The 57,671-nt window shown below is 70.4% G+C and carries 48 protein-coding genes and 1 pseudogene (2 of these 49 cut by a window edge); 22 read left to right on the top strand and 27 right to left on the bottom strand.

Going from position 1 to position 57,671, the window contains the following annotated elements:
* From KEC57_RS16070 to KEC57_RS16045, 6 genes and pseudogenes are all read left to right on the top strand, one after another.
* On the top strand, window positions 1-942 hold the 3' portion of the coding sequence (locus KEC57_RS16070; protein ID WP_267492743.1) for a xylulokinase. The gene continues 369 nt to the left of window position 1, outside the view; the window shows 942 of its 1,311 coding nt (coding positions 370-1,311); its start codon lies off the left edge, out of view; its stop codon occupies window positions 940-942.
* A 192-nt stretch (window positions 943-1,134) separates the two neighbouring features.
* A complete protein-coding gene (locus KEC57_RS16065) occupies window positions 1,135-1,992 on the top strand; it encodes a transposase (protein ID WP_229385701.1) in 858 nt (285 codons plus the stop codon).
* An 81-nt stretch (window positions 1,993-2,073) separates the two neighbouring features.
* Window positions 2,074-2,742: pseudogene (locus tag KEC57_RS16060) on the top strand (GTP pyrophosphokinase); the annotation flags it as partial.
* Window positions 2,743-2,982: 240 nt separating this feature from the next.
* A complete protein-coding gene (locus tag KEC57_RS16055; protein WP_229385700.1) occupies window positions 2,983-4,200 on the top strand; it encodes a lipase family protein in 1,218 nt (405 codons plus the stop codon).
* Between the two features lie 57 nt (window positions 4,201-4,257).
* On the top strand, window positions 4,258-5,457 hold the full coding sequence (locus KEC57_RS16050) for a cation:proton antiporter (protein WP_229385699.1): 1,200 nt from the start codon (window positions 4,258-4,260) through the stop codon (window positions 5,455-5,457).
* Window positions 5,454-5,999, top strand: a complete 546-nt coding sequence (locus KEC57_RS16045; protein ID WP_229385698.1) for a glutaminase — start codon at window positions 5,454-5,456, stop codon at window positions 5,997-5,999. Before KEC57_RS16050 ends, KEC57_RS16045 begins: the two co-directional genes overlap by 4 nt.
* 22 nt (window positions 6,000-6,021) lie before the next feature.
* On the opposite strand, the gene KEC57_RS16040 is transcribed toward KEC57_RS16045, so the two are convergent.
* On the bottom strand, window positions 6,022-6,408 hold the full coding sequence (locus KEC57_RS16040) for an SHOCT domain-containing protein (protein ID WP_229385697.1): 387 nt from the start codon (window positions 6,406-6,408) through the stop codon (window positions 6,022-6,024).
* Between the two features lie 171 nt (window positions 6,409-6,579).
* Here KEC57_RS16040 and KEC57_RS16035 point away from each other — a divergent pair, with 171 nt between their 5' ends.
* A complete protein-coding gene (locus KEC57_RS16035) occupies window positions 6,580-7,398 on the top strand; it encodes a TspO-related membrane protein (RefSeq protein WP_229385696.1) in 819 nt (272 codons plus the stop codon).
* Here KEC57_RS16035 and KEC57_RS16030 read toward each other — a convergent pair whose 3' ends face one another.
* Window positions 7,399-8,148, bottom strand: a complete 750-nt coding sequence (locus tag KEC57_RS16030; RefSeq protein ID WP_229385695.1) for a glutamine amidotransferase-related protein — start codon at window positions 8,146-8,148, stop codon at window positions 7,399-7,401.
* A gap of 299 nt (window positions 8,149-8,447) precedes the next feature.
* Between KEC57_RS16030 and KEC57_RS16025 the strand changes: the two genes are divergently transcribed.
* The 7 genes from KEC57_RS16025 (at window position 8,448) to KEC57_RS15995 (ending at window position 16,685) form a co-directional block, all read left to right on the top strand.
* Complete coding sequence (locus tag KEC57_RS16025; RefSeq protein ID WP_229385694.1) at window positions 8,448-8,960, top strand: RNA polymerase sigma factor; 513 nt, start codon at window positions 8,448-8,450, stop codon at window positions 8,958-8,960.
* Window positions 8,950-9,417 (top strand): hypothetical protein, encoded by a 468-nt coding sequence (locus KEC57_RS16020; RefSeq protein WP_229385693.1) that lies wholly within the window; start codon window positions 8,950-8,952, stop codon window positions 9,415-9,417. The genes KEC57_RS16025 and KEC57_RS16020 overlap by 11 nt, the downstream gene beginning before the upstream one ends.
* A gap of 340 nt (window positions 9,418-9,757) precedes the next feature.
* Complete coding sequence (locus tag KEC57_RS16015) at window positions 9,758-11,161, top strand: S8 family peptidase (protein ID WP_229385692.1); 1,404 nt, start codon at window positions 9,758-9,760, stop codon at window positions 11,159-11,161.
* A 48-nt stretch (window positions 11,162-11,209) separates the two neighbouring features.
* Window positions 11,210-13,684 (top strand): CHAT domain-containing protein, encoded by a 2,475-nt coding sequence (locus KEC57_RS16010; protein ID WP_229385691.1) that lies wholly within the window; start codon window positions 11,210-11,212, stop codon window positions 13,682-13,684.
* Between the two features lie 292 nt (window positions 13,685-13,976).
* Complete coding sequence (locus KEC57_RS16005) at window positions 13,977-15,116, top strand: peptidoglycan-binding domain-containing protein (RefSeq protein ID WP_229385690.1); 1,140 nt, start codon at window positions 13,977-13,979, stop codon at window positions 15,114-15,116.
* 132 nt (window positions 15,117-15,248) lie between these two features.
* Complete coding sequence (locus KEC57_RS16000; RefSeq protein WP_229385689.1) at window positions 15,249-16,337, top strand: CHAT domain-containing protein; 1,089 nt, start codon at window positions 15,249-15,251, stop codon at window positions 16,335-16,337.
* A gap of 99 nt (window positions 16,338-16,436) precedes the next feature.
* Window positions 16,437-16,685 carry a hypothetical protein gene (locus KEC57_RS15995; protein WP_229385688.1) on the top strand — a complete coding sequence of 83 codons (249 nt, stop codon included), beginning with the start codon at window positions 16,437-16,439 and terminating at the stop codon, window positions 16,683-16,685.
* 267 nt (window positions 16,686-16,952) lie between these two features.
* Here KEC57_RS15995 and KEC57_RS15990 read toward each other — a convergent pair whose 3' ends face one another.
* Window positions 16,953-17,714, bottom strand: a complete 762-nt coding sequence (locus KEC57_RS15990) for a LysR substrate-binding domain-containing protein (RefSeq protein ID WP_229385687.1) — start codon at window positions 17,712-17,714, stop codon at window positions 16,953-16,955.
* 35 nt (window positions 17,715-17,749) lie between these two features.
* Here KEC57_RS15990 and KEC57_RS15985 point away from each other — a divergent pair, with 35 nt between their 5' ends.
* Entirely contained in the window at window positions 17,750-18,148 is a 399-nt protein-coding gene (locus KEC57_RS15985) for a DUF1304 domain-containing protein (protein WP_229385686.1), read from the top strand.
* A 4-nt stretch (window positions 18,149-18,152) separates the two neighbouring features.
* On the opposite strand, the gene KEC57_RS19140 is transcribed toward KEC57_RS15985, so the two are convergent.
* The 4 genes from KEC57_RS19140 to KEC57_RS15965 form a co-directional block, all read right to left on the bottom strand.
* Window positions 18,153-18,755, bottom strand: coding sequence for a thermonuclease family protein (locus tag KEC57_RS19140; protein ID WP_229385685.1), 603 nt, complete (start codon window positions 18,753-18,755; stop codon window positions 18,153-18,155).
* 582 nt (window positions 18,756-19,337) lie between these two features.
* On the bottom strand, window positions 19,338-19,745 hold the full coding sequence (locus tag KEC57_RS15975; protein ID WP_229385684.1) for an LbetaH domain-containing protein: 408 nt from the start codon (window positions 19,743-19,745) through the stop codon (window positions 19,338-19,340).
* 285 nt (window positions 19,746-20,030) lie between these two features.
* Window positions 20,031-21,404: an aspartate aminotransferase family protein gene (locus KEC57_RS15970; RefSeq protein WP_229385683.1), complete on the bottom strand. Its 1,374-nt coding sequence runs from the start codon at window positions 21,402-21,404 to the stop codon at window positions 20,031-20,033.
* A gap of 45 nt (window positions 21,405-21,449) precedes the next feature.
* Entirely contained in the window at window positions 21,450-23,018 is a 1,569-nt protein-coding gene (locus tag KEC57_RS15965) for a CoA-acylating methylmalonate-semialdehyde dehydrogenase (RefSeq protein ID WP_229385682.1), read from the bottom strand.
* Between the two features lie 165 nt (window positions 23,019-23,183).
* On the opposite strand from KEC57_RS15965, the gene KEC57_RS15960 reads away from it, so the two are divergent.
* Window positions 23,184-24,767 carry a PucR family transcriptional regulator gene (locus KEC57_RS15960; protein WP_229385681.1) on the top strand — a complete coding sequence of 528 codons (1,584 nt, stop codon included), beginning with the start codon at window positions 23,184-23,186 and terminating at the stop codon, window positions 24,765-24,767.
* A gap of 9 nt (window positions 24,768-24,776) precedes the next feature.
* On the opposite strand, the gene KEC57_RS15955 is transcribed toward KEC57_RS15960, so the two are convergent.
* The 4 genes from KEC57_RS15955 to KEC57_RS15940 all read right to left on the bottom strand — a co-directional run bounded on the left by KEC57_RS15955 (window position 24,777) and on the right by KEC57_RS15940 (window position 27,716).
* Window positions 24,777-25,118: a cupin domain-containing protein gene (locus KEC57_RS15955; RefSeq protein WP_229385680.1), complete on the bottom strand. Its 342-nt coding sequence runs from the start codon at window positions 25,116-25,118 to the stop codon at window positions 24,777-24,779.
* Complete coding sequence (locus KEC57_RS15950; RefSeq protein ID WP_229385679.1) at window positions 25,115-26,545, bottom strand: NAD(P)/FAD-dependent oxidoreductase; 1,431 nt, start codon at window positions 26,543-26,545, stop codon at window positions 25,115-25,117. The genes KEC57_RS15955 and KEC57_RS15950 overlap by 4 nt, the downstream gene beginning before the upstream one ends.
* Before the next feature lie 165 nt (window positions 26,546-26,710).
* Window positions 26,711-27,268: a cysteine hydrolase family protein gene (locus KEC57_RS15945; RefSeq protein ID WP_229385678.1), complete on the bottom strand. Its 558-nt coding sequence runs from the start codon at window positions 27,266-27,268 to the stop codon at window positions 26,711-26,713.
* 82 nt (window positions 27,269-27,350) lie between these two features.
* Entirely contained in the window at window positions 27,351-27,716 is a 366-nt protein-coding gene (locus tag KEC57_RS15940) for a winged helix-turn-helix transcriptional regulator (protein WP_229385677.1), read from the bottom strand.
* 85 nt (window positions 27,717-27,801) lie between these two features.
* Between KEC57_RS15940 and KEC57_RS15935 the strand changes: the two genes are divergently transcribed.
* A complete protein-coding gene (locus KEC57_RS15935; RefSeq protein WP_229385676.1) occupies window positions 27,802-28,659 on the top strand; it encodes an NAD-dependent epimerase/dehydratase family protein in 858 nt (285 codons plus the stop codon).
* On the opposite strand, the gene KEC57_RS15930 is transcribed toward KEC57_RS15935, so the two are convergent.
* The 10 genes from KEC57_RS15930 to KEC57_RS15885 all read right to left on the bottom strand — a co-directional run bounded on the left by KEC57_RS15930 (window position 28,656) and on the right by KEC57_RS15885 (window position 43,826).
* On the bottom strand, window positions 28,656-30,311 hold the full coding sequence (locus tag KEC57_RS15930) for an amidohydrolase (protein WP_229385675.1): 1,656 nt from the start codon (window positions 30,309-30,311) through the stop codon (window positions 28,656-28,658). The genes KEC57_RS15935 and KEC57_RS15930 overlap by 4 nt on opposite strands.
* Before the next feature lie 60 nt (window positions 30,312-30,371).
* Entirely contained in the window at window positions 30,372-31,301 is a 930-nt protein-coding gene (locus KEC57_RS15925; RefSeq protein ID WP_229385674.1) for an ABC transporter permease, read from the bottom strand.
* The gene (locus KEC57_RS15920; protein ID WP_229385673.1) at window positions 31,298-32,239 is read right to left on the bottom strand and encodes an ABC transporter permease; all 942 of its coding nucleotides are present in this window, start codon (window positions 32,237-32,239) and stop codon (window positions 31,298-31,300) included. Before KEC57_RS15920 ends, KEC57_RS15925 begins: the two co-directional genes overlap by 4 nt.
* Window positions 32,232-33,434 (bottom strand): ABC transporter substrate-binding protein, encoded by a 1,203-nt coding sequence (locus KEC57_RS15915; RefSeq protein WP_229385672.1) that lies wholly within the window; start codon window positions 33,432-33,434, stop codon window positions 32,232-32,234. The genes KEC57_RS15920 and KEC57_RS15915 overlap by 8 nt, the downstream gene beginning before the upstream one ends.
* 99 nt (window positions 33,435-33,533) lie before the next feature.
* Window positions 33,534-34,727: an ABC transporter ATP-binding protein gene (locus KEC57_RS15910; protein WP_229385671.1), complete on the bottom strand. Its 1,194-nt coding sequence runs from the start codon at window positions 34,725-34,727 to the stop codon at window positions 33,534-33,536.
* A 260-nt stretch (window positions 34,728-34,987) separates the two neighbouring features.
* Window positions 34,988-35,776: a DNA-formamidopyrimidine glycosylase family protein gene (locus tag KEC57_RS15905; RefSeq protein WP_229385670.1), complete on the bottom strand. Its 789-nt coding sequence runs from the start codon at window positions 35,774-35,776 to the stop codon at window positions 34,988-34,990.
* Window positions 35,777-35,915: 139 nt separating this feature from the next.
* Window positions 35,916-40,847, bottom strand: coding sequence for an Lhr family ATP-dependent helicase (locus tag KEC57_RS15900; RefSeq protein ID WP_229385669.1), 4,932 nt, complete (start codon window positions 40,845-40,847; stop codon window positions 35,916-35,918).
* A gap of 91 nt (window positions 40,848-40,938) precedes the next feature.
* Entirely contained in the window at window positions 40,939-41,124 is a 186-nt protein-coding gene (locus tag KEC57_RS15895) for a PspC domain-containing protein (protein ID WP_229385668.1), read from the bottom strand.
* A 116-nt stretch (window positions 41,125-41,240) separates the two neighbouring features.
* Complete coding sequence (locus KEC57_RS15890) at window positions 41,241-42,905, bottom strand: ABC-F family ATP-binding cassette domain-containing protein (RefSeq protein WP_229385667.1); 1,665 nt, start codon at window positions 42,903-42,905, stop codon at window positions 41,241-41,243.
* 261 nt (window positions 42,906-43,166) lie between these two features.
* Window positions 43,167-43,826: an alpha/beta hydrolase gene (locus KEC57_RS15885; RefSeq protein WP_229385666.1), complete on the bottom strand. Its 660-nt coding sequence runs from the start codon at window positions 43,824-43,826 to the stop codon at window positions 43,167-43,169.
* A 94-nt stretch (window positions 43,827-43,920) separates the two neighbouring features.
* Here KEC57_RS15885 and KEC57_RS15880 point away from each other — a divergent pair, with 94 nt between their 5' ends.
* The 3 genes from KEC57_RS15880 to KEC57_RS15870 all read left to right on the top strand — a co-directional run bounded on the left by KEC57_RS15880 (window position 43,921) and on the right by KEC57_RS15870 (window position 48,555).
* On the top strand, window positions 43,921-44,589 hold the full coding sequence (locus tag KEC57_RS15880; protein ID WP_229385665.1) for an NUDIX hydrolase family protein: 669 nt from the start codon (window positions 43,921-43,923) through the stop codon (window positions 44,587-44,589).
* 90 nt (window positions 44,590-44,679) lie between these two features.
* Entirely contained in the window at window positions 44,680-46,593 is a 1,914-nt protein-coding gene (locus KEC57_RS15875) for a M3 family metallopeptidase (RefSeq protein ID WP_229385664.1), read from the top strand.
* A gap of 297 nt (window positions 46,594-46,890) precedes the next feature.
* Window positions 46,891-48,555 carry a coiled-coil domain-containing protein gene (locus KEC57_RS15870; protein WP_229385663.1) on the top strand — a complete coding sequence of 555 codons (1,665 nt, stop codon included), beginning with the start codon at window positions 46,891-46,893 and terminating at the stop codon, window positions 48,553-48,555.
* A gap of 68 nt (window positions 48,556-48,623) precedes the next feature.
* On the opposite strand, the gene KEC57_RS15865 is transcribed toward KEC57_RS15870, so the two are convergent.
* The 3 genes from KEC57_RS15865 to KEC57_RS15855 form a co-directional block, all read right to left on the bottom strand.
* Window positions 48,624-49,694, bottom strand: coding sequence for a threonine aldolase family protein (locus KEC57_RS15865; RefSeq protein WP_229385662.1), 1,071 nt, complete (start codon window positions 49,692-49,694; stop codon window positions 48,624-48,626).
* Window positions 49,695-49,734: 40 nt separating this feature from the next.
* Window positions 49,735-50,430 carry an SDR family oxidoreductase gene (locus tag KEC57_RS15860; RefSeq protein WP_229385661.1) on the bottom strand — a complete coding sequence of 232 codons (696 nt, stop codon included), beginning with the start codon at window positions 50,428-50,430 and terminating at the stop codon, window positions 49,735-49,737.
* A gap of 129 nt (window positions 50,431-50,559) precedes the next feature.
* Window positions 50,560-52,014, bottom strand: coding sequence for a DUF6421 family protein (locus KEC57_RS15855; protein ID WP_229385660.1), 1,455 nt, complete (start codon window positions 52,012-52,014; stop codon window positions 50,560-50,562).
* A 151-nt stretch (window positions 52,015-52,165) separates the two neighbouring features.
* On the opposite strand from KEC57_RS15855, the gene KEC57_RS15850 reads away from it, so the two are divergent.
* Together KEC57_RS15850 and KEC57_RS15845 are read left to right on the top strand one after the other, a co-directional pair.
* Window positions 52,166-52,612, top strand: coding sequence for an Lrp/AsnC family transcriptional regulator (locus KEC57_RS15850; protein ID WP_276573324.1), 447 nt, complete (start codon window positions 52,166-52,168; stop codon window positions 52,610-52,612).
* Between the two features lie 22 nt (window positions 52,613-52,634).
* Complete coding sequence (locus KEC57_RS15845) at window positions 52,635-53,615, top strand: diacylglycerol/lipid kinase family protein (RefSeq protein WP_229385658.1); 981 nt, start codon at window positions 52,635-52,637, stop codon at window positions 53,613-53,615.
* Window positions 53,616-53,655: 40 nt separating this feature from the next.
* On the opposite strand, the gene KEC57_RS15840 is transcribed toward KEC57_RS15845, so the two are convergent.
* The 3 genes from KEC57_RS15840 to KEC57_RS15830 all read right to left on the bottom strand — a co-directional run.
* On the bottom strand, window positions 53,656-55,191 hold the full coding sequence (locus tag KEC57_RS15840; protein WP_229385657.1) for a CoA-acylating methylmalonate-semialdehyde dehydrogenase: 1,536 nt from the start codon (window positions 55,189-55,191) through the stop codon (window positions 53,656-53,658).
* 46 nt (window positions 55,192-55,237) lie between these two features.
* Window positions 55,238-56,554, bottom strand: coding sequence for an aspartate aminotransferase family protein (locus KEC57_RS15835; RefSeq protein WP_229385656.1), 1,317 nt, complete (start codon window positions 56,552-56,554; stop codon window positions 55,238-55,240).
* Between the two features lie 436 nt (window positions 56,555-56,990).
* Window positions 56,991-57,671 carry the 3' portion of an ABC transporter substrate-binding protein gene (locus tag KEC57_RS15830; protein ID WP_229385655.1) on the bottom strand. Its footprint extends 495 nt past the window's final position, so 681 of the gene's 1,176 nt are visible here — the last part of the coding sequence; its start codon lies off the right edge, out of view — the gene reads right to left on this strand; it ends in the stop codon at window positions 56,991-56,993.

The following is a 57,671-nucleotide window of genomic DNA, read 5'->3' as shown; positions in this document are numbered from 1 at the left end:
CTGCGCTGGCTCCGCGACAGCGAGCCCGAGAACGCCGCGCGGGTCGCCGCGGTGGCGTTGCCGCACGACTGGCTCACCTGGCGCCTGCGCGGATTCGGTCCCGAAGACGAGGCTCCGCGCGGGCCGGTGCTCGACGAGCTCGTGACGGATCGATCGGATGCCTCGGGCACCGGCTACTGGAACCCGCGCTCGCCGCCGGCGGGCACCGACGGTTACGACCGCGACCTGCTGGTCGCCGCGCTCGGCCGTGACGCGGTGCTGCCGCGCGTGCTCGGCCCCGACGAATGGGTGACGGATGCCGCGAGTCGCCGCGTCGGCGGCGGCGCCGGCGACAACGCGGGTGCAGCCCTCGGGCTCGGTGCGGGGCCCGGAGACGTCGTGGTGTCGATCGGCACGAGCGGAACGGTCTTCGCCGTCAGCGAGCATCGCACGATCGACCCCACCGGGACGGTCGCCGGCTTCGCCGACTGCACGGGCCGGTTCCTTCCCCTCGTCGCGACCCTCAATGCCGCCCGCGTGCTCGATGCGATCGGGCGCGTGCTCGGAGTCGATCACGCCGAGCTCTCCCGGCTCGCTCTGGCGGCTTCTCCCGGTGCGGATGGGCTCGCCCTGGTGCCGTACTTCGAGGGCGAACGCACTCCGAATCTCCCGGATGCGACGGGGTCGCTCACGGGCATGACCCTCGCTTCGACGACTCGTGAGAACCTCGCCCGCGCGGCGGTCGAGGGCATGCTCTCGGGGCTCGCCGCGGGTCTCGAGGCGCTGCGCGGGCTGGGCGTCCCCCTCGAGCGCGCCCTCCTCGTCGGCGGCGGGGCCCAGTCCGAAGCGGTGCGGGCCATCGCGCCGCTCGTGCTGGGCCTGCCCGTCGTCGTTGCGGAGCCCGGTGAATACGTCGCCCTCGGCGCGGCCCGCCAGGCGGCGTCGGTGCTGGCCGCCGGCTGACCCGCCGCGGGCGAGGAGTTCTGCCCGCGCCCCCTGCGGCAGCCGCGTCGCGTCCTCCGCAGCCTCCCGGGTGTTCGCAACTCCGGAGGCGAGGAGCCTCCGGAGGCGGGGAAGCCGGTGTTTTCGCGACGCAACTGCGGGTTCGGTTTCGCATTTCCGGAGTTGTGAACCGCGGAGCGGCAGAATGGACGGATGCCGCAGTCCGATGCCGCCGATGATGTCGATGCGCAGCTCGACGCGATCGCCGCCGAGCTGTACGCCCTGCCCCCGGCGGAGTTCACCGCGGCCCGCAATGCGCGGGCGGCGGCATCCGATCCCTCTCTCGCGAAGCGGGTCAAGGCGTTGCGCAAGGCGACGGTCGCGGCCTGGACGGTGAATCTGCTCGCGCGCGAGGGGCAGCTCGCCGAGGCGGTCGAGCTGTCGGCAGCGCTGCGCGAGGCTCAGGACGACCTCGACTCCGCCGAGCTCTCGCGTCTCGGCCGGCAGCGGCGGGCGCTCGTCGCCGGGCTCGCGTCGCAGGCGGTCGAGCTCGCGCGCAGCGCCGGTGTCGCCGTCAGCGGGGCCGCGCGCGACGACGTCGAGAAGACGATCAACGCGGCGGTGGTGGATGCCTCGGCCGCGGCCGCCGTCCTGACCGCCCGGCTCGTCGCGCCGCTGGAGGCCGGCGACATCGAACCCGGTGCGCTCGCCGAAGCGGTGGGGGGTTCGATCCCGGGAGCCGAAGTGCCCCCGGTGCGGGACGATCTGGCCGAACGCCGCGCGCGCAAGGCGGCGGAGAAGGCGGTCCGTGAGGCCGAGAGGCTCGCGAACGAGGCAGACCGCGAGCTGGCGCGCATCGACGCGCGGCAGGTCAAGGCGCAGGAACGCGCCGACCACATCGCCGAGCGCATCGAGGATCTCCGCCGCGATCTCGCCCGTCTCGAGGAGGAGGCATCCGAGGCGACGGCGAAGCTCGCGGGCCTCGATGAGGAGCACGCCCGGGCGAAGGAGAAGTCCCGCATTGCCGGAGCAGACGCCGACCGCGCGAAGCGCACGCTCGACACCCTCTGATCCGCTCGCCCGCCTCCGCAACGGCGGGACGGCATCCGCTCTTCACAGGACTCTCGTAGGCATCCTGCATAGCGTGGAGGCATGGCGAATCCCGCACCATTGGTGCACGCGACCACGTCCGACGATGCCGAGATCACCGTCTCGGCCGCAGAGCTGCGAGAGCTGCGCGACGAGCTGCAGCGGTTCCTCATGGAGTACCGCTTCGGGCTGCAGGAGATCGAGACCAAGATCGGGATCCTGCGTGATGAGTTCCTGCTCACGCACGACTACAACCCGATCGAGCACGTCTCGAGCCGGGTGAAGTCGCCCGACAGCCTCGTCGAGAAGGTGCAGCGCAAGGGCGTCGACGGTGACTTCGCGGCGATCCGAAAGAACATCACCGACATCGCCGGAGTGCGCATCACCTGCAGCTTCGTCGCCGACGTCTACCGCCTCTTCAACCTGCTCACGGCACAGGATGACGTGCGCCTCATCACCGTCAAGGACTACATCGCCGAGCCCAAGACCAACGGATACAAGAGCCTGCACGCGATCATCGAGGTGCCGGTGTTCCTCTCTACGGGCCGCATCGAGGTGCCCGTCGAAGTGCAGTTCCGCACGATAGCGATGGATTTCTGGGCCAGCCTCGAGCACAAGATCTACTACAAGTACGACACCCGCGTGCCGGACGGGCTCCTCGCGAGCCTCAAGGATGCCGCCGACACCGCCGCCGAGCTCGACCAGCGCATGGAGCGTCTGCACACCGAGATCCGGCGCGGCGGCAACCGCGGCGGCGGGGTCGACGCCGGCGTGGGCGAGAATGCCGAGATCGACGAGGGTGGCGCTCCCGTCGAGGCAGGCGACGATCGGATCGCTGACACAGCGCCGTCCGCCGAGAGTGCGCCCGTGTCGTCGACGGATGCCGCGGCACCCGTCACCGGAACGGTTCGCACCCGCGCGATCTGACGCCCGCCGCACACCTGGACCCGCCGAAGGCGATAGCGTCGGCGCATGTCACGTCAACTGCGCACGGGACGAGCGCGCGGTCGGGGGCGTGGCCCTCGCTTCGCCATCGCATTCATGGCTGCGGCGCTCGCGGTGGTGGGCGGTGTTGTCGCCGTGGAGCAGGTGCGCGTGGTCGGTGACGCGCTGGAGCGGCCGGGCGTCGATGCGTTCTACAGCCAGCCGGCCGATGCGGCGGTGGGCGATCCCGGCACGATCGTGAAGCTCGATGCTCTCCTCGGCACGCCGTTCGCGAGTCGTGCGTGGCGCATCATGTACCGGACGACCGACGTGCACGGCGACCCGGCGGTGTCGACCGGTGTGCTCGTCGTGCCGCTCACGCCGGCCCCGCCCCAAGGCAGAACGATCGTGTCGTGGGGGCATCCGACGACAGGGGCTGCGCGCGAGTGCGCGCCGTCGTACGGCTTCGACCCGTTCCTCGGTATCGAGGGCCTGCGCTTCCTCCTCGATCGGGGCTACGCGGTCGTCGCGACCGACTACGTCGGGATGGGCACCGACGGTGCCGATTCGTACCTCGTGGGCGCCACTGGCGGCAATGCGGTGCTCGACGCCGCGCGTGCCGCGCGGGCCGTGCCCGAGGCTCGGGCGAACGACCGGGTCGTGCTGTGGGGGCACTCGCAAGGAGGGCAGGCGGTGCTCTTCGCGGCCGAGCGGGCCGCGGCGTACGCCCCCGAACTCGACATCCTCGCCGTCGCCGCAGCTGCGCCGGCGGCCGACCTGTCGGGGCTCATGAGCGATCATCTCGACGACATCTCGGGAGTCACCATCGGCTCGTATGCGTTCACCGCGTACGCCGGCGTCTACCCTGATGCGCCGCTCGACGGCATCCTCACGCCCGCTGCGCTCGAGACCGTTCCGCGTATGAACGAGCTGTGTCTGCTGACGCACATCTCCGAGCTGCACGAGATCGGCGGCCCGCTCGTGGGGGACTTCACGACCGCCGATCCCACCAAGACCGAGCCGTGGGCGAGCCTGTTCGCCGAGAATTCCGCGGGTGCGACCGCCTTCGACGCACCGCTGTTCCTCGCGCAGGGTCTCGACGACGAGCTGATCCTGCCCGCCGACACCGAGAAGTTCGCTCGGCACGAGGCATCCCTCGGAATCCCCGTGACGCTCCACGAGGTCCCGATCGCGACGCACGGGACGATCGCGTTCCTGGCGCTGCCCGCGATGCTGCGCTGGCTCGATCGCGTCGCCACCGGCTGACGGAGCCTTCGTCGACGGTGTCGAGACCCGATGACCCCGCATCGCTAGTCTTCTCACGTGGACGACCTCGAACCGACGCTGCTGGTGATTCCGATCCTGGCGGTGCTCGCGCCCCTCTTCGCGAGAGGGCTCGGCCGCTGGGTGCGCATCCCGGTGGTGGTGTTCGAGCTCGTGCTCGGCATCGTGGTCGGTCCCGCTCTGCTCGGCTGGGCCGTGCCGTCGGACTTCGTCGACACGCTGGCCAACTTCGGCCTGGCGATGCTGTTCTTCGTCGCCGGCACCGAGATCGAGTTCGGTTCGTTCCAAGGCCGCCTCGGCCGGCGGGCATCTCTGGGCTGGCTGATCAGTCTTGCCGCGGGAATCGCGGCAGGGTTCCTCCTGGCGCCGGGCGAAGCCGCCATCGTCATCGGGGTCGCGCTGTGCTCCACCGCCCTCGGCACGCTGCTGCCGATCCTCCGCGATGCCGGTGAGCTGCGCACCCCGTTCGGGCGGGCCGTCGGCGCGATCGGCGCGATCGGCGAGTTCGGGCCGCTCGTGGCCATCTCGATCTTCCTCGGCGGGCGCGAGCCGGGACTCTCGACCGTCATCCTCGCGGTGTTCGTCCTGGTCGCCGCGGGCGGCATCTGGCTGGCGCTGCAGCTGCCCCACGGTGCGATGCACAAGTTCGTCAACACGACGCTGCACACGTCCGGGCAGTTCGCGATCCGTGTCGTCTTCCTCATCCTTGCGGCGCTGGTCGCCCTCAGCATCGTCCTCGATCTCGACATGCTGCTGGGTGCGTTCACCGCCGGCATCATCTGGCGCCTGATCATGCGCGACGCTTCCGAAGAGGACCGTGAGGCCGTCGAGAGCAAGATCGAGGGCGTCGCGTTCGGCTTCCTCGTGCCGGTGTTCTTCATCTACACCGGTGTCACCTTCGACCTGCAGGCGCTGCTCGACCAGCCCGTGCTGTTCCTGCTGCTGCCCGTCGGTCTCGTGGCCCTGCTCGTCATCCGCGGGCTGCCGTCCATGCTGGCCGCGCCCGAGGGCTCGAGCCGGCGCGAGCGCTTCTCGATCGTTCTGCTGGGGGCCACCGGGCTGCCGATCATCGTCGCCGTCACCGCGATCGGCGTCGACGAAGGCATCCTGACCTCGTCGCAGCAGGCCGTGCTCGTCGCGACCGGCATGCTGTCGGTCCTGCTGTTCCCGCTCATCGGCATGGCGCTGCGCGGTGAGAAGGTGCGCTCGAGCGGGGCGATGCAGGACGACATGGCATGACGTGCCGGCAGCTTCTCGACGCAGCGCGCGCACGGCTGAGCGAGGCGCCGCGCGAGGCGCTGGGCGAGCTCGTCGAGCCCCGGCGGATCTTCGGCGTCGCACGGGCTCCGCGTGTGGAGCGACGGGGCGAGGCGTGGCACCTGGGCGTGCTGCTGCTCACCGACGATGCGGTGCTCGCGACCGGCGAGGTCGTGCGGGCGCGCGCGGATGCCCCGCGCGGGTACACCGCCGTGGCTCAGCGCCGACGCGCGGAACTCGCGGCCGCCGCCAGCAGAGGCGGCTTCCGCGAGGGCGAGACGGTGCACATCGGATGGCGGGTGCTGGATGCCGAGGCCGTGGATCGGGGCGCGGCGGGGCCCAGGTCGCCCGAGGGCCGGCAGGACGCGCCAGCGGTGCGAGGAGAGGCCGGGAGGACCGAGCCGCTCGCCCTCGTCGACGGCGTCGTGAGCGTCCGCTGGAGCGCGGCCGGCGGCTACGTGCCCCTCGATGGCTATCTCGCCGAGCGGATCGCGCTGCTGCTCGATCCGCCCGCGAGGGCGTGACCCCTCGCGGGCGGAGTCGCGATCAGGCCAGTGCTTTGGCCTTGAGCGAGTCGAACTCGGCCTGCGTGATCGTGCCCGAGGCCAGCAGCTGCTGCGCGCGCTCGATCTCGTTCGCGGGCGACGGCGATGACGTCGTCCCCGCCACGTCACGGATGTAGGCGGCCTGCGCCTGCTGCGCCGCGGATGCGCGTGCGGCTTCACGAGCCGTCATCGAGCCGCCCCGTGCGATGAGGTAGACCAGTGCACCCAGGAACGGGAGCAAGACCAGGAAGATCACCCAGAGCGCCTTGGCCCAGCCGTTCAAGGTGTGATCACGGAACACATCGATCACGATCCAGATGAAGATCCACAGGCACGCGATCATGAGCCAGATCCAGAAGATCCACACCAGGTAGTCCCAGAGGTTCATCGTTCTCGCCCTTCGTCGTTCGCGGACGGCGCTCGCCGCCCCACGCCGACGCTAGAAGCGCCGGCGCACGGCGCGCATCACCCGGATCGGATGAATCGGCGGCGCGCTAATGGGCGCCGCCGAGGTTGTCAACCCGGTGCCCCGCGGCGTCCGCGGCTCTAGCGTGAGCGGATGTCAGCATCCACAGACTCCCCCCGATCGAGTGGCCTCATCCGGCAGGTCGTGGTGATCAGCGCCTTCTGCTTCATGATCGTTGCGGCGATGGTCGGCACCGGGCTGTTCGGCGGCACTCCCGTGCAGGATCTGCAGGATGGCGCGCTCGACGCCGACGGTTCGTACCTCGCGCCGGCGCGTCCGGCGTTCTCCATCTGGACGGTCATCTACGTCGGCCTCTTCGCCTACACACTGTGGCAGGCGCTGCCGGGTCAGCGTGAGCGCGAGCGGCAGCGATCACTGGGCTGGCTCATCGCCGCGACGATGGTGCTCAACGGGGTGTGGCTGGTCTGCGCGCAGTTCGGGTCGCTGCCGCTGACCGTCCTCGCGATCGTGGTGCTGGTCGCGGTGCTCGGCGTGACGTTCCGCCGTACCGTCCAAGACCCCGGCCGGGGTCTGGCCGACGCTCTCCTCATCGACGGTGTGACGGGTCTGCACCTGGGGTGGGTGACGCTCGCGACGGTCGCGAACACGGCCGCATGGCTCACGCGCATCGCTCCGGAGTCGTGGGCGGATGCCGCGACCGCGTGGGGCATCGCGGTGCTGGTCGTCGTGGTGCTGGTGGGCGTCGCGATCGCATGGGCGAGCGGCTGGCGCATCGCGCCCGGGCTCGCGATGGCGTGGGGGCTGACGTGGATCGGGGTGGGCCGCCTCGCATTCGAGCCGTCGAACGCGACATTGGGGATCGCCGCGATCGTCGCGGCCGCGATCGTCATCCTCGTTCCGCTGGCAGGCACCGCGCTGCGGCGGTCCGAAGAGGTCCGCAACGCGGAGTGATCAGCCCTCAGCCGGCTCGAAGTGCCGCGCGAAGGCGCGGAGCAGGCGTGCGGGCTCGGTGATCGACGCCGCGAGCACCTTCGCGGCGATCTCGTCGTAGGCGCTCGCCTCGAAGTACCCGTCGTCGCGGTAGACGGCCATGCGCTCGGTGAAGGCCCGTGCCGTGGGCTCGGGGTGGAACTGCGTCGCGTACAGGTGGTCGCCGACCACATACGCCTGCACGGGGCACGCGTCGTTGACGGCGAGCAGGGTCGCGCCCGAGGGCAGGGACTCGGTCCCCTCCTTGTGCGCGGTGAGGGCGGTGAACCGGTTCGCGAGTCCGCCGAAGAGAGGATCCGCAGCGGCTTCGGGGGTCAGCTCGACGGCGACGGGGCCGGTGTCTTCCGGAAAAGCGCGGCTGACGCGGCCTCCGAGCAGGCGGGTGACCACGCCGATGCCGTAGCAGGTGAACAGCGCCGGGGGTCCCTCGCCTCGTGCGGCGTGCGCCGCGATCCGTTCGAGGTCTGATTCGAGGCGGCGCTGGGCGTCGGTCTTGGTCGACTCGGGGTCGGTCAGGTTGAAGGGACTGCCGCCGATGAGAAAGCCGCTGTAGCGCTCGAACGCGTCGGCGGGGAGCGGTTCGCGCACCAGATCGTGTCGTGCCAGGCGGCCCTCGTCGATGCGCATGGCGGAGCGGAACGACTCGTACTCAGCGGCAGCCGCGCCCTGCTGCGGGCGAACGCAGACATAGAGCAGCGGCGCGGTCGTCATGGGGAGAATTCTAAGTCGGCGACTCGGCGCGCCGCGAGCCGGGAGTCATCGACCGATACGCGGGAATCGTCGCGGCGAAGATGTATCAAACCCGCACTATCGCTCTCTGGCATGGTGTGGACACAATGGGCGCTATGACGCACGCGAGCGCTGAGTCTGGGCCCCCGCCGCCCGAGGATCCGCGCGACGCGTCAGCGGCGCGTGGGGAGGCAGCGGGGACCGTCGACTCCGCGGAGCCGGCGCGATGGCAGCGCGCGGCTGCGCTCTTCCTGCGCTGGCGCGAAGGCGAGAGTCGCGCGATGGACGAACTCGTCCGACTCATGACGCCGACACTCTGGCATGTCGTGAGGTCGTACGGCCTCGACCACTCGCTCGCGCAGGACGTCGTGCAGACGACGTGGCTGACGCTCGTGCGCCGTCATGAGACGATCCTCGACCCCCAGGCGGTGTCGGGATGGCTCACGATGTGCGCACGGCGAGAGGCGTGGCGGGTCGGCAAGCAGCATCGCCGAGCCGACCCGACCGAGGCCGAAGCGCTCGAGCCCCATCTTCCGGTCCACGAATCCGCCGAGCAGACCGCTGCCACCGACGACGAGTCCCGTCGTCTATGGGTCGCGGTCGAGACTCTCAACGACCGATGCCAGCGCCTGCTGCGGATCGTCGCGTTCGAGGACCGCCCCGATTATGCACGCATCGCCGCCGACCTTGCGATGCCCATCGGATCGATCGGACCGACCCGCCAGCGCTGTCTCGCCAAACTCCGCGCCGTTCTAGAGGGCGACGGATGGGGAGGAGATCCCGATGGAGACTGAGGACTTCGCGGCCGATGCCGCGCTCTTCGCACGAATGCGCCGAATGTGGGAGGACATCGATCCGGTGCCGGCCGACCTCGTCGACCGGATGGTCGCCGCCGTCGCGGTCGAGGATCTCTCCCGCGAGTACGCGCTGCTGACGCTCGTCGACGGGACGCTGGCCGCCGTGCGCGGCGAGACCGACACCGCGACGCTGCAGTTCAGCGACGGCACCACCAGCGTGCTTCTGCACGTGACCGCCACCGAGGACGGCGGCCGCCGCGTCGACGGATGGGTGGATGGCTCCGCCCTGGCGATCCGTCTGGTGCAGGGTGAGCGTGACTGGACCGCCGATGCCGGCGAGCACGGACGGTTCGCCTTCGACGAGGTGACACCCGGAATGGCGCAGCTCCGCCTCGTCGTGCGCGATGCCTCGGGCGATCTCCGCGACTTCCAGACCCCGCAGTTCGAAGTGTAAGGATCCGGATGCCGAGGCCTGGGGGCCCGGCATCCGCTGTGTGTGAGGAGAAGACATGAGCAACGTCGTGACCGGTGGCGGTGGGGGCGATGACTGGCGCTCCCGTTTCGACGCATTCCGTCCCAGGGGGGTCGTGCTCGATCCGGCGGTGGAGCCGGTCGACACCTTCACCCCGTACCCCACCGCATACGCTCCGGGCCATCTGCTACTGACTGACACGGAGCGCGCCGCGGAAGCGGTGACGAACCTCGCGGTCGCGGCAGGTGACTTCGGGTGGAAGGTCGAGGTCGATACGGCTCCGTCCGATCAGGATGCCGCAACGGCGAGTCGATCCCTGGGCGTGGCGCGGGCGCAGCCCGACGCGCCGCTCGTGCGTCGGGTGCGGATAAGCCCTGACCCGGTCCCCGGACGCGACGACCAGCCGGTGCCGCCAATCGACGCATGGCGTCTCCTCCAACGCACGCGCGCGCTCGTCCTCGGCATGGAGCAGCCTGTCGAACCTGATGCGACCGTACGGGCGCCGCGCCGGCGAGGTGCCACCGGGGCCGACCTCGTCAAGGAGGCGGAGACCCTGCGCGGTATCGGTCTGGACCACGTCATGGCGCTTGGCCCCTTCACGCAGACGAACCCGTTCACGCAGACGAACCCGTTCACGCAGACGAACCCGTTCACACAGACCAACCCGTTCACGCAGACCAACCCGTACGGACCCGGCACATACGGCCTGCCGGGCAGCGGCGGCCGTCAGGTCGTCGACTTTGTCGGCGCTGCTCCGAATCGACTCGAAGATGACGAGATCGTCGGAAGGCGACCGGTGGTCGCCTTTCTCGACACCGGCTGCTGGCGCGACCACGATTGGTTCGTGGGCGGCGTCATCGCGGCGCAGCCAATCCTCGGTGTTATTGGCGCCGATGCCGACCCGGAGCTCGTCGGCGACGTCGCGGGCCCACTCGACGGATTTCTCGACGGGGCGGCGGGGCACGGGACGTTTGTGGCAGGTATCGTCCTGCAGGCCTGTCCCGACGTTGTGCTGCTGCCGATCCGAGTGGCCGACAGCATGGGCACAGTGCTCGAGGGCGATTTCATCGATGCGGTGCAGGCGCTTCTCGATGCACTCAAGGGTGGGCTGACGGTGGATGTCCTGAACATCTCGCTCGGCTACTACCACGAGACTCCGGACGACGGCCAGTTCGATCTGACTCTGAACGAGTTGCTCGTGCAGATCCGGGAACTCGGCTGCGCTGTCGTGTGCTCGGCGGGCAACGACTCGACGTCGAGACCCGCGTTCCCCGCAGCCCTGTGGACCTGGAAAGATGCCGAGTTCTCGGTGAAGCAGCCCGCCGAGGCCAAGGGCGCGCCGCATGTGTCTGTCGGTGCACTGAACCCGAACGGATCCGTAGCGCTTTTCAGCAATGTCGGGCGATGGGTAGATACGTTCGCCCGTGGCGTGTCCGTGCTCAGCGCGTCGCCGAAATTTCGCGGCGGGATGCAGCCGGGGTCGCGCCTCGACCGCGATGGTGTGCGGCGGGAGTCGCTGGATCCGGACGACTTCGCCACCGGCTTCGCGGTGTGGAGCGGCACTTCGTTCGCTGCGCCGCTCGTAGCGGGGAAGCTTGCCGCGGCAGTCGGGAAGGCGCTCATGGACGGCACCGCCGCGGACGACGCCGTGAGTCGGGCGAAGGCGTTGAACGACGCCTACACGGAGATTAAGGGAGACCTCAAGAAGACGATTCTGCCTGGATGATCCGCATCCCGTGGCGTGCGCGGCCGCGGGTTACGCCAAGATGATCCCGTGACCACCTCGGCGCAGGCGCTGCATCGACGCGGCGTCGATGCAGCCAACCGTCGCCGGTATCCGCAAGCTCTGCGACTTCTCCAGGACGCTGCACTCCGTTCGGACGCCCCCGACCTCGGCGCGCGCATCGCCGGGACCACGGCGTTCGTCATGTCGCAGATGGGCGACGCAACGGGTGCAGAGGCACTCTGCCGGGAGACGCTGGGACGCGGGGGCATCTCTCGGGAGACGCTCGCGATCCTCTACGGCCAGCTCGGTGCGCTCGCCGAGCATGGCGGACGCCTCGACGAAGCCCGAGAGATGCTCGGACGCGCGATCCGCTCGGTGGAAGCCGATTCACTCGTCGCCGCGCGCATGTTTGTCAATCGGAGCGTCGTGAACATGCACCTGCGCCGACTGGCGTCGGCCGCTGCGGACGCCGAGGCGGCAGCGCGGGTGTACGCACTGCGCAACATGGACTTCGACGAAGCGCAGGCCAAGCACAATCTCGGCTACATCGCCCTCCTGAGGGGCGACCTGGTCACCGCACTCCGCGAGATGCTCGACGCGCGCGCGACCCTTGCGAGCGCGTCAGAGGTCGCTGCGGCGATCTGCGATGTGGATCGCGCCCAGGTGCTGCGCGACGCCGGGCTCGTGACCGAAGCAGAAGCCCTTCTTGCGCACGCGGCGACCACGTTCGGGCGTCGACACATGCCTCACGCCAGTGGGGAGGCCAGATTCCAGCTGGCGCGCTCGCTGCTGGCGCACTCGGCCTCGGAGTCCGCGAAGATGGCCGGGCGATCGAGCAGGACCTTCGCTCGGCTCGGGAATGAGACGTGGGAAGTCCGCGCCGAAGCCCTCCGGTTGCGGGCGCTCCTGGACCACGGTCGAAGTTCAGGGCAGGTCGTGGAGCCTGGACGACGACGCTGGGCAGGCGCCGCGGAAATCGAGGACGTGGCAGAGCGCCTCACCACGAGAGGGTTCCGGATGGAGGCGGCCGCGCTACGACTGACCTTTGAGCTCGCGCAGGTACGAGACGGATCGACGCTGGCACCTCGTACGCGGGTGCCGCGGTCCGCGCCGCTCGAGCTCCGGCTGCTCGACGAAGAGGTTCGGGCTGCACGAGCGACCGCCGCCGGGCGTCACGCGACGGCTCGCCGGCAACTTGCGACCGGACTCGACACGCTCGCGTCTTGGCAGGAATCGGGAAGCATCGACCTGCAATCCGCGATCCAGATGCACGGGGGGTCGCTCGTCTACTCAGGGATCGAATCCGCCGTGCGATCCGGCCGTGCCGACGTGATCTTCGCGTGGTCGGAGCGCGCCAGGCACCTGAGTCAGCAGGTTGTGCCGCTTCGCCCGCCGCCGGATCCCAGCGTTGCCCAGGATGTCGCAGAGCTGCGCGCGCTGCGCACCGAGGCGGCATCGGAGGACTGGCTGTCAGAGCCGCGGACCGCCGCTCTGCGCGAGCGAGTGCGCCAGCGGCAGTGGTCATCGACCGGCGCGGCCGCCGTCGAGCAGCGCATCGATCTCGAGGAATTCCAGGCCACGCTGCCGCACGATGCCACGCTCATCGCGTTCGTGTTCACTGGCGCGGTGCTCTCCTCAGTGGTCATCAGGCCAAACGGTGCGACGGTGGTGCCGCTCCCGCCCGTGGGCGAAGTGCGCCGCGCACTCGCCGGGCTCCGTTCGGATCTGGACATGTCCGCGACGATTCGGAACAGCCCGATCGCGGATGTGGTCCGTCGCTCGCTCGATGAGCGGCTCGCGGTGCTGGCCGAACTTCTGATCGCCGAACCGCTTCGAGTCGCCGGCGCGGAACGCGTCATCCTCACGGTGCCGGGGATTCTGCGGGAGGTTCCGTGGGGAATGCTTCCCGGCCTCCGGGAGCGACCATTCACGCTGGCTGTGTCGGCGACACGGTGGGCCAGGTTCGCGCGGACTCCGCGACCAACGCCCACTCGCGCAGGATTCGTGGCTGGGCCCCGCGTCGCGCGCGGCGTCGAGGAGCTCGCGCGCGCATCAGCGCCGTGGTGTGCTCCTGTCGTCGAGCACGGTGCCGGCGCGTCTGCGCGGCGGCTGACGGAGATCGCCTCCAGAGTGAACGTCCTCCACGTCGCTGCGCACGGTCGGCATGCCGCCGACAACCCGATGTTCTCCGGCCTCGAGCTGGCCGACGGCACGTTGTTCGGATACGACATCGACCTCATTCGCGACATGCCGGACGCGGTCGTCCTCTCGGCCTGCGAAGTCGGGCGATCGTCGATCCGATGGGGCGAGGAGGCAATTGGGATGACACGCGTGTGGCTCCATGCGGGCGTACGCAGCGTCGTCGCCGCGCCGGTCGCCGTTGCCGATGACGACGCGTGCGAGTTGCTGAGTGTCATGCACGAGGGCCTTGCCGCCGGTGTCTCGCCCTCCGAGGCGCTGGCTGCGGCATCCGAGCGCACCGGCATCGTCGCGCCGTTCCAGGTGCACGGGGCAGGGTTCTGAAAACTTCTCCCCGGCGCATGTATCAGCGCACCCACCCCACGCTCCCTCACGATGGAACGGCTCCTGCAGTCCGAGGCCGGGGGGCTTTCGGATACTGGGGGCAGGAGATCGAAACGGGGACGCGTCGGTGACGCGTAGATCTCCGGGAGCCGGATCCACGGGGGATGTCGCAGAGACCCAGGTCGGCGACATCCCCCGCATCACGCCCCCCGCATCACGTCCGAGGGATCACCCGATGTGGATGACGACTGCGCGGCCGTGGCCGATAACCTCGGCAACGGAGGGTCCCCACATGAGAACAGCGAGATCGACCGGCGCAACACGGGCGGGAGCGGTCCTGTTGCTTGCGCTCGCCGCAGCCGGGCTTGCCGGCTGCGCGGACGGCGTCAGCAGCGTCGAGCGGGCACAGGCCCAGGTGAGTGTGAAAGAGAAAGCCGCGGCGGACGCCCAGGCTGAATCGATTGCGGCGTCGGAGGCCTTCTGCCAGGCGAGCGAGACCTACATCGGGGCACTCGATCAGTACGGCGACGTGCTGAACGCCACGGCACCCACGGTCGGCGATGTCAGGGATGCCGGCGCCGACCTCACCGAGCCGCGCGAGGATGCCTTCACCGATGCTGAGGCCGCGGTCGCCGCCCAGGAGGATGTCGCCGCGGCGGAGCAGGAGCTCGCGGAAGCCCGCGTGGCGCTCGCCGAGGCGGAGGCAGAGGCCGGCGCGTCGGCCGCGCCCAGCGAACCTGACACCGCATCGGCGACCACCGCGCCTGCGGTGCCGACGGCGACGGTCGACCGCGTCACGCAGGCCGAGGCGGAGTTCACGGCGGCGCAGGGCGCCATCACCGACCAGACGCCGCTGGCCGCGGCATCCGAGCAGTTCAACAGCGCCGCCGTCGCACTCGAGATGGCGTGGCTGCGCTTGTTCGTCGATGCCGGGTGCGTGCCCGACGAGCAGGCGCAGCAAGCCGCAGCGGCAGTCAGCGCGTATTCGACCGCGCTCCAGCAGGATCTCGCTGATGCGGGGTACTACGCAGGCGCTATCGACGGCGTCTACGGACCGGAGACGGTCGGGGCGGTCGAAGACCTCCAGACCGCGAACGGGCTGCCGGTCACGGGCGCGGTCGACAAAGCCACCGCCGCAGCCCTGCAGGCCGAATTGGCGGCGCTGGGCGGGGCTGCCGCTCAGGAGTCGGTGGCGACGACGGCCGCGATCCAGCAGACACTGAAGCTCGCAGGGTTCTGGGACGGTCCGGTCGATGGCGTGTGGACACCGGCGTTGACCGAGGCCGTGATCGCGTTCCAGACCGAGCTGGACGTTCCGCCCACGGGCACGGTGGACGCCGCGACCGTCACCGCGTTCCACGAGGCGCTCTCCGAGCTCTCGCAGACGGAACCGACTCCGAGCCCGTCGCCCGATCCCACCGAGGAGCCGTAGCGGCCGCGGAACGCAGTGCGGTCAGGCGCGCGACGAGTTCGCAGTGCGTCCGCGCACGACGCCGACGAACGCGTCGACCGAAGGCGTCGTCTGCCCGACGAGGAGCTCGCCTCCGATCTCGCGCAGTTGCGGATGATGCGCGCAGACGACCCGTCCGGAGCATGGCAGGCATCGGCCGAGGCCGAGCGTCTGCGCGATCGGGCGCGCGAGCGCCAATGGAGCGGCACCGGATCGCGCGGAGTGCAGGCGCGCATCGATATCGATACGGTGCGCGCCGAGCTCGATGCGAGGACAGCCCTCATCGCGTATGTGTTCACCGGTGATGCGCTCGCCGCGGTCGTCGTCCGCCATGACCGGGCGCAGCTGGTGGCACTCGGCGATTGGGCCGCCGTGGCGCACTCCCTTCCCGGCCTGCGCGCGGACCTCGACATGGCGGCTACCATGCGGACGGGGCCTGTGGCCGGGGTCGTTGCGCGTTCGCTGAGTGACCGTCTCGCGTCCCTGTCGCGCTCGGTGCTGGACGGGCCCGCCGGCGTCGCGGACGCGGACAGGCTCGTCATCACTGCCCCCGGCATCCTGAACGGCATTCCGTGGGCGATGCTCCCCGGCATGGCCGGAAGGGCGTTCACCGTCGCCGTATCGGCGACCCGGTGGGAGCGGATGCGCCGGCGGGGTCCCTTTGCGCACGACATGGCCGCATTCGCCGCAGGCCCACGCGTCACCCGTGCCGAGGAGGAGATCGAGACCGCTGTCGCTGCTTGGACGAGATCCACAGCGGTCACCGCCGATGCTGCGACAGTTGAGCGGGTCACGGTGATGGCGTCGCGCGCCGACGTGCTCCACGTCGCGGCGCACGGGCGCCACGCGATCGACAACCCGTTGTTCTCTGGTCTCGAACTCTCCGACGGGACGCTGTTCGGCTACGACATCGATCTCATCCCGACGCTCCCGGACACAGTCGTTCTCTCCGCCTGCAAGGTGGGTCGTTCCTCGGTGCGCTGGGGCGAGGAAGCCGTGGGCATGACACGAATCTGGCTTCATGCGGGCGCGCGATGCGTGGTCGCAACGCCGGTGGTCGTGGCCGACGACGATGCCTGCGAGCTGCTGGGTGCGATGCACGCAGGACTCGCTGCGGGTGTCTCGCCATCCGAGGCGCTGGCCGCGGCATCCGAGCGCACCGGAATCGTCGCGCCGTTCCAGGTGCACGGCGCAGGCTTCTGAGACACCGGAGATCAGGCCTTCCGCTGTGGGCGAGGCGGGCGCTAGCGTGTAGCCCGGCGCCGCCCCGGCGCCTTTCCCCCGAAGATTGGACCACGCTCAATGAAGAAGCAGATCACTCTCGGCCTGGCGTCGGCCGCTGTCATCGCGCTGCTCAGCGCTCCTGCGGTCGCTACGGCGGCACCGGGAGGGTCGGTGACGAACCCGTTCGGACAGTCGAACGGGTCGGTCGTGAACCCGTACGGCTCCACGAACGACGTCATCAACCCGCACTCCAAGACGAACGGATCGATCACGAACCCGTTCACGGGCAACGGGTCCGCCATCAACCCGCACGGCATGACCAACTGACCTCGGTGCATCGGAAGGGCGTCCCGGATAGGGCGCCCTTCTTCAGCGGCTCACTGGCCACACGTGTATCACCGCCCCTTCGCCACGCTCCCTCATTGTGGAACGGCTCCTGCAGTCCGAGCTGGGGGGCTTCGGATACTGGGGGCAGGAGATCGAAATGGGGACGCGTCCTTGACGCGCAGATCTCCGGAGCCGGATCCACGGGGGATGTCGCAGGGGCCCAGGTCGGCGACATCCCCTGCATCCGTTCCCGGTGAACGGACGCGATCAGCCGCGCGAAGAGTTCGCGGTGCGTCCGCGCACGATGCCGACGAAGGCCTCGACCGACGGCGTGGTCCGCTCGGCCACCCAGGCGAGGGCAACGGTCGACACCGGAGCGTCGCGGAGCACGCGGTACTCGGCGTCCTTGCGGTGATGCAGACGCGCGAGAGACATCGGCACGATGACGACGCCGACCCCGGCGGCGACGATGGCGACGGCCTCGCCGGTGTCGGCGGGAGGGGCGAAGGATGCCGCGACCCCGCCGGGCACCGTCAGCCCGAGAACGTCGTCCTGCGGCACGATCACGACCTCGCCGGCAAGGTCGGACAGCGCGAGATCGTCGGCCGCGGTCAGGTGCGACTCGGTCGAGGTCACGACGACGGGCACCTCGTCGTAGAGCGGGATGACGTGCAGTTCCTCGGCATCGATCGGCAGGCGCACGAGTGCGGCTTCGACGTCGCCGTCGACGAGCGCGCGGCGCTGTTCGGCGAACGACAGGGGGATGAGCTCCAGCGCGGTGAGCGGCATCCGCTCCTTCCACACGTCGATCCACTTCCCGGGCGTGGCTCCTGGGATCGCACCGAGTGTGAACGCCTGGGGAACCTCGACGGACTCGGCGACCGGTGACGGACCGGGGGAGGGGCGCGGCGTGGGCCGCTGCGCGCGGGCGGGCTTGGCGCCTGACTTCTTGGCACCGCCGGAGCGCGTGGCCGAGGCATCCCGTCGCGGCTTGCCCGTGCGTCCTCGCGAACTGCCGCCCTTGCTCATACCGTTCAGCGTAGCCGGGGCGCTATCGTTCGCTCATGGTGGCGATCCTCGCAACGGTCTTCGCGGCGCTGGCGGCGCTGCTGCACGTGTACATCTTCGTGATGGAGAGCGTGCAGTGGACGCAGCCGAAGATCTACAAGCGCTTCGGCGTCGCCGACCAGGCGGCCGCCGAGGTGACGAAGCCGATGGCCTACAACCAGGGCTTCTACAACCTGTTCCTGGCGATCGGCGTCGTGATCGGGCTGGTGCTGATCTTCGCCGGCGCGGATGCTGCGCCGGTGCGCGCGGCGGGCCTCGCGCTGGTGCTCTTCAGCCTCGGCTCGATGGTCGCCGCTTCGCTGGTGCTGCTCACCACGGGCCTCAAATACCTGCGGGCGGCGCTCATCCAGGGCACGCTGCCGCTCATCGGGTTCGTGCTCTTCCTCTTCGCCTGAGCGCTCAGGGGCACGCGCCCCACTGTCCGGCTCCGGATGCCTCGGCGTGAGTCTGCGCATCGTCGAGCAGATCGTAGAACGCGACGTTGGGCCACACGCGGATCGCCTCGGCACTGCCGGCCGCGACGAGCTCGTGGTTCACGAACCGGCCGTCGTCGGTCCAGAGATTGAAGAGCCGACGCTGGTAGTCGTCCCACGTGTCGGCGTCGGGCGCCGCCCACACGGTGGCGCCCTCGGGCAGCAGCTCGATCAGATGCGCGCGGGCCTCTTCGGCCCAGCACTCCGGCGTGGGAGCGCCCTCGGGCGTGTCGATGCCGATCAGACGGATGCGGATCGGATCCGCCGTCGTGACGATGTCGTTCGGCTCCTGCATCCTCGCCTCGATCGTGTCGCCGTCGAACACGTAGGTCACGGTGAGCGCGAAGGCATCGTCGGGACGTGCCGGGATGCCCCTTCCCGGCGCCGCGGGATCGGTCGCCGCCGGTGCGGCGGCGTCGCCGCCCGCCCAGGGCAGCCGGCCGTCGAGCACGAGCCACGCCAGGACTCCGGCGAGGGCCAGTGCGGCGAGCACGACCACCGCTCTCCTGAATCGCCTCGACCGCGCCACCGCGCCAGGGTAGCGGCATCCGTCGACAGCGCGCCCGGCCCCGGGGGTTCTCGCCGAGTCCGGGGTTCGCGTCGAGCCTCGGGGTTTGCGTCGAGCCCCGGGGTTTGCGCCGAGTCCGGGGTTCGCGCCGAGTCCCGGGGTTTGCGCCGAGTCCGGGGTTTGCGCCGAGTCCCGGGGTTTGCGCCGAGCCCGGGGTTTGCGCCGAGCCAAGGGATTCTCGCCGAGCCCGGGGGCGTCGTCCTCCGTCTCGCGAGGAATCCCCGGTTTCGCGCGCACGCGGTGCGCGTCGGGGATTTGCGTCGAGCCAGGAGATTCGCGTCGAGCCAAGGGATTCTCGCCGAGCCAAGGGGCGTCGTCCTCGGTTTCGCGAGGAATCCCCGGTTTCGCGCGCACGGCGCGCGCAAGCGGCGCGCGCAGACCCGGCGCGCACACACGCCGGGCGATTCGCGTCGAGCCAAGGGATTCTCGCCGAGCCAAGGGGCGTCGTCCTCGGTTTCGCGAGGAATCCCCGGTTTCGCGCGCACGGCGTGCGCAAGCGCGGCGCACAAGCAGCGTCCTGCGCGGCGCGCCGCGGCGCGCGGGTCAGGCGGCCAGGTGCAGTCCGCGGCGGTCGGTCGCGATGCGCTCGCCGTCGCCGATCGTGACGTCGTCTCCGATCAGCGAGCCGACGGCCACGCGGGCCTCGGAGCCGACCTGGGTGCGCACGCCGATCTTCGCGCCGGCGCCGATGGCCGCGCGCGGGCCGATGTGCGCGTGGGGCGAGATCTCGGCGTCCGGGCCGATGACGGCATCCGATTCCACCCATACGCCGCGGCCGACGTGCGCGCCCGCGGCGATCTGAACCCCGGGTTCGACATACGCCCCCGCTTCGACGATGGCGCTGGGGTGCACCTTCGCCCCGTGCGCGATCAGTCCGCGGCCGTTGACGTGCTTGCGGTAGCGCAGCGTCTCGCCCCGGTCGTTCTCGATGTCGACGTAGTTCTTGCCCACGATCCCCTCCGGCAGCATCTGTTCGGTGCTGAGTACAGGAATAACCGCGGTTTCCGCCGATTCATTCCCGTGCATCGGAACGATTCGAAGACGGCCTCGCAGCGTGCTCGACTTCCCGCCCTGCGAGCCTCACATCACCCTCCCGAGCGCCCGCGCGAGCGTCCACCCGCGCGAGCGTCACCCACTCAACGTGCGCTTCATGTGCTCTCGCCGAAACCGCACGTTGTGCGCGCGAACGTCGTGAGCGCTCGGTGAGAGCACATGAAGTAGACAGGGAAAGGATGCTCAGTGCGAGGCGTGCTCGTCGGCCACGGTCAGCGCGTGGTCGATCACATCGAGCCCGCGCACCAGCTCGTCCTCGGTGATCACGAGCGGAGGCGCGACATGCACCCGGTTGAAGTGGGTGAACGGCCACACCCCTTCGCGCTTGCACGCTGCGGCGACCGCTGCAACGGGTGCGGCATCCGCTCCCGATGCGTTGAAGGGGACGAGCGGCTCGCGGGTCTCTCGGTCCGAGACCAGCTCGATCGCCCAGAAGAGGCCGAGCCCGCGCACATCGCCGACCGACGGATGCCGCGACGCGATCTCACGCAGACGCGGCTCGACTACCCGCGAGCCGAGGTCGCGCACGCGCTCCAGGATGCCGTCGCGCTCGAACACCTCGAACGTCGCGACGCCGGCCGCGCAGGCGAGCGGGTGACCCGAGTACGTCAGGCCGCCGGGGAACGCCACCGTGTCGAAGTGCGACGCGATGCGGTCGGAGATGACCACGCCGCCCAGCGGCACGTAGCCGGAGTTCACGCCCTTGGCGAACGTGATGAGGTCGGGCTGCACGTCGAACGCCTGGAAGGCGAACCACTCGCCCACCCGGCCGAAGCCGACCATGACCTCGTCGGCGATGTAGACGATGCCGAAGCGGTCGCAGAGCTCTCGCACACCGGCGAGATAGCCCGGCGGCGGCACCAGCACGCCGTTCGTGCCGACGATCGTCTCGATCACGATCGCCGCGATCGTGGCGGCGCCCTCGAGGATGATCGTCTGCTCGAGGTGCTCGAGCGCGCGCTGCGCCTCTTCCTCGGGACTCGACGAGTGGAACGCCGAGCGGTACGCGTAAGGCCCGAAGAATTTCGCGGTCGAGCCATCGGCCGGCTCGTTCGGCCAGCGCCGCGGGTCGCCGGTGAGCGCAATGGCGGTGGACGTGTTGCCGTGGTAGCTGCGATACATCGACAGCACCTTGCGGCGTCCGGTCACGAGGCGCGCCATGCGCACGGCATTCTCGTTCGCGTCGGCGCCGCCGTTGGTGAAGAACACCTTCTCGAATCCGTCGCCGGCGACCTCGGTGATGCGACGGGCCAGCTGGCCGCGCACGTCGTTGGCCATCGCGGGCTGGATCGTGGAGAGACGGCCGGCCTGCCGCTGGATCGCCTCGACGAGATCCGGATGCTGGTGGCCCAGGTTGAGGTTCACCAGCTGTGAGCTGAAGTCGAGGTACGAGTTTCCGGCGTAGTCCCAGAAGGTCGAGCCTTCGCCGCCCGCGACCGGGAGCGGATCGATGAGCGCCTGCGCGCTCCACGAGTGGAACACGTGACCGCGGTCGTCCGCGCGCACGCGCGCATCGGCCTCGAGATCGGCACGGGCGGAGGTGAGGATGTCGGTCATGGGATTCTCCTGACTCGGTCTGCGCGGGTCGGCGATCGGGCGGGATCAGTGGTTCTGGGGAAAGCCGAGGTTGATCCCGCGCTGCGCGGAGAGACCTCGCGTGGCGGGGTCGAGCCAGCGGCTGGTGACGGCCTTCTCGCGGGTGAAGAAGTCGAAGCCGTGAACGCCGTAGGCCTTCGCGTCGCCGAACAGCGACTGCTTCCACCCGCCGAAGGAGTGGTACGCGACCGGCACCGGGATGGGTACGTTGATGCCGATCATGCCGACCTGGACTTCGTTCTGAAAGCGGCGGGCTGCGCCGCCGTCGTTGGTGAAGATCGCGGTGCCGTTGCCGAACTGACCCGAGTTGATGAGCTCCAGGCCCTCGTCGTACGAGGCGACGCGCACGACCGAGAGCACGGGGCCGAAGATCTCCTCCTGGTACGCGCGGGACGTGGTGGGGATCTCGTCGATCAGCGTGGGGCCGAAGAAGAAGCCGTCCTCGAGACCGGCGACGGTGAATCCGCGGCCGTCGACGACGATCTTCGCTCCATCGGCTTCGGCGATGTCGACATAGGACGAGACCTTGTCGCGGTGCACGCCGGTGATCAGCGGCCCCATGTCGGGCTCGACGCCGTCTGCACCCGCACCGTTGCCGATCCGGAGCCGGCCGATGCGCTCGGTGATCTTCTCGATCAGCTCGTCCGCGACGGGCTCGACCGCCAGCACGACCGAGATCGCCATGCAGCGTTCCCCGGCGGCGCCGTAGCCGGCGTTGACGGCCTGGTCGGCGACGAGGTCGAGATCGGCATCCGGAAGCACCAGCATGTGGTTCTTCGCACCGCCCAGGGCCTGCACCCGCTTGCCGTGGTGGGAGGCCGTCTCGTAGATGTACTGAGCGATCGGCGTCGATCCCACGAACGAGATCGAGGCCACGTCGGGGCTGGTCAGCAGCCCGTCGACGGCGAGCTTGTCGCCCTGCAGGACCGTGAACACGCCATCCGGCAGCCCTGCCTCTTTCCACAGCTGCGCCATCCACAGCGCCGCCGACGGGTCCTTCTCGCTCGGTTTGAGGACCACCGCGTTGCCGGCGGCGATCGCGATCGGGAAGAACCACATGGGAACCATCGCGGGGAAGTTGAACGGGCTGATGATGCCGACGACGCCGAGCGGCTGCTTCAGCGTGTACACATCCACACCGGTCGACGCGTTCTCGGTGAACGCGCCCTTGATCAGGTGCGGGAAGCCGGTCGCGAGCTCCACGACCTCCTGGCCGCGGAGGATCTCGCCCATCGCGTCGGAGACCACCTTGCCGTGCTCAGCCGTGATGATCTCCGCCAGCTCGCCCTTGCGGGAGTTGAGCAGCTCGCGGAACGCGAAAAGCACGCCCTGGCGCCGCGCGATCGAGTACCCGCTCCAGACCTCGTAGCCGCGCGCGGCGGACGAGATCGCCGCGGCGATCTCCGCCTCATCGGCCAGCGCGACGTACGCCGAGACCGCGCCCGTCGCGGGGTTGTAGACCGGCGAGGTGCGGCCGCTCGACGACGGGTGCTCCGCGCCGTCGATCCAGTGCGAGATCACGCGCGCATCGGCATCCGTTCCGGGTGAATCGACGGCGGCTTCGGCAATGGTCATGCGAGATCCTCTCGTGGCCGGACAGATCGTGTGGCGATCCCGTAGGCTGATGCGACCCAGTTTGTCAGAGCAGAAGAGGCGGCCACGGTGCCCGACCGTCGCGAAGATCGGACGATCCAAACGGATCGTCCGGCGCATCGATCCACCAACGAGACCCTTCCCACCGTGCGTGAAGTGATCGCGCTCGACGCCGTGGCGAACGGCGTGCCCGAGGTGCTCGTCGGTGACGACGCGCTCGACGCGCGCGTGCGCTGGCTGCATGTGTCCGACAGTGCGGGTGTCGCCCGTCTGCTCGACGGCGGCGAGCTGCTGCTGTCGACCGGATCGTCGTGGCCCGCCGAGCCCGCCGACCTCCGCCGCTTCATCGGCGCGCTGTCGGAGGCGGGGCTGGCCGGACTCGTGCTCGAGCTGGGCGTGCACTACCGCTACGTGCCGGCCGTCGTGATCGAGGCGGCTGCCGAGCAGGGCCTCGCTCTTGTCGTTCTGCACCGCGAGGTGAAGTTCGTCACCGTCACCGAGGCGGTGCACAGCCGCATCATCGCGGGGCAGAACGATGCGCTGCGTGCCCGTGACGAGGTGCGCGAGCGGTTCACGGCGCTGGTCCTGCGCGGCTCGCCGGCCGACTTCATCGTGCACCAGCTCGCGCAGACGCTCGGCGCGCCGGTGGTGCTCGAGAACCTCGCGCACGAGGTCGTCTCGGTCGAGGTGCCGCTCGCGATGGAGGAGGACCTCTTCACCGAATGGGAGCTGCGGTCGCGCTCGGCGCACCGCCGCGCCGAGCAGCGCAGCGAACGCGGCGCGTCACCGGGCGCCGACGACTGGCTGATCGTGCCGGTCGAGGCACGCGGCATCCGGTGGGGCAATCTCATCGCGCTGCCGGGGCCCGACCATGCGGCCGGGCGCACGGCCGTGCTCGAGCAGGGAGCGATCGCACTGGCCGTCGGACGCCTGGCCGACGGCGAGAGCGACGAGTGGGCGCGCATCGGCCGCCGGCGCCTCGTCGACGGGCTGCTGGCCGGACGATTCGCGGGCGCCGGGGGTGCGGCGGCGCGTCTCGAGGCGGCGGGCATGCCGCTTCGCGGGGCGAAGCTGTACGGCATCGTCGTGTCGGGAGCGGCGATCGCGACGGAACGAGCGGATGCCGCGGCCCGCAGCCTGCGCGGGCGCGCGCTCGCAGGTTCTGCGCCCGATGGCGTGCCCGCTCCGGCCGCGGCGATGCTGCTCTCTCTTCCCGCCGACACGGTGTTCGACGACGACACCGTACTGCGCTTCGCCCGCGCGCTGGTCGACGGCGCCGACGCTGATCGAGTGACGGTGTCGGTCGGGCGCAGCGCCGAAGGAATCGATCCGGCTCTCGCCTCGCTGCACGAGGCCGTCGGGCTCGCACGGGGGCGGCGGCGACGGTCCGTCCGGGGGCCGCACCTGCGCCGCGCCGAGAACCGGCCCCTCGTTCAGCTGGTCACGGCGCTGCGCGACGACCACCGGGTGATCGAGCACGGCGAGCGCATGCTGGCGCCGCTGATCGCGTATGACCTGAGCCGCTCGGGCGACCTGCTCGACGTGCTCGAAGCGATGCTCGCCCACCCGGGCAATCGCACGGCGGCGGCCGCGGCATCCCATCTCTCGCGCTCGGTGTTCTATCAGCGCATCGCTCTCATCGAAGACCTCCTGGGCTCGGACCTCGACGACGGCGAGACGCAGACGGCGCTGCACCTGGCGCTGCTCGTTCGCCGCAGCGCCGGCCACTGAATCCCCGCCTCAGCCCGCGACGTAGATCTTGCGGAGGGTCTCGCTCACGGTCCACACGGTGCGCATGCCGGTGGTCAGGCGCACCACCGAGCCCGGGCGCAGTTCGATCGGCGGCAGCGCCGGGTCGTCGAAGACCACGTCGGCGGAGCCCGCGAGCACGATGAACACCTCGTCGGCCTCGACGTCGCGCATCGCGCCCGGGGTCATCTCCCACACCCCGACCTCGACGTCGCCGATGGTGTCGAGCTCGACGGAGGCGGTGGTGGGGGCGCCCGCGACGACCTGTTCGGTCGGCACCGGCTCGTGCCGAAGGGCGAGCGCCGCGGCATCCGTCACGTAGCCCGCGATCATGAGTCGAATCCCAGTCCGAGCGCGTCGAGAGTCTTCAGCAGGATGTTGCGCTTGCCGCGGTTGTGGTCGGCACGATCCAGCGACCAGCGGGTCGCGTTGATGCCGATCGCGGCGGCGGGCTCGGGTGGGAAGGGCAGTGGGCGCCTCTGCACCATCTCGAGTGCGGTTCGTTCGTTCGAGACGCCGTCGAGCAGGTCGAGCATGACCTCGCCGGCGAAGCGCGTCGACCCGACGCCGAGGCCCGTGAAGCCCGCGGCGTACGCGACGCGCCCCTCGCGGGCAGTGCCGAAGAACGCCGTGAACTGCGTCGACGTGTCGATCGCGCCCGCCCACTGGTGACTGAAGCGAAGGCCTGCGAGCTGCGGGAACGTCGTGAAGAAGTGGTTCGCGAGACGTTCCCACGTCTCGGGCCGGTTCTCGTACTCGGGACGCACCTTTCGGCCGTAGTGGTAGATCGCGTCGTAGCCGCCGAACAGGATCCGGTCGTCCTTCGTGATCCGGTAGTAGTGGAACTGGTTCGCCATATCGCCGACGCCCTGGCGGTCCCGCCAACCGATCGATCGCAACTGGTCGGGGGTCAGCGGCTCGCTCATGAGCACGTAGTCGTACACGGGCACGGTCATGAGCCGGTTGCGCGTGAGCAGCGACGGGAACACGTTGGTGCCGAGCACGGCACGGGATGCCTCGACGCGGGCGGTCTCGGTCGCGACGACGACGCCCGGGCCGTTCGTGTCGAGCGCCGTCACCCGCGAACGCTCGAAGATCTCGACGCCGCGCTCCTCGCATACCCGCGCCAGCTCGGCCGCCATGCGCGCCGGGTGCACCATGCCGCACGTCTGCTGCTCCCAGACCGCCGCGAGGTAGGTGGGCGACGCGATGGATGCCCGGGCCTCGGCCTCGTCGAGGAAGACCACGCCCCCCTCGCCCTCGGCGGCCCACTCCTTCAGCCACTCCACCTGGTGCGGCTCGGTCGCGGGGGCGAGCTGCCCGGTGCGCTCGAACTGGAAGTCCATGCCGTACGTCGCCTCGGAGGCCTCGATCGCGTCGAGGTTCGCCCGGCCGAGCCGGTCGAGCGTCGGCATCTCGTTCGGCCAGCGCGCCACGCCGTTCTCGTGGCCGTGGGTGAGGCTCGCCTCGCAGAATCCGCCGTTTCGTCCGGAGGCCGCCCAGCCGACGCGCTGCGCCTCGACGACGACGACCTTCATGCCCGGGTCGCGGTCGGTCGCCAGCAGTGCGGTCCACAGGCCCGTGTACCCGCCGCCGACCACGACGAGATCGGCGCGGTGGGTTCCGGTGAGGGGCGGACGATCGGGCAGCAGGCCGGCCGGAAGATCGTCTCGCCAGAACACGGAGTGCTTCGTGTCGGCGAGGGAATGACGGACGACGGATGCTGCCGGCCGCTGTCGTTCGAAGACGGTCGTGCCCACGGGTATCAACTCCGATGCGATGTTTCCTCCATCATCGCGCGGGGACGGTCGCGGCGGCACGGGGTGGATGTCGGAAGGTGCCGGGCCGGCCGGACAGCCTGTCGGGGTGACGGTAATTCGCGGGGAAGTCGGTGATCCCGTCTGCGCACCGCCGCCGGGGTGGGATCAGCCGGCGACCGGCTTGCCGATCAACGCGTCGACATCGGTCACGCGTGCGTAGGTGCCGTCGAGGGCGGCCATGAATGCGGCGTGCACCTGGGCACCCGGGACGACCGTGCCGCCGAACGCGAGATCCGGCGCGGCGCACGCGTCCTGCGCGACGGCGACGGGGAAGTCGAGATCGGATGCCGCGCGCACGGTCGCATCGACGCACATGCTCGACATCATTCCCGCCACCACGAGCTCGTCGGGGGCAGCGGCCCGCAGCAGTGCTTCCAGCCCGGTGCCGAGGAACGCGTTGGGGCGGGCCTTCACGATCACCTGCTCCGCACCATCGGGCGCCACGCGCGGGTCGAACTCGACGCCCGGCGTTCCCGGAGCGAAGAAAGCTGCATCCGGTCCGTCCCACACGTGCTGCACGTGCACGACGCGCTCGCCCGCCGTGCGGAAGCCCGCCAGCAGGCGCCCGGCGGCGTCGGCTGCGGCATCCGAATCGACGAGCGGATGCCGCCCACCCGGGAAGTAGTCGCGCTGGATGTCGATGAGCAGGAGCAGGCGGGTCACCGCATCAGCCTAAGACCCTCGATCACGGCGCGGGCGAGCCGGTCGCGGCGGGGCTGCGCGTGGTCGGCGGGCGGGGTGCGCGTCAGTCCAGCGCGCGTTCGCGTGAGGCGAGCACCTCGGGAACGTGACGCTCGGCCCATGCCCGCATCGCGGCGATGGGCTCGAGCAGCGACCGGCCGAGGTCGGTGAGGGAGTACTCCACGCGCGGCGGTGAGTCGGGGAACGAGTCTCTCGCGACGAGTCCGTCGTCCTCGAGCGCGCGCAGCGTCTCGGTGAGGACTTTCGGTGCCACAGGGCCGATGCTGTTCTTCAGCTCGGTGAACCGCATCGTGCGATCGGCAAGGGCGAGAACGATGAACATCGTCCAGCGGTCGCCGATTCGCGCGAAGATCACACGACTCGGGCACGTGAGCGCGAGGACGTTCCTGTCGGCGGCGATCTCTGTCATGCGGTCCTCCTGGCACGGCCGGTGGAGTTACCTCGGGAGTAGTTCCGTTGCGGTAACCGGCGGGTCGGGCTCTACCGTCGATGGCATGAAGATCCTACTGACCGGTGCAACCGGATACATCGGCTCCGCCGTTCTCGACGTTCTCGTCGAGGCGGGACATCGCGTCCTCGCCCCCGTGCGCAGCGAATCCGCCGCGGCCGTCGTTACGGCACGCGGCGCCACCGCGGCCGTCGGCGACCTGAGCGACGTCGCATGGTCTGCGGGCCTGCTCGCAGACACGGACGCGGCGATCCACGTGGCGGCCTCGGACGACTCCGCCCGGCTCAATCTCGCGGTGGCGGAGGCGGTCGAGCAGGAGTACGGCGGCACAGGGAGGCGTTTCATCCTCACGAGCGGGATCTGGGAGTACGGCGCGGGTGATGACATCCGTGGTGACGATGTGCCGAACCCGCCTGCGCTCGTCGCGTGGCGCGTGCCCATCGAGGAGCGGCTGCTCGCCTCGGCGGTGGCGACCACGATCATCGTGCCGGGCGTGGTGTACGGGAGAGACAAGGGCCTGCTGTCGCTCATCGTCGACGCACCCCGCACGGCCGACGGAGCACTCACTCTCATCGGAGACGGCGCGCAGCACTGGACGTGGGTCCACGTCGACGACCTCGCCCGCCTGTACCTCCGCGTGCTCGAACACCCCGCAGCGCTGGGCCGGGTCATCGCGAGCGACGGAGCATCCCAGACGGTGCGTGCGGTCGCCGAGGCGGCAGGATCCCGCGCCGTGTCCGAACCGATCGAGGCTACGCGGGCGCGCCTCGGGGCCGCGTTCGCCGACGCGCTGCTGCTCGACCAGCAGGCGGATGGCGCCGAGGCGCGGGCGCTGGGCTGGATCCCGGAGCACGCGAGCGTCCTCGGCGAGCGAGCGCTCGACCGGCGCGCGGCGGTCGTCTAGACGCCGGGGGCCGCGTAGACGCGCTCGCCCTCGACGAAGGTCTGCAGCACCCGTGCCCCGCCGATCTCGTCGGCGGGGCCGGCGAAGGGGTCTCGGTCGAGCACGACGAGATCGGCGTACTTGCCGGCCTCGATCGTGCCGGTGGTGTCATCGAGGTGGTTCACCCACGCCGACCCCGCCGTGTACGCGGTGAGCGAGGTGGCCAGGTCGATCGCCTGTTCGGGCAGGAAGGCGTCGTACTCGCCCTCCTCGTGACCCGGCGCGGCGATCCGGTTGACGGCGACGTGGATCGCGGCGAGCGGGTCGGGCGTCGACACCGACCAGTCGCTGCCGGCGGCGAGCACGGCGCCTGCCCGCAGCAGATCGCCGAACGGGTATTGCCAGGCGTCGCGGGGCGACCCCAGGAAGGGCAGCGTCAGGTCGACCATCTGAGGTTCGAGAGCGGCCCACAGCGTCTGCATGTTGGCTGCGACGCCGAGATCGCGAAAGCGCGCGATGTCGTCGGGATGGACGACCTGGATGTGCGCGATGTGATGGCGGTTGTCGCGGCGCCCATTGCGGGCGATCGCGTGCTCGACGGCGTCGAGGCATTCCCGCACCGCGCGGTCGCCGATGGCGTGGAAGTGCACCTGGAAGCCCGCGGCATCCAGGATCGGCACGGCCTCGTTCAGCACCGCGGGATCGACGAACGAGATGCCCGAGTTGTCGGTGAAGTGCCCGTGCCCGTCGCCGTAGGGCTCGAGCATGGCGGCGGTGAAGTTCTCGGCCACACCGTCCTGCATGACCTTGACCGAGGTCGCCGCGAATCGCCCGCCGCGGTATTGCTCGCGCCGCTCCAGGATCGACGGGATCTGCTCGAGGCCGGCTCCGCGATCCCACCAGATGGCGCCGACGACACGGGCCGTCAGTGTTCCGTCGGCGGCGGCCCGGAGGTACGCGGGTCCGGGGTCTCCGGCATCCCCGTACGAGCCGACGATGGCGTCCTGCCAGGCGGTGATGCCGAACGAGTGCAGGTAGCGCTGACCGACCAGCAGCGCCTCGGTGAGGCGCTCGGGTGATTCCTCGGGAAGCAGGCGGTTGACGAGGCCCATCGCGCCCTCGTGCAGCGTGCCGGTCGGGATGCCCGCGGCGTCGCGTTCGATCCGGCCGTCGGGGGGATCCGGAGTGCTTCGGTCGATCCCGGCCAGCCGCAGCGCGGCGGAGTTCACCCACGCGCCGTGCCCGTCGCGGTTCGGGAAGAACGCCGGCCGGTCTCCCGTCACCGCGTCCAGCGCCGCCGCCGTCGGCGTGCCGCCGGGGAAGGCCGACATCTGCCAGCCGCCGCCGAGGACCCACTCGCCCTCGGGATGCGCGGCGACGTACATGCCGATCGCGTCCAGGTACTCCGGTGCCGTGCCGTACGCGGCGAGGTCGCACCGCAGCATGTCGAGGCCGCCCCACACCGGGTGCACGTGCGCGTCCTGGAAGCCGGGGAGGAGCATCCGCCCCTTCAGATCGACGATCTCGGTGCGCGGGCCGACCAGATCGGCGGCGTCGCCGGGCATGACCGCGATGATGCGGCCGTCCTTGACGGCGACCGAGCCCGCGCGCGAGCGCACGCTGTTCGCCGTGAACACGGGCCCCCCGGTGAAGACGAGGTCGGCGTAGGTCATGGTTCTTCCCTCGAGGAGCGCAACGCGAAGCGGCGGGACGGGCGAGCGGATGCCGCGAGCTCAGCCGCCGGTCATCGTCCGGGCGATCTGGGTCGCCGAGTCGCCGGCGCGCTTGAGCACGAGCGCGACGAGGGCGAAGGCCACCAGTGTCAGCAGGAGCATGATCGTCGACACCGCCGCGATCTCGGGACGCAGGCCCGAGCGGACCGCGCTCAGCACGTAGACCGGCCAGGGAGTGGTGCCAGACACCTGCACGAAGGCGGCGACGACGGTGTTGTCGAGGCTGAGCGTGAACGCCAGCAGGAAACCGGCGAGCACCGCGGGCATCGCGAGGGCGAGGGTCACGCGGCGGAACGTCGTGAGCGGCTTGGCGTACAGGTCGGCGGAAGCCTCTTCGAGGTTCGCGTCCTGGCCCACCAGGCGGGCGCGCACGATGTACGACACCACCGCCGTCGCGAACAGCGACGAGCCGACCGACAGGCGCACGATGCCGTCGTTGAACATGCTCAGGCCGAGGTCCTGGCCGAGGAACACCATGAACGGCAGCAGCGCGACGGCGTCGACGATCTCGGGCGTCACCGACACGAGCAGCAGGAGGCCCAGGAACCACCACGTCCACTTGCCGGGGTGGCGCGCCATGGCGATTCCGGCCAGCGTGCCCAGCGCCGTCGCGATCACCGCGGCGAACAGGGCGGTGATCAGCGATACGCGCACCGCGTTCTGGATCGCGGGCTTCTCGAGGATCGTCGCGAAGGCGTCGAGCCCGAACCCGTCCCACGACACCAGCAGCCGGCCGGTGTTGAAGGAGTAGATCACGATCACGATGATCGGCAGGAACAGGAAGAGCATCACGGCCACGCCCCACACCGCGAACGCGATGTCGGACCAGGACCGCCGGGCCCGCCGGCGAACGGGCCGGGCCGGGGCGGACTGGTCGTCGCGTGCGCGCAGGATCGTCTCGGTCGCCGTCATGGTCTCAGGGCGAGTCATCGCGTCACCTCCAGCGCGTTCCGGGTCACGGAATCCACCCGCATCTCCTGCGGCGCCGGCCCGAGGACGAGCCGGCTGCGGGAGCGGAAGGGGAGCGTGACCAGCCAGATGATGCCGGCGGCCACGCCGATCGTCAACATGATCACCAGCATGAGCAGCACCGCCATCGCCGAGCCGAGCGCCCAGTTCTGCGCGGTCTGGAACTGGCTCGCGACCAGCTGGCCGACCATGTTCCCCTTCGCGCCGCCGAGGACCGTCGCGGTGATGTAGTCGCCCATCAGCGGGATGAAGACCAGCAGCACGCCCGCGATGATGCCCGGCTGCGACAGCGGCAGCGTGATGCGGAAGAACGTCGACAGCTTGCCGGCGCCGAGGTCCTTCGACGCCTCGCGCAGCGCCGGACCGACCCGGTCGAACGCGACGAACAGCGGCAGGACCATGAGCGGCAGATAGTTGTAGACGACGCCGACGATCACCGCGGTGCGCGTGTACAGCAGATCGAGCGGGCCGTCCAGCACGCCGATCGCCTGCAGCGCCGTCGACAGCCATCCCTCGGGCGCCATGATCACCTGCCAGCCGATCGTGCGCACGAGGAAGTTCGTCCAGAACGGCACGAGCACGAGAGCGATCAGGATGCCCCGGCGCTCCGGTTTGACCTTGAACGCCATCCAATACGCCACCGGCGCGCCGATCGCGAAGCACAGCACCGTGCCGATCACGCCCACCCAGAGGGTGTTCTGGAACGTCGCGAAGAACGTCGGCGACATCGCTTCGGCGTAGCGATCGAAGGAGAGGATGTCGTTCGCATGCGTGCCGAAGATGCCCGGCTTGTAGCCGAAGCTGAACCACACCACCATCGCCACGGGGGCGACGAAGAACAGGAGCAGCCACGCCCACGCGGGAGCGGCGAGGGCGGCTCCTGCCGAGCGGCTACGCACCAGCGGCGGCCTTCATCTCGTTCCAGATCTCCACGCGCACGGTCTGCGAGTCGTTCAGCTCCTGCTCGTGCATCGTCTCGAGCTGCTCAGGGGTGAAGAAGATCAGGTCGGTGAGTTCGAGGCCGGACTCGACCGCGGTCTGCTCCTGGCCCTGGCCTCCGACGTTGTAGCCGATGTAGTCGAGGTTCAGACCCAGGCTCTCGGGCGACATCGAGAAGTTGATGAACGCATGCGCCGCCTCCGGGTGCGGGGCACCCGCCGCGATCGCCCAGTTGTCCATCCACAGTTCGGTCTGCGGACCCGGCAGCACCCACTGCCAGCGCTCCGGCTCGCTCGACTCGAGCAAGCCCAGGCGCGCGTCGCCGTTCCACGCCTGCATCAGGACCTGGGTTCCCTGCGGGATCGCGTTCGTCCCGGGGTAAGAGTCGAAGGCCGAGATGTGCGGGGCGATCTGCTCGACCAGGAAGACGCGGCACGCCTCGAGCTCGTCGGGATCCGTGGTGTTCCAGTCGAGGTCGTTCGCCCAGAAGTACGAGCCGATGATGCCCGCGGGGTCGTCCGACATCGAGGTCTTGCCGCTCGCCTCGTTCTGCGCTGCGTCGAAGAAGTCGTTCCAGGTGGCGAGCTCGCGCGTGATGACGGTCTTGTCGTATACGAAGCCGGTCGTGCCCCAGGCCTTGCACACCGAGTAGTCGTTGCCCGGATCCCAGGCTCGGCCGAGGTACGCCGGGTCCATGTTGGAGAGATTGGGGAGCAGATCCTTGTTGAACTCGGTCAGCAGGCCGTTCTCGATCATCTGCGGGATGAACACGCCCGTGGGCACCACGATGTCGTAGCCGGAGGTGCCCTTCGCCGCGATGAGCTTGGCGATGAGCTCTTCGTTCGACGAGTACGAGTCGAGGGTGACCTTGGGGCCGAGCTCCGCGGTGAAGGCCGAGACCACGTCGGGCGAGTCGTAGTCGCCCCAGGTGTAGACCGACAGGTTGTCTTCGAGCGTGCCGCCGGTGGCCTGCGGCGCGGGCGACCCGCTGCCGGCCGGGGAGCAGGCGGCGAGCACGGTGGCGCCGCCGGCGAGGGCGGCCAGACTCAGGAAGCGCCGCCGCGACAGCTCGCGGACGATGGCGGGGCCCGACGCCTCGGGGGCGAGGATACGCAGCGGGCTGCGCGACGAACTCATAGCGCTCTTCAGGGTCATCGGTGTCTCCGGGTTCGGGTCGGGAGCCGGTGGTGCGGATGCTGCGGCTGTGGGCGGTGAGGTGCTGCGGAGGGTATGGGGCGGGGCGATCGGGCGGGGTCACTCGGTCGGTGGGGCGACGTAGCCGCCCTCCTGTGCCGCGTCATCGGCGGGGAAGAGCAGGACGTGGTGCGCGGCCCACGTGCAGAGCACCGGATCGCCCACGGTCAGAGCGGGCGCATCGGGCGTCGGCCGCCGCACGATGAGGCTCTGGTCGTCGCCCAGCCGCACGAGGTACTGCATCGTGTCGCCGAGGTGCGCGACGCCGATCAGCTCACCGCGGGCGGCGTTGAGGTCGGTCGAGGCCGTCGCCGAGCCGGCCTGCGGGTCCTTCTCGATCCGGACGTACTCCGGGCGGACCGCGGCCTCGCCCTGTGCGGCGTTCACCAGCACCGGGGCGGTGCCGCGCACGAGCGCGTGCGTCGACGAGACGGCGGCGCCGGACTCCGTCACGGCGCCACGGAAGAAGTTCTGCTGCCCGACGAACGCGGCCACGTACGCCGATGCGGGACGGGCGTAGACCGTGTCGGCGTCGGCGAGCTGCTCGATGCGGCCGGCCCGCATGATCGCGATGCGGTCGCTCATCGACAGCGCCTCGCCCTGGTCGTGCGTCACGAAGACGAAGGTGATGCCCAGCCGCGACTGCAGGAGCTTGAGCTCGAGCTGCATCTCTTCGCGCAGCTGCCGGTCGAGCGCGCCGAGGGGCTCGTCGAGCAGCAGTACCGACGGGCGGTTGACCAGGGCGCGCGCCAGCGCGATGCGCTGCTGCTGGCCGCCCGAGAGCTGCGCGGGGCGGCGGTCGCCGAACCGGCGCATCTGCACCAGGTCGAGCGCCTGGGTGACGCGGTCGCGGATCTCGGACTTGGGCGTCCGACGCTGCTGCAGGCCGTAGGCGACGTTCTCGGCCACCGACATGTGCGGGAACAGCGCGTATGCCTGGAACACCGTGTTGACATCACGCCGGTACGGCGGGGCGTTGAGCACCGAACGCCCCGAGATGAGAATGTCGCCGGCGTCGGGATGCTCGAAGCCTGCGATCATGCGCAGCGTCGTGGTCTTGCCGCACCCGGAGGGGCCGAGCAGAGAGATGAACTCGCCCGGCTGGATCGTGAGCGAGAGGTCGTCCACGGCGAGCTGGTCGCCGTAGAGCTTCGTGACGCCCGAGAGCACGACGGCTCCGCGTGGAGCGTTCCCGCCGTCCTGCGAGACGGGGTCTGTCGCGGGAGGAGTCTCCGCATCGGTCGCCGTGGTCACCTCGTGAGGTCCTCCTGATCGCGGGCCGCGCGACGGTGCACGGTCGGGTGGGATGTGTGGGGTATTCAATATCGGCGCTCTCGCCCCCCGCAACGCGCGCACCCGCGAACCGGACGATCCGCGGTGCGGAACCTCCCACCCCGACAGATCGTCCGGCCCTGTGTAACGGACAGGAAACCGCGCGGTTTCGACGGGCACACCATCCATCGAGACGGATGCCTCGCAGGGGGCCGACAGATCGTCTGCTTCGGGGAGAGGGCTCAGCGCTGACAGCGAGGGCACCAGAAGATGATGCGCTCGCGCGACGGGTCGGGGCCGAGACTGCTGCGGCGGATCAGCGTGCCGCATCGCCGGCACGGACGTCCGTCGCGGCGATAGACCCAGGTGGTCCGCCCCGGGCGCGCGTCGCCCGTGAACGTGCGGTCGCTGCGATCGCGGTTGGCGCGGATCATGCGGGCTCCGAGATCGACGATGGCGGCGGCATCCGTCTCGTCTGCGGGAGTCGTGGGAAGGACGCCTCGCACGAACAGGATCTCGTTGACGTACTCGTTGCCGAATCCGGCGATGCTGCGCTGGTCCTGCAGAGCCACGTGCACCGGTCGAGGGTCTGCTCCGAGTCGTCTCGCCGCTTCGGCGGGATCCCAGTCGTCCGACAGCGGATCGGGTCCGAGATGGCCGACGAGACGATCCTCGTCGCGCGTCAGCACGACCGAGATGTCGGCGAGGTCGAACCCCACCGTCTCCCATTCGGCACCGTCGGGAGCCGTCGCGCCGATGATCGCGCGGGCCGTGTAAGCGGGCTTGCGCCAGCGTTCACCGCGTCGGTAGGCGTGCCACTCGCCCTCCATCTTGAGGTGCGAGTGGAGCGTGTTCTCGCCGATGCGGTGGAGCAGGTGCTTGCCGCGCGAGAGAACGCCATGCACCGTCTCTCCCCGGAGGTCGACCGTCGCCGCCTGCGGCACCCGCAGCTCGAAGCGGGTGACGGTGGCTCCCGCGAGCACGTCGTCGAGTCGATGCGCGGTGCGGAAGACCGTGTCGCCCTCAGGCATCTGTTCGTCTCGCGCTCGTCATGCCGGGAGGGCGTGGGCACAGGATCGGAGATCACCGAGGACGCGCCGGGAGCGGGCGGCTCGGCAGGACGTGTCGCGCGGGTGGTCCGATTCCGTGCACGCCGCGGTGGGCTCCCGCTCATCCACGTGCGGCCCCGGGTCGGTCCGATGCCTGCCGCGCGGCGCGCTCGGCGTCGCCCGCGGTGAGGCGGCGCAGTGTCAGTCCGCGCGGCGACTCGACGAAACCGGCATCGCGCAGGGCCCGCCCGACGCCCGTGCCGTAGACGAAGACGCCGTTGACCTGCTCGATCGTGAGGGTGTCGAGGTGACGTGCGCGGGCGGTCGCGGCGAGTTCGCGCGTCGCCGCCGCGAGCACCGCCTCGTCGCCGGTGAAGGCGAGCGCGGATTTGCCGCCGCGCTCGAGGTACAGCGCGAGCGCGCCGTCCACCAGCACGACCAGGGCGCCGGCCTTGCGTCCTGGCCGATGCCCGACTCCCTCCAGCGGTGGCCAGGCGAGCGCGGCGCCGTATGGATTGGCGGGGTCCGTCGCGGCGAGCGTCACGGCGCGCAGCGGTGCGGGGTCGGGCAGGTTCGCGAACTCTCGCAGGCGGTCGACGGTGGCGGACGCGGCGAACTGCGCGGCGCCCAGCTTCTCGATCACGTACCCGCGGCGGCAGTGGCCGGCCTCTTCGAATCCGGCGAGCACGCGATACGTCTGCGCGAATCCGCCGGGTACGCCCTCGGCCTGCACCGCGCCGCGCGTGACCACGCCGTACCGGTCCAGCAGCAGGCTCGCCGTTGCGGTCGCCCGCAGCGCGGCGTCGGCCTCGGGGGTCGACAGCAGCGACCAGCGACCGCCGATCGAGGGCGGGCGAGGGGGAACGGATGCCGCGACCGCGCGCACCGCGGCGCCGCGGTAGAGCCGGGTCCGAGGGGCGCGGCGGCTGATCCGATGAGCCTGCGACCCGCCCGCGACCAGCGTGCGAACCGGAGCGAAGGTGTCGTTCGTGACACGACCCGACCAGGTGAGGCGCCACAGCGCGTCGATCACGGACTGGTCGTTCTCCGCGCCGGTGATCTGGCGAAGCTGGGCGGCGAAGAACGCGCCCCCGCTGCCGGGAACAGCGCCGCCGAGCGCGGCCAGCAGCTGCGCGTCGAGCGAGCCGGGTGCGACTTCGTCGACGGCGTCCGAGGGTGCGAGGGTCAGCGGCACCGTGTCGGCCGGGTGCAGGGCGATCCACCCGTCGCGGCCGGGGAGGCTCCCGTGCCCCGACCAGACGATCTCGCCGGTCGCGGTCAGCTCGTCGAGCATGCTCGGCGTGTAGTCGGCCACGCGTGCCGGCAGGATCAGCGACTCCCACGCGCTGGCCGGGATCGGCACGCCCGCGAGCTGCTCGATGACCGCCGCGACCCCGTCGATCCCTTCGAGGGGACGTGTCACGTGCTGCCAGACCGGCAGGAAGCGCGCGTAGGCGTCCTGGGCAACGGGCTCGACACTGCCGCGGATCGCGGCGAGAGACCGCATTCGCAGCCGCCGCATGACCTCGGTGTCGCACCACTCGACCTCGTCGGAACGCGATCCGGCACCGGTGTGTGCAGCGGAGTCGGGCAGGAAGAATCCGCTCGTCGTCCGGCCCTGGGATTCGAGACGCTGCAGCGTGAGGCGCGCGACGGCGACGCCGATGCCGAGACGTTCGGCCACGGCATCTGAAGTGAAGGGCCCGTGAGTGCGCGCATGACGTGCGACGAGGTCGCCGAGCGGGTCGGCGAGCGGCTCGAGGAACGCCGTCGGGATCCCGACGGGCAGCGCCACGCCCAGCGCATCGCGCAGACGGCCGGCGTCTTCGATCGCGGCGACACGGGCGACGCCGGCGATGGTCACCCGGATGGCGCGTCGCGCCGCGACCAGCGCGTCGAGCAGAGCGGATGCCGCGGCCACGGTTGCGTGCGCAGGCTCGGGGCGCCTTGTCGCGGCGGCATACTCCGCGTCCGGCGACGGGAGGTCGGTCGACGGGAGGTCGGTCGACGGGAGGTCGGCCGCCTCGAGCCTCAGCGCGACCTCGCCGGCGTCGAGCGGGCCGAGCAGGCGCAGCAGATCGGCGACGCCCTCGATGCCGCGCGCGCGGCGCTCGGGATCGAGGCGCTGCGCCTCGCGCTCGAACTGGGCGATGACGTCGGGGTCGAGCAGCTCCCGCATCTCGATCTTGCCGAGCAGTTCGCTCAGCAGCGCCGGATCGACCGACAGTGCGGCGGCGCGGCGCTCGGCGAGCGGCGAGTCGCCCTCGTACATGAACGCGCCGACATATCCGAACAGCAGGTCGCGCGCGAAGGGGGACGGCTGAGCGGGCTCGGTCTCGACGAGGCGGATGCGGCGGTCGCCGATTCCGCGCATGAGGCGCAGCAGCGACGGCACGTCGTAGACGTCCTGCAGGACTTCGCGCAGCGTCTCGAGGATGATCGGGAAGGTCGGGTATCTGCGCGCGACCTCGAGCAGCTGCGCGGAGCGCTGCCGCTGCTGCCAGAGCGGCGTGCGGCGGCCGGGATCGCGCCGCGGCATGAGCAGCGCACGCGCCGCGCACTCGCGGAAGCGCGAGGCGAACAGCGCGGATCCGCCCACCTCTTCGGTGACGATCTGGTCGAGCTCGTCGGGATCGAAGACGAACAGGTCCGCGCCGGGAGGCTCGGCCGTGGCATCGGGGATTCGCGCGATGATGCCGTCGTCGCTCGCGACCGCCGAGCCGTCGACTCCCAGCCGCTCGCGGATGCGCGCGTTGACGGCCAGCGCCCACGGTGCGTGCACCTGCATGCCGTACGGGGAATGCAGGATCACCCGCCAGTCGCCGACCTCGTCCCGGCCTCGCTCGACGGTGAGCTGTCGGTCGGTCGGAAGCGTGCCGGTGGCCTCTCGCTGCTCGGCCAGGTAGGCGAGCAGATTGTCGCGGGCGTACTCGTCGAGACCGGCCTCTCGCAGGCGTTCGTCGGCCTTCTCGGGCTTGGCCGTCGACACCTCGCGCGAGAACTTGCCGAGCGCCTCGCCGAGTTCGGCGGGCCGCCCGATCCCATCGCCGTGCCAGAACGGCACCTTGCCGGGCTGGCCGAACGCCGGCAGCACGTTGACCCGGTCATGGGTGATCTCGACGATCCGCCAGCTCGTCGTGCCGAGGGTGAAGACGTCGTTCACGCGCGATTCGTAGACCATCTCCTCGTCGAGCTCGCCGACCCGGGCGTTCGACGACTCGCCCGCGACGTAGACGGCGAACAGGCCGCGGTCGGGGATGGTGCCACCGCTGGTGACGGCGATGCGCTGCGACCCGGGGCGGCCGGTGAGCACCCCCAGATCTCGGTCCCAGATGAGGCGGGGGCGCAGCTCGGCGAACTCGTCCGAGGGGAATCGGCCGGCGAGCAGGTCGAGGGTCGCTTCGTAGGCCGACCGGGGGAGTGAGCGGAACGGCGCGCTGCGCTTGAGCGTCTCGTACCAGCCCTCGACATCGAGAGGGCCGATGGCGGATGCCGCGACCGTCTGCTGCGCGAGGATGTCGAGCGGATTCTGCGGCACCGCGATCGCCTCGATCTGACCTGCCAGCATGCGCTCGGTGACGATGGCGGTGTGCAGCACGTCGCTGCGGTGCTTGGGGAACAGGGCGGCCCGGCTGACCTCGCCCACCTGGTGGCCCGCACGGCCGATGCGCTGCAGCCCCGATGCCGCGCTCGGCGGTGCCTCGACCTGGATCACGAGGTCGACCGCGCCCATGTCGATGCCCAGCTCGAGGCTGCTGGTCGCCACGACGCACCGCAGCACCCCCGATTTGAGCTCCTCCTCGACCTGGGCGCGCTGCTCCTTCGACACGGATCCGTGGTGGGCCTTCGCGAGCACGGGCTCCGCGCCCGCTGTCGCTCCGGCCTGCGCCATCATCGCGGCAGGGACGTTCGGCTCGGGAAGATCGAGACCGAGCCGCTCGGAGTAGATCTCGTTGAGGCGGCCCGTCAGGCGCTCGGCGAGGCGCCGCGAGTTGCAGAACACGATCGTCGACCGATGCTGCAGGATGCGGTCGACGATCGCCTCTTCGACATGCGGCCAGACCGAACCCGTGAACTCCGTTTCGCCCGCGCCACTCGCGCGTCGCCCGGTCCCGCCCCCCGCGCCCGCCGTGCCGTCCGCGAACCAGTCCTCATCGATGGATGCCTCGCCCGAGGCATCCGTCCCGCTCCCGGCCGGATCGGCCCCCGACTGCCACGGGCTCGGCGGCGGCGGCGGGTTGAGCATGTCGCCGATCGGCACGATGACCTTCATATCGAAGGCCTTCGTCGCCCGCGGCGCCACGATCTCGACGGGCGCCGACCCGCCGAGGAAACGCGCGACCTCATCGATCGGCCGGACGGTCGCCGAGAGCCCGATGCGCTGTGCGGGCGGGGCAGCCGGCGTGAACGACTGCCGCAGCGCGTCGAGCCGCTCGAGGCTCACCGCGAGATGGGCTCCGCGCTTCGTCGCGGCCACGGCGTGGACCTCGTCGACGATGACGGTGTGGACGTCGCGCAGCGTCTCTCCCGCCTGGCTGGTGAGCATGAGATAGAGCGATTCGGGGGTGGTGATGAGGATGTCGGGCGGATGGCTCACCAGCTTGCGGCGGTCGCTCGACGTCGTGTCGCCGGAGCGCACGCCGACCGTGACATCGGGTACCGCGATCCCGAGGCGGCGGGCCGACTGACCGATGCCCACGAGGGGGGAGCGCAGGTTGCGCTCCACGTCCACGCCCAGTGCCTTGAGCGGCGAGATGTAGAGGATGCGCGTGGCGGGCGACTCGGGATTCCGGCGCCGGCGACCCTTCGCGGGCGGCTCCGAGGATTCGGGCTGCTTCTCGCGGAAGACCCGGTCGATCGCCCAGAGGAATGCCGACAGGGTCTTGCCCGATCCGGTCGGGGCGACCACGAGCGCGTGCTTGCCGTGGGAGATCGCCTCCCACGCGCCGGTCTGCGCGTTCGTCGGGGCCGAGAAGGCGCCACGGAACCAATCCTGCGTGGCAGGACCGAATCGCTCGAGCACGTGGTGCGCCGAGCCCGCCGGGTGGCTCATCACTCCATCTTCGTCGCCCGCGCCGACATCGGGGCTGCGGGGCGGCGGCTGCGGGACCGGACACCCGGCGTCGGGTGACGCACGATGAATGTCAGCTGCGGTCGAGGGGGATCAGCAGCCACAGGATCAGGTACAGCCCGATCGACAGGCCGAAGAACAGGATCGAGCCGACCATGAGCACCCGCACCACCGTGGCGCTCATCTCGAAGCGATTCGCGATCGCCGCGCACACGCCGCCGATGACGCGACCGGAGCGAGGACGTACGAGCTGGGCCATGGCGTCCATGGTGCCGTATCCGTCCCCGCGCCGATAGGTCTGGGCGTGACGGATGTTCCCGGTGCCCCGCGCCCGCGGTATCCGTTCGACAGGGGAGCGGATGCCGCGGCCACGCGCTACCGCTCGGTCAACGTGCCGTCTCGGTCGAGCTCGAGGACGAGGCCGACCCCGAGGCGCTTCAGGAACGCATCGTCGTGGCTGACCACGAGCACGGCGCCACGGTAGACGGCGAGAGCCTCGACGAGCTGGTCGACCGTGTCGAGGTCGAGGTTGTTCGTCGGCTCGTCGAAGACGAGCAGCTGCGGCGGCGGGTCGGCCAGCAGCAGCCGGGCGAGGGCCACCCGGAAGCGCTCACCGCCCGACAGGGTCGCGACCGGGCGATCGACGGCGGCGCCGCGGATGAGGAACCGCGCGAGCCGATTGCGCAGCTCGACCGTGCTGACCCGCGGCGCCGCCGACGCGATGTTGTCGAGCACCGAGGCGGACTCCTCGAGCCCGTCCACTCGCTGCGGGAGGTACCCGACGAGGTCGGTGTGCAGCGACCCGCGCGCCGAACCCCTCAGAAATCCTTCGCGACCCGTGTCAGAGGCCGGATCGGCCTCCGTGTCGCCGAATTCGGAGGAGTTGTGGACGACATGCCTGACCAGCCCCTCCAGCAACGTGGTCTTGCCGGCGCCGTTCGGGCCGATGATCGCCACGCGCTCTGGCCCTTGGATCACCCAGGACCGCTCGCCGTCTCCGAGCGTCGCGATGCGGCGACCCGCGGGGACCCCGGGGTCGGGCAGGTCGATCTTCACGGTGTCGTCGTCGCGGACGCGACGCTCGGCGACATCCAGCGCCGCGCGTGCGGATGCCTCGCGGTCGGCCTTCTCGCCGCGGAGCTTTCCCGCCGAGACCTCCGCGGCCATCTTGCGGCCGCCCGCGATGATCCCGGGCACGCGCTTCTCGACCTGGGCTTTGCGGCCCATGGCGGCGCGGCGGGCGATCGTCGTCTCGGCCTCGATGCGCTGGCGCTTCTCGCGCCGCATCACCTGTTTGGCCGCGCTCTCGGCGTCGCGCGCGGCGCCCTGTTCGGCGTCGAGCCACGCGCGCCACTCGGAGTACGGGCCTCCGAACGTCGACAGCGTGCTGCTGTAGAGCTCGGCGGTGTCGTCCGCGAGTTCCAGCAGAGCGGTGTCGTGACTGACGACGACGAGCGCGCCGCGCCACCCGCGCACCATCTCGTACAGACGCGCGCGGGCCTCGCGGTCGAGGTTGTTGGTGGGCTCGTCGAGCAGCGTGATGGGCGCGTCGCGCAGCCGGATCCCGGCGATCGCGGTCAGCACCGCCTCGCCTCCCGACAGCTGTCCGACGCGGCGATCGAGCATGTCGGGCGCGAGGCCCGCTTCGGCGAGCGCGACGTGCGAGCGGGCCTCGACATCCCAGTCCGAGCCGACGGCGTCGAAGTGGCGGGGATCGGCGTCGCCGGACTCGATGGCGCGGAGCGCCCGAAGGGTCTCGCCCACGCCGAGCAGGTCGGCGACGGGCCGGTCGACATCGAGGGTCAGTCGCTGCGGCAGGTACGCCGCATCTGCGGTTCTCGCGATGTGGCCGGTGGCGGGGTCGAGCTCGCCGGCGATGAGCCGGAGGAGCGTCGACTTGCCCGAGCCGTTGCGGCCGACGAGACCCGTGCGGCCGGAGCCGAACGAGCCCGAGACGTCTGTGAGGGCAGTGGTGCCGTCCGGCCACGCGAACGAGACGCGATCGAGGACGACGGCAGGGGTGAGGGTAGGAGCGGGCATGAGGCCTCCGTGGTGTCGGTCATGCGCTGACACCGGATGCCGCGAATCACCCGACGCCGGCGGATGAGCCGGCAGAAGCCGAGGAGGAAGCGGCAGGATCGACGGTCAGCGCGAATCAGAGCGCTGGCACGTCGAGGGATCGACGGAGCAGCGCGATTACAGCGCGGTCGCGGCGATCAGCTTCAACGGAGTTCCTCACAGAGGGGACAAAGGCCGGAACACACGATAGCGGATGCCGTGGCGAATGTCTCGTGAGTGGGTTCAGCCGTCTGCGGCGAGCGCTTCGAGCCGTTTGTCGAGGAACACGCGGACGTCGGCGAGCTCCTGCTCGGACACGCTGTGGGTGAGCCCGGAGTACACGCGCCCGCTCAGCTCGACGTGGCCGGGCAGCCACTCGGTGGAGTGTTCGACGAGGAACGCGGGGATCACGTCGTCGTTGGTTCCCCGGCCCCAGAAGACCGGCGGCCGGCGCTCTGCGAGTGCGGCGTCGCCGGCCACATCGCCGGGTGTCACGTACCCCGACAAGTTGACGGCGAACGCGAATCGCTCGGGCGCGAGCCTCATCGCCTGCAGCGACACGGCGGCGCCCTGCGAGAAGCCGAGCAGCCCGATCGGGCGATGACCTGTCGCCACGGCATCCGTCCACTCGAGCACCCGCCTGGCGGCGGCGGTGACATGACGCGGATCCCGGCTCTCGAGGCCCTCGATCGGGTACCAGGAGTAGCCCGGTGCGGGAAAGGGCGGGGCGAGCGGCGCGCGCAGCGCGGCGACCGCGAAGTCCGGTGGCAGATACGGGACCAGGCCGAACAGGTCGCGTTCATCGGCGCCGTAGCCGTGGAGCAGCACGAGCAGTGGGCGCTCGTCCCGCTCGGCGGAGGCGTGTGACCACAGCACGGCATCGGCGTCGAGGGAATCGTTCATCACCACCCCCCTATCCTGCCCGTGCACACCGACAGTCGGCACCCGCACGGACCGGCATGGTGCTTAGTGGGCGGTGGCGGGGTATACAGGACACATGCCGGTCCGAACGCCTGACCCCGATCCGAACGAGCGCGATGACGACGGGACGCCGCGTGATCCGCTGCGCGGCATGGGCGCCTCCTTCACGAACCCCGGGCACCCCGTCGGCGACGGATCCTTCGGCTCGCCCACCCCGGGCAGCTCCGCGAACCCCGGCTGGCTGACCGACATCGAACTCGCCGAAGCGCGGCGACGGATGCCGATCCTCTACGTCGAAGCCGTGCCCGTGCGCACCGACGGACTCGGCACCGTCATCGAGGTCGGCATCCTGCTGCGCGCCACCCCGCTCGGGGAGATGACCCGCACGATCGTGTCGGGCCGTGTGCGATACGGCGAGACCGTCCGCGACGCGCTGTTCCGCCACCTCGAGAACGACCTCGGCCCGATGGCGTTTCCGCTCCTGCCGCCGCAGCCGAACCCCTTCACTGTCGCCGAGTACTTCCCGATGCCCGGCCTCAGTGCGTTCCACGACGACCGTCAGCATGCGGTGTCGCTCGCGTTCGTGGTGCCGGTCACCGGCACGTGCGAGCCCCGTCAGGATGCGCTCGAGGTGACGTGGATGGCGCCCCAGGAGGCGGCATCCGACGCGCTCGCCGCCGAGATGGAAGGCGGCAGGGGCACGCTCATCCGGCTCGCCCTGGCCAGCGTCGGGGCGCTGCGCTGATCCGCACGGCAGGCGACGGCACCGACCTGCGCACATGAGGGTGCGCTCATGCTCCCGCGAAGCGGACCGAAGCCCGCATAGGCTCGAACGGTGACCTTCGAGCCCCTCGCCTTCCCCGCCGACGCCTCCGGATGGACCGCCTTCGCGACCGATCGTCCGGCCGAGGCCCTCGCGCGTGTGCACGACATCGATGCCCGCCTGAAGAGCGAGCCCGCGCTGTCGATCCAGGATCGCCTCGAGCTGTGGAACGACGCCGACATCGCGCTCAGGGGCGCGCTCAGCGAGGCGTACGTCGTGAGCGAGGCACACTCCGACGCCGCCGTGCGCGAGATCGCCGAGGGTCAGGTGCAGCGGATCGAATCGCTGTCGGCGGCTCGGCTGCTCGACCGCGAGCTGTGGGATGCGTTCGCGGAGTCCTCGACCGAGGGTCTCGACGCCGATCAGGCACGCCTTCTCGCCCACCTGCTGCGCGATTTCCGGCGCGGCGGCGTGCAGCTGGCGGATGCCGACCGCGAGCGGGTGCGCGAGCTCGCCGACCGCGACACCGAGCTGTCGCTGACCTTCTCCCGCAACGTCCGCGACGGACGCCGCGAGGTCACCGTGCCGGCGGCGGGGCTCGCGGGGCTGCCGCAGGACTTCATCGACGCGCATCCGGTGGACGAGCATGGCGACGTCACCCTCTCGACCGACTACCCCGACCTGATGCCGGTGCGCGAGTACGCGAAGGATCGCGCGACGCGGGTGGCGATCATCGCCGCGTACAACGACATGGCCTGGCCCGACAACGAGCCGGTGCTGGCCGAGCTCCTCGCAGTGCGGGCCGAGCGCGCCGCGCTCCTGGGCTATGAGGACTGGGCGGACTACGAGACCGAGACCCGGATGATCGGCTCGGGTGCCGAGATTCGCGCCTTCCTCGCGCGGCTGGACGAGGCATCCGCCCCCGCCGCCGAAGCGGAGTACCCGCTGCTCCTCGAAAGGCTGCGGCGCGACGTCCCCGATGCCGAGAGCGTCACCATCGCGGACTTCTGGCACGTGCTCTCGACGCTCAAGAGCGAGGAGTACGACGTCGACGCGCAGCTGGTGCGTTCGTACTTCCCGTTCGAGCGAGTCGTGAGCGGCGTGCTCGACGTGACCGGGCGCCTGCTGGACGTCGGATACGAGCCGGTCGATGTGCCGACGTGGCACGCGGACGTGCGCTCGTACGACGTCGTGCGCGACGGCGCGCGCATCGGGCGCATCCACCTCGACCTTCACCCGCGCGACGGCAAGTTCAGCCATGCCGCGTGCTTCCCGCTCGCGCCGGGAGTCACCGGCCGGGTCATGCCCGAGGCCGCGCTGCTGTGCAACTTCTCGCGGGGCCTGCTCGAGCACGACGAGGTCGTGACGTTCTTCCACGAGTTCGGGCACCTGGTGCACGACATTCTCGGCGGAGCCCAGCGCTTCGCAAGCTTCTCGGGGGTGGCGACCGAGTGGGACTTCGTCGAGGCGCCCAGCCAGCTCCTCGAGGAGTGGGCGTGGGATGCCGACGTGCTCGCGTCGTTCACCGCCAACGCCGAGGGCGAGCCGATCCCGGCCGATCTCGTCGCCCGCATGCGCACCGCCGATGCGTTCGGGCGGGCGCTGGAGGTGCGCCGCCAGCTCGGGCACGCGAACGTCTCGTACCATCTGCACGTCGATCGACCGGCCGACCTGCAGGCCGAGACCGAGCGACTCTACGCCACGTCCAGCCCGGTGCAGCCGCTGCCCGGCCTGCACCCGTACGCGGGGTTCGGGCACCTCACCGGCTACGGCGCCTGCTATTACACGTACCAGTGGAGCCTCGTGATCGCGCGCGATCTGCTCACCGGGTTCTCGAACGGACTCATGGACCCCCAGGCGGCGAGCCGGTACCGCACCGAGGTGCTCGAACGCGGCGGATCGCGCGACGCGACCGAGCTCGTCGAGGCTTTCCTGGGGCGTCCGACGGCATTCGCGGCGTATCGGGAGTGGCTCGCGGGCGAGTGACGCCTTCCCCGCAGCGTCCCTGATCCCGCCGCCGGAGTGCCCGTGCCGGGCGGCCGCGCGTGCGTCCCCGCGCCGGGGCGTTCGCGCGTTTCGCAGACACATGTCGGGCGGGTATTGTTCCACCTACCCGACCCGCAGTCACCCTGCGACGCAACCCCCCGGTGTCGTCGAGGGCGTCGCGTTCCGTGAGTCCCGCAGCAGGCGTCCACCCCCTCCGCTGGTGCGAGATGCGCACGGTCGTGCCGCCTCTGTCCCCGTCATCGCCGACACCGCGATCCGAAGAAGCGGAGACACCCGATGTCCGAATCCACCGTTCCTGCAGACTCCAGCGGCAGCGAAGAGGCGACGCCGTTCGACAGCCTGATCGCAGACGCCGCGACCGCCTTCGGCGCAGCCTTCACGACATCCTTCCGCGGCTACGACAAGGATGAGGTGGACGCCGCGATCTCCGGCCTCAGCTCGCGCATGCGGGCGACCGACGACGAGGTGCTGCAGCTCAAGCAGCACCAGCGCCGCGCCGGCGCCGCCGTCGCGCAGAGCCGCGCGAAGGCCGATCGCCTGGAGGCCGAACTCGAAGCGGTGAAGGCGCAGCGCACCACGACCGTCGACGATGCCGCCGCCGAAGGCCGCGCGGAGATCGAACGCCTCACGGACCAGCTCGCCGCCGCCGACGCGAAGCACCAGGACGACATCGCGCGGCTGCGGGCCGAGGTGTCGGCCGCGCGGGCGCAGGACGGCGACGTCGTGCAGCGCCTCGAGATCGAACTCGCCGCCGCCCGCGTGCAGGTGGCGAACGCCGAGCAGCAGGTGCAGGCGCTGAGCGAAGAACTCGTCGCCACGCCCGACGAGACGCCGAACCGTCATCAGTTCGAAGAGATCCTGCGGGTCGCCGAAGAGCAGGCGAGCGTGCTGATCCGCAACGCCAGCGTGCAGGGCGATCGGCTGCTCGAAGCCGCTCGCGCAGAGAACGCGAACCGCCGCACCGCTGCCGTCGCTGAAGCAGAGGCGATCCTCGCTCACGCCCACCACGATTCGCAGCAGGCGCGTCTCAAGATCGACACCGAGCTGACCGCCCACCAGGCGACCCTCGAGCGCGAGGCCGCCCACGCCGCCGAGAAGGTCGCCCAGGCCGAGCGCGAGGCCACGGCGATCCGTTCCGAGGCGGAGAAGGGTGCGGCGGCGCTGCGCTCGATGGTGGCCCGCGAGACCGAGCGCGACCGCTCCGAAGCCGAAGAGGCGGTGCGCGAGCTGCGCGTGCGGGCGCTCGAGTTCGAAGAGAGCCTGACCCGTCGGCAGGACGACGCGCACCAGGAGTTCCTCGTGCTGCACACCCAGGCCGTCGCCCACGCGGAGCGCATCACGCAGGACGCGAACGAGCAGGTCGCAGCCTCGCTCGACCACGCCCAGCGGGTGTCGTCCAAGGCGGAGGACTTCGAGCGACTCCAGCGCGCGCAGGCCCAGCAGATCGATGCAGATGCCAGGCTCCGCGCTCGCGAGCACCTCGATCAGGCGCGGGTGAAGGCGCAGAAGATCATGGACCTCGTCACGTCGCACTCGCAGACCGTGCTGCGCGACGCCGAGGACCGCACCCGACAGCTCCGCTGGCAGCAGCACCAGCTCACGAGCTTCATGTCAGAGGTGAAGGAGCTCATCCGTCCCGAGGGTCCGCTCAGTGCGGTGCACCCCGCGGCGCGCGAGCAGACGACGGATGCCGACGCCCCGTCGACGGGGGATGTCACGATCGAGCCGGGGGTGGAGGCACCCGCCGCGGAGGCCGCTGCCGACGACGACGTGTCGGCAGACGACGTCGACGCCGAACTGGCGCAGCTGGTCGAGCAGAACGCGTCGGCCCAGAACGCCGAGGTTGAGAGCGAGGCCGAGGCCGGCGGGGACCGGACGGAGGCTGACGGCGCCGGCGCCGAGGACTCGTCCGACGACGACCTCGAGCGCGCCGAGTCCTGACTCCATTCGGAGTGCCTCCGGCCGGGTGCCGGCGCGCGGCCGCGCGCTGCGCGCGTACGCGGAGCCCGCTACGCGGCCGAGGTCTCGCGCGCGATCGCGGCCAGGAACGCGTCGATATCGTTCTCGGAGGTGTCGAAACTGCACATCCAGCGCACTTCGTTCTTCGCGGCATCCCAGTCGTAGAACCTGAAGGACGTGCGGAGGCGGTCCGCGACGCCGTCGGGCAGCGTCGCGAAGACGCCGTTCGCCTGCGTCCGCTGGGTGAATTCCACTCCGTGGATCGACCCGGCGGCGATGCCCGCCTCGATGCCCGCGCGCAGCCGCTGCGCCATGGCGTTGGAATGCGACGCGTTGCGCAGCCACAGGTCGCCTTCGAGGAGCGCCACGAGCTGCGCGGAGACGAACCGCATCTTCGAGGCGAGCTGCATGTCGAGCTTGCGGAGGTAGGTCAGCCCCGTCGACGCCTCGGGGTTCAGCACGACGATGGCCTCGCCCAGCATCGCGCCGTTCTTGGTGCCGCCGAAGCTCAGCACGTCGACACCGGCGTCGCGCGTGAATGCGCGCAGCGGCAGGCCGAGCGACGCCGCGGCATTCGAGATGCGCGCACCGTCCATGTGCAGGTGCATGCCCAGGCCGTGGGCGTGCTCGGCGATCGCTCGCACCTCGTCGACCGAGTACAGCGTGCCGAGCTCGGTCGACTGCGTGATCGACACGACGAGCGGCTGCGCGCGGTGCTCGTCACCCCAGCCCCAGGCCTCGCGGTCGATCAGCTCAGGGGTGAGCTTGCCGTCGTCGGTGGGGACGCCCAGGATCTTGATGCCGCCGACCCGCTCGGGAGCCCCGCCCTCGTCGACGTTGATGTGCGCCGTGCTCGCGGCGATCACCGCGCCCCAGCGGGGCAGCATCGACTGGAGTCCGACGACGTTGGCTCCGGTTCCGTTGAAGACCGGGAACGCCTCGGCGCCTTCGCCGAAGTGACGCGCGAAGACCTGCTGCAGCCGCCCGGTGTAGTCGTCCTCGCCGTAGGCGACCTGGTGGCCCTCGTTGGCGGCGGCGATGGCCGCGAGCACCTCGGGGTGGATGCCGGAGTAGTTGTCGGAGGCGAAACCGCGCAGGTTCGGGTCGTGGATCGTGGTCACGGTTGTCCAATCTAGCTGTGACGGGCAGCCGCCTGGCTTTTCACAGGCTCGGGTCGGTGAGTTCGACGATGGTGTCGTTCACGGCCTCGGCGTCGCTCGCCCAGAGGTCCGCGAACCGCTGGGCGAGCGAGTCCTCGAGTCCTGAGAGAGCCGTGACCCGGAAGACGACGGATGCCGCGGCCAGCGGCTTCCCGCCATCCCGGGCATCCTTCGCGAAGCCCTGCGCCACGGCGCGCGCCCAGGCCTCGGTCGCGGCCTTCACGGCCGCGTAGTTCGCACCGCCGGCGAGCGGACGGGCGACCGAGGTCGATGAGACGACCGCGAGGCGCCCGGCATCGGAGGCCCGGAGATCGGCATCGAACGCGCGAGTGACGTGGCGCAGCGCCGTGAGCGACCGTTCGAGGAAGCGGTAGTCCTCGTCGGTCTGGCCCGCCAGTCCGCCTCCGCCGCGCCATCCGCCGACCAGGTGCAGGATGCCGTCGACCGGCCCGTCTGCCGCGTGCACGCGTGCGACGAGCTCGGCGACATCGGCTTCGTCGGTGAGATCGCACACCTCCGTGCGGAGCGAGCCCGGTCCGGCGGCCGGTCGGAGGGCCTCCGCGAGCTCGTCGAGCTTCGCGGCGTCCCTCCCGACGGCGACCACCCGGGCCCCGGCCGAAACCAGGACCCGGGAGGCCGCGAGCCCCGATGGGCTGGTCGCGCCGGCGATGAGCACGAGTCTGTCTGCCACGCTCATAGCCTCTCCCGGCGTCCGGCGTACATGATCTGGCCGAGCGCACACGCTGCCCCCGCGCACGAGAGGTGGTCTCGGCGAGAGCACATGAAATCGACCGCTCGTGCTCGGCGGGAGAGGACGATCACCCGCTCACCCGTCACGACCCGTGATGCCCGCGGTCGATTCGACGACGGGCTTCATCTTCTTCTCGAGCGCCTCGAAGAACATCGACAGCGGGAACTCGTCGTCCATCACGGCATCGGTGTAGCCCTTCGGCACCCCGGCGAGGATCTCGTCCGGCAGCCCCCGTGCCCATGCCGATGCCGGATTCGGGGCGACGGTGCCGCGAACGAGGTCGTACGCCGCGAGCCAGTGTGCCGTCTTCGGCCGGTCGATCGAGCGCCAGTACAGCTCGTCGATCGCATCGCCGAGGGCCACGACGGCGGCCGGCACACCGGCCCAGTCGAAGGTCAGCCGGGTGTCGGTCCAGTGCAGCACCCCGCGCTGGTGCAGCCACGCGAAGAGCAGTTGCCCGCCGAGTCCGTCGTAGTTGCGCACGCGCGAGCCGGTGATCGAGAACCGGAAGATCCGGTCGAAGATCACCGCGTACTGCACGAGCACGGCGTGCTCGAGCATCTCCGCCTCGGCGGCCGGGAGCGGTTCGACGGGCTCTCCGCCCGCAAAGGCCCCGGCGCGGGTGGACAGCCTGGTCTGGATCGCGACGCACTCGCGGAACGCCGTGAGATCGCATCGCAGTTCCTCCAGCGAATACAGGAAGTACGGCATCCGCTGCTTGATCATGAACGGGTCGAACGGCAGATCGCCGCGCATGTGGGTGCGGTCGTGGATGATGTCCCACATCACGAACGTCTTCTCGGTGAGCGCCTGGTCATCGAGCATGCGCAGCGCGTCTGCGGGCAGGTCGAGCTTCGTGATCCCGGCCGCCGCCCGAGTGACTCGGCGGTAGCGCGCCGCCTCGCGATCCTGGAAGATCGCACCCCACGTGAACGTCGGGATCTCGCGCATCGCGACCGTCTCGGGAAACAGCACCGCCGAGTTCGTGTCGTAGCCGGGGGTGAAGTCGACGAGTCGCAGAGACACGAAGAGCTTGTTCGTGTACTCGACTTCGAGCTGCGCGATGAATTCGGGCCAGATGGTCTCGACGATGAGGGCTTCGACGAAACGGTTCGTCGAGCCGTTCTGCGTGTACATCGGAAAGACGACGAGATGACGGATGCCGTCGACCCGGTGCTGCTGCGGCTGGAACGCGACGAGCGAGTCGAGGAAGTCCGGAACGCCGAAACCCTCGGCGGCCCAGCGCTCGAAGTCTCGGACGGATGCCGCAAGGTACTCGGCATCGTGCGGGAACCATGGTGTGAGCGCCCGGATCGAGTCGACGATCGTCGCCACGAACGTTCGCGCCGCTTCCCGATCGGACGCGTCCGGCACCGAGCCGTCCTTGATCTGGATGCGCTGGAGGGCTGTCGCGGCCTCTTTGAGGTCGAGCCATGCGCCGGTGTTCTCGACCGCCGGAGCAAAGCCGTCCTCGACGACCTCGGGTTCGCCGACGATGACCTTCGTGCGGGCGAAGGGGCTGATGGGCATGGTGAACCTCCGATCTCGGTCGCGTGAGTAGGATTCTACGGGAGAAATTCCGGTGATTCACCACAAGAGCAGCAAGCATTCCTGTGAGGGGTGACCGGACCGGTAGTCTCGGAGCATGGCTGCACCCGACGAGACCACCGCGCCCGGGCGGCTGGACGACCCGATCGATGTCGGAATCGTGCGCGAGGTCTCGCTCAACGCCCGCGCGACGCTCGCCGATCTCTCCGCAGCGGTCGGACTGTCGGTCTCGGCCGTGCAGTCGCGGCTGCGCCGGCTCGAAGCACGCGGTGTCATCACCGGGTACCGCGCGGCGGTCGACGCCGAGGCGGTGGGCAAGCCGCTGTCGGCCTTCATCGAGATCACGCCGCTCGACCCCGCTCAACCCGACAACGCACCCGAGATGCTGGAGCACCTCGCCGAGATCGAGGCCTGCCATTCCATCGCCGGCGACGCGAGCTACATGCTCTTCGTGCGGGTCGAATCGCCGCGGCACCTCGAGTCGCTGATCCGCGACATCCGCTCCGCCGCCTCGGTCAACACGCGCACGACCATCGTGCTGCAGACGTTCTACGAGAACCGCCCGGTCCTGCCGGCGTGATGTGAGGCGTAGCCTCGGGCCCATGCCCCCCTCGTCCGCGCCGTCCGAATTCGTGCGCGGCAGAGGAGTGCTGATCATCCGCAACGCAGCCTCGGGCACGGCCGTGGTGCGGGCCGACCCCGCCGACACCTTTGCGACGCGGCTGCCCGAGGCGGTCGTGCAGGAGCTCGCCGAGGATGAGGATCTCGCCGATGCGGTCCTCTCGGCGATGGCGTCGGATGCCCCGCCCGTCGTCCTGGGCGTATACGGCGGCGACGGATCGGTGTCGCGCATGGCAGCCCTCGCACGGCAGTACGGGCGCCCCCTCCTGGTCATGCCGGGCGGGACCTTCAACCACTTCGCGCGCTCGGCGGGCATCGCCGACGTCGACACCGCGATCGATGCGCTGGAACGCGGCACGACGGTCGCGGTGAGCGCCATCGAGGCGCGGGCAGGCGAGCGTGGAGCGATCCTCGCGCTCAACGCCGTCTCGCTGGGCGCGTACCCCGAGCTGATCGATGAGCGCGATCGCCGCCGCGCAAGCCTCGGCAAATGGCTCGGCGGGATCGTCGCCGCCTGGCGGGCGCTGCGCACCGCGGAGCCGCTCACGATCGTGCGCAACGGCCGGCGGGCGCACGTGTGGTCGGTGTTCGTCGGGATCGGCCGCAACGACCCCGATCGCGTCGCGACCATGCAGCGCGAAACGCTCGTCGAGCCGACGCTCGACGTCCGCATCCACCACGCGCGCGGCTCACGGCTGCGTGCGGTCGCGTCGCTCGCTTTCGGCAAGCGCACGGCGGCCGTCTTGCGCGCGCTCGGGCTGATGCCGCCCCGGTTGGACGTCGAGCGGCTGGTCGTGGGGGAGTTCGAGCTGACCGTGCGGCCCGGCGAGGGGCATCCGTCGGTCTACGTCCACGACGGCGAGCTCGAGGAGCAGCCGCCCGCGGGATTCACTCTTCGCTGCGTCGCGATCCCCCGCGCGGTGGAGGTCTTCGCGCCGCCCCCCGGCAGCACGAAAGGGTAGACCTCCGCACGCGGTGCCGCGGAGATCCACCCTCTCGCGTTCAGTCGTGCTGCGGGAAGCCCAGGTTCAGCCCGCCGTGCGACGGGTCGAGCCAGCGCGAGGTCACGGCCTTCTCGGCGGTGAAGAACTCGAAGCCGTGCGGGCCGTAGGCCTTCGCGTCGCCGAACAGCGACGCCTTCCAGCCCCCGAAGGAGTGGTAGGCGACCGGCACCGGGATCGGCACGTTGATGCCGATCATGCCGACCTGCGCCTCACGCTGGAAGCGCCGCGCGGCGCCGCCGTCGTTCGTGAAGATCGCGGTGCCGTTGCCGTAGCGGCTGGAGTTGATGATGCCGAGCCCGTCCTCGTAGCCCTCGACCCGCACGACCGAGAGCACCGGGCCGAAGATCTCGTCCTGGTACACCGTCGAGGTGGTCGGAACCTTGTCGATGAGCGTGGGTCCGAGCCAGAAGCCGTTCGGGTCGCCGTCCACGTCGATCCCTCGCCCGTCGACGACCACCGCGGCGCCATCGGCTGACGCGACATCGATGTACGACGTCACCTTGTCGCGGTGCTGTCCGGTGATGAGCGGCCCCATGTCGCAGCCGCGCATGCCGTCGCCGGTGCGCAGGGTCGCCATGCGCTCCGACACCTTCTGCACGAACTCGTCGGCGATCGTGTCGACCGCGAGCACGACCGAGATCGCCATGCAGCGCTCGCCCGCCGAGCCGAAGCCCGCGTTGACCGCGGCATCCGCGGCGAGGTCGAGGTCGGCATCCGGAAGCACCAGCATGTGGTTCTTCGCACCGCCCAGCGCCTGCACGCGCTTGCCGTTGCGGGTCGCCGTCTCGTACACGTAGTGCGCGATCGGGGTCGAGCCGACGAACGAGATCGCCCGCACGTCGGGGTGCTCCAGCAGTGCGTCGACCGCCTCTTTGTCGCCGTGCACGACGTTGAGCACGCCGTCGGGCAGGCCGGCCTCGGTCAACAGCGCCGCGAGCCAGTTCGCGGCGGTCGGATCCTTCTCGCTGGGCTTGAGGATCACCGCATTGCCCGCCGCCAACGCGATCGAGAAGAACCACAGCGGCACCATCGCCGGGAAGTTGAACGGGCTGATGATGCCCACGACGCCCAAGGGCTGGCGGAGCGTGTACACATCGATGCCGGTCGAGACGTTCTCGGAGTACGCGCCCTTGGTCAGGTGGCCCAGTCCGCACGCGAACTCGACGACCTCCATGCCGCGCGCGATCTCGCCGTGCGCATCGGCGAGCACCTTGCCGTGCTCCGAGGTGAGGATCTCTGCGAGCTCGCCCTTGCGCGCGTTGAGCAGCTCGCGGAAGGCGAACAGCACGGTCTGGCGCTTCGCGATCGACGCGTCGCGCCACGCCGCCGCCGCCGCGGACGCGACATCGACCGCGGCGCCGACATCGGCCGCAGATGCGAAGCGCACGTGCTTCTGCACGGTGCCCAGGGCCGGGTTGAAGACCTGGCCGGTGCGATCGGATGCCCCGGCCCAAGGGGCGCCGTTCACCCAGTGATCCAGGACCGCGGTCTCGGCCCCCGCGGTCTGCGGGGCCAGGGTCGTGGTGTCAGTCATCGTGTTCCTCCTTCGGAAGCGCTCCTTGTGAGGGCGCGTGCACGCGTCAGAAGAGGTCGTCTTCGACGCTCGTCAGACTCTCATGGTAGATCGACATCGCCTGGGCCACCTCGTCGTCGGTGACGACGCACGGCGGTACGACGTGGATGCGGTTGTCGGCGGTGAAGGGAATCAGCCCGCGGGAGACGAGCTCCTTCTTCAGCCGCCCGATCACGGGTGCCCCGACGGGCTCGCGCGTGTCGCGGTCCGCGACGAGTTCCAGCGCCCAGAACACGCCCTCCCCGCGCACCTCGCCGATGAGCGGATGCCGCTCGGCGAGCTCCGCGAGGCCCGGGCCGATCGCCTCGGCGCCCACCCGACGGGCGTTGTCGACGATGCCCTCGGACTGCATGGCGTCCAGCGCCGCGACGATGGATGCCGCCGCCAGCGGATGACCGGAGTACGTGAGGCCACCGGGGAAGACGCGGTCGTCGAACGTGGCCGAGATCGGGTCGGAGATGATCACGCCGCCGACGGGGACGTACCCGGAGTTCACGCCCTTCGCGAACGTGATCAGGTCGGGCACGACGCCGTGGCCGTCGAACGCGAACCAGCGGCCGGTGCGGCCGAAGCCGGCCATCACCTCGTCGAGGATGAGCAGGATGTCGTATCTGTCGGCGAGAGCGCGCACGCCCGCGAGGTACCCGGGCGGCGGCACGAGGATCCCCGCGGTGCCCGGGATCGACTCGAGCAGGATCGCGGCGATCGTCGACGGACCTTCGGACTGGATGACCCGCTCGAGATGCTGCAGTGCTCGCGCCGACTCCTCTTCGGGCGAGGTCGCCCAGAACTCGGTGCGGTACAGGTAGGGCCCGAAGAAGTGGGCGTGTCCGCGGGCGTACTGGTTCGGCATCCGTCGCCAGTCGCCGGTCGCGACGATCGCCGCGCCCGTGTTGCCGTGATACGAGCGGTAGGTGGAGAGGATCGTGTCTCTGCCCGTGTGAAGGCGGGCCATGCGGATCGCGTTCTCGATCGCATCGGCGCCGCCGTTGGTGAAGAAGACCTTCGAGAACCCCGCCGGCGCCTTGTCGAGGATGCGTACGGCCGCCTCGCCCCGGGTGAGGTTCGCGGTCGCGGGTCCGATGGTCGCGAGCGTCTCGGCCTGATCGCGGATCGCTGCGACGACAGCCGGATGCTGGTGCCCGATGTTGACGTTCACCAGCTGACTCGAGAAGTCGAGGAAGCGGGTGCCGGCGTGGTCCCACACGGTGGTGCCCGACCCGCCGGCGATCGGCATGAGGTCGAGCCCGGCCTGTGCAGACCAGGAGTGGAAGACGTGCGCGCGGTCGAGTTCCCGGGCGCGGGCGTCGAGGTCTTCGGTCATGTGGGTCCTCCGGCGTGTGACGAGTCGTCTGGTGCAACGTTCGTCGCTGGACGACCCGAGGTCAAGCGAGGAATGCGGTCAGGAGGTCCCCGCCCGGGGAACGCCCCGGGGCGCATGTTCCACCGTGGGGCGGGAGAATCCCGCCCCACGGTGACGAATCCGCCCCGGGGCATCCGTCCGCCGCCCCGGGGCATCCGTCCGCCGCCCCGGGGCATCCGTCGGCCCGGGGCATCCGTCGGTCCGGGGCATCCGTCGGTCCGGGTGGGAGCGCCCCGGGGCGGATCTCCCACGGTGGGGCGGGAAGATCCCGCCCCACCGTGACGAATGCGCCCCGGGACGATTCGTCGCCGTGGCGCCCCGGGGCGGATGTCGCACGGTTGCGCCCCGGGGCGTATTCTTCACGAGAGCTTGAGCGCCGCCGGGCCCCCGAAGCGGGCTACTGGCCGCCCTCGGTGAGCGTCACGTCGATCGGCGTGTACTCGCCGCCGACCACGATGCCCTCTTCTTCGAGCTCGGCGAGCGCCTGCTGGATGTACTCGTTCGAGTACGCCGATTCGGCAGGCTCCGTCGTGATGAGCTCGAGGCCGTCCTGGTTGACGGCAGACAGGGCGCCCTCGACGGTCTTGTTCCACGCCCCTTCGTCGATGAGGCCGAAGTCCGCACCCGTCCAGATGAGCTTGTTGACCTCGTTCATCTGCCACAGCTGGTGCGTGGGGCCGACCGGGAAGGCCGCCTCGGCGTTGGAGGCGATGTCGTAGACGATCGTCGCGGCCTCTTCGGGATTGTCGCGCGCGAAGATCCAGCCCTTCGTGACCGCCTTGAGGAAGCGCACTGCTGCGTCGGCGTAGGCCGGATCGTCTGCGAGGCGCTGGGTGTCGGCCCAGATCGCATCCTGCAGCATCGCGCCCTCGGTCTCTTCGTACGAGATGACGTCGAAGTCCTCGGGCTGGTAGAGCTCGCCGGTCTCGGGGTTGACGACCTCGAGGATCTGCGCCCACTCGTTGTACGTCATCGCCTGGGCGGCGTCGACGTCGCGGTCGAGCAGGGCGTTCATGCTGAAGTCCTGCGTCGTGATCGACACGGTGCCGGCGTCGAGGTCCTCGGCGGCCATCGCCGC

This window comes from Microbacterium allomyrinae (genome assembly GCF_020682705.1).
GTDB classification, from domain to species: domain Bacteria; phylum Actinomycetota; class Actinomycetes; order Actinomycetales; family Microbacteriaceae; genus Microbacterium; species Microbacterium allomyrinae.
Note: the sequence above shows the minus strand (reverse complement) of the source record. Positions and strands in the feature narration are given on the sequence as shown.

Excerpts from the sequence above, each read along its gene's own strand:
- KEC57_RS16065 (WP_229385701.1), top strand. The coding sequence starts at position 1,135 with ATGCCGCAGTCCGATGCCGCCGATGATGTCGATGCGCAGCTCGACGCG.
- KEC57_RS16055 (WP_229385700.1), top strand. The coding sequence starts at position 2,983 with ATGTCACGTCAACTGCGCACGGGACGAGCGCGCGGTCGGGGGCGTGGC.
- KEC57_RS16045 (WP_229385698.1), top strand. The coding sequence starts at position 5,454 with ATGACGTGCCGGCAGCTTCTCGACGCAGCGCGCGCACGGCTGAGCGAG.
- KEC57_RS16040 (WP_229385697.1), bottom strand. The coding sequence starts at position 6,408 with ATGAACCTCTGGGACTACCTGGTGTGGATCTTCTGGATCTGGCTCATG.
- KEC57_RS16035 (WP_229385696.1), top strand. The coding sequence starts at position 6,580 with ATGTCAGCATCCACAGACTCCCCCCGATCGAGTGGCCTCATCCGGCAG.
- KEC57_RS16030 (WP_229385695.1), bottom strand. The coding sequence starts at position 8,148 with ATGACGACCGCGCCGCTGCTCTATGTCTGCGTTCGCCCGCAGCAGGGC.
- KEC57_RS16025 (WP_229385694.1), top strand. The coding sequence starts at position 8,448 with ATGGACGAACTCGTCCGACTCATGACGCCGACACTCTGGCATGTCGTG.
- KEC57_RS16020 (WP_229385693.1), top strand. The coding sequence starts at position 8,950 with ATGGAGACTGAGGACTTCGCGGCCGATGCCGCGCTCTTCGCACGAATG.
- KEC57_RS16005 (WP_229385690.1), top strand. The coding sequence starts at position 13,977 with ATGAGAACAGCGAGATCGACCGGCGCAACACGGGCGGGAGCGGTCCTG.
- KEC57_RS16000 (WP_229385689.1), top strand. The coding sequence starts at position 15,249 with ATGATGCGCGCAGACGACCCGTCCGGAGCATGGCAGGCATCGGCCGAG.
- KEC57_RS15995 (WP_229385688.1), top strand. The coding sequence starts at position 16,437 with ATGAAGAAGCAGATCACTCTCGGCCTGGCGTCGGCCGCTGTCATCGCG.
- KEC57_RS15990 (WP_229385687.1), bottom strand. The coding sequence starts at position 17,714 with ATGAGCAAGGGCGGCAGTTCGCGAGGACGCACGGGCAAGCCGCGACGG.
- KEC57_RS15985 (WP_229385686.1), top strand. The coding sequence starts at position 17,750 with ATGGTGGCGATCCTCGCAACGGTCTTCGCGGCGCTGGCGGCGCTGCTG.
- KEC57_RS15970 (WP_229385683.1), bottom strand. The coding sequence starts at position 21,404 with ATGACCGACATCCTCACCTCCGCCCGTGCCGATCTCGAGGCCGATGCG.
- KEC57_RS15965 (WP_229385682.1), bottom strand. The coding sequence starts at position 23,018 with ATGACCATTGCCGAAGCCGCCGTCGATTCACCCGGAACGGATGCCGAT.
- KEC57_RS15955 (WP_229385680.1), bottom strand. The coding sequence starts at position 25,118 with ATGATCGCGGGCTACGTGACGGATGCCGCGGCGCTCGCCCTTCGGCAC.
- KEC57_RS15940 (WP_229385677.1), bottom strand. The coding sequence starts at position 27,716 with ATGACAGAGATCGCCGCCGACAGGAACGTCCTCGCGCTCACGTGCCCG.
- KEC57_RS15935 (WP_229385676.1), top strand. The coding sequence starts at position 27,802 with ATGAAGATCCTACTGACCGGTGCAACCGGATACATCGGCTCCGCCGTT.
- KEC57_RS15930 (WP_229385675.1), bottom strand. The coding sequence starts at position 30,311 with ATGACCTACGCCGACCTCGTCTTCACCGGGGGGCCCGTGTTCACGGCG.
- KEC57_RS15925 (WP_229385674.1), bottom strand. The coding sequence starts at position 31,301 with ATGACTCGCCCTGAGACCATGACGGCGACCGAGACGATCCTGCGCGCA.
- KEC57_RS15915 (WP_229385672.1), bottom strand. The coding sequence starts at position 33,434 with ATGACCCTGAAGAGCGCTATGAGTTCGTCGCGCAGCCCGCTGCGTATC.
- KEC57_RS15905 (WP_229385670.1), bottom strand. The coding sequence starts at position 35,776 with ATGCCTGAGGGCGACACGGTCTTCCGCACCGCGCATCGACTCGACGAC.
- KEC57_RS15900 (WP_229385669.1), bottom strand. The coding sequence starts at position 40,847 with ATGAGCCACCCGGCGGGCTCGGCGCACCACGTGCTCGAGCGATTCGGT.
- KEC57_RS15895 (WP_229385668.1), bottom strand. The coding sequence starts at position 41,124 with ATGGCCCAGCTCGTACGTCCTCGCTCCGGTCGCGTCATCGGCGGCGTG.
- KEC57_RS15890 (WP_229385667.1), bottom strand. The coding sequence starts at position 42,905 with ATGCCCGCTCCTACCCTCACCCCTGCCGTCGTCCTCGATCGCGTCTCG.
- KEC57_RS15885 (WP_229385666.1), bottom strand. The coding sequence starts at position 43,826 with ATGAACGATTCCCTCGACGCCGATGCCGTGCTGTGGTCACACGCCTCC.
- KEC57_RS15880 (WP_229385665.1), top strand. The coding sequence starts at position 43,921 with ATGCCGGTCCGAACGCCTGACCCCGATCCGAACGAGCGCGATGACGAC.
- KEC57_RS15870 (WP_229385663.1), top strand. The coding sequence starts at position 46,891 with ATGTCCGAATCCACCGTTCCTGCAGACTCCAGCGGCAGCGAAGAGGCG.
- KEC57_RS15860 (WP_229385661.1), bottom strand. The coding sequence starts at position 50,430 with ATGAGCGTGGCAGACAGACTCGTGCTCATCGCCGGCGCGACCAGCCCA.
- KEC57_RS15855 (WP_229385660.1), bottom strand. The coding sequence starts at position 52,014 with ATGCCCATCAGCCCCTTCGCCCGCACGAAGGTCATCGTCGGCGAACCC.
- KEC57_RS15845 (WP_229385658.1), top strand. The coding sequence starts at position 52,635 with ATGCCCCCCTCGTCCGCGCCGTCCGAATTCGTGCGCGGCAGAGGAGTG.
- KEC57_RS15840 (WP_229385657.1), bottom strand. The coding sequence starts at position 55,191 with ATGACTGACACCACGACCCTGGCCCCGCAGACCGCGGGGGCCGAGACC.
- KEC57_RS15835 (WP_229385656.1), bottom strand. The coding sequence starts at position 56,554 with ATGACCGAAGACCTCGACGCCCGCGCCCGGGAACTCGACCGCGCGCAC.